Origin of the sequence: Curtobacterium sp. MMLR14_010 (assembly GCF_001865015.1) — a bacterium.
In the GTDB taxonomy this organism is placed as follows: domain Bacteria; phylum Actinomycetota; class Actinomycetes; order Actinomycetales; family Microbacteriaceae; genus Curtobacterium.
The window spans coordinates 951-52,078 of record NZ_MJGV01000017.1; the positions used below are offsets into that span (position 1 = coordinate 951).

Consider the following 51,128-nt stretch of genomic DNA (forward strand, 5'->3'; position numbering starts at 1 on the left):
CATCCACACGCTCGAGCGTGTCGGCGACCGGCTGGTGTTCGGCCGGCTCGAGGTCGCGGACCCGCCCGCCGACGAGTCCGCCTTCCGGTACATCGGCCGCGTGGGACTCCGCGACGCCGAGCACCGTCCGCTGCTGCTCGACTGGCGCGTCCCGGGCGCCAGCGCGTTCTACCAGGCCACCGCCGCGTACCCGATGGGCATGCGGGCACGCCGCCACCTGTCGCTCGAGGGCCGCAGCGTCGTCGGCGTCGAGGACGAGGTCTTCGACGCGACCCTGTACGACGACGAGCGCACCCACCTGCAGGGCGAGGGTGCCCTGCTCGCCGCGGTCACCGCTGAGCGCACCGGCCGGATGACCGACATCGTCGCCACGATCCAGGGCGAGCAGGACCGCATCATCCGCTCCCCGCTCGAGGGCGTCCTCATCGTGCAGGGCGGCCCCGGCACCGGCAAGACCGCCGTGGCGCTGCACCGCGCCGCGTACCTGCTGTACTCCTACCGCGAGCGCCTCCGCGGGTCCGGCGTGCTCGTCGTCGGGCCGTCCCCGGCGTTCCTGACCTACATCGAGCAGGTGCTGCCGTCCCTCGGCGAGACCGGCGTCGTGATGGCGTCCCTCGGCTCGCTGTACCCGGGGCTGCACGCCACCCGCCACGACCGCCGCGAGGTCGCCGCGGTCAAGGGCTCCGGCGAGATGGCCGACCTGCTCCGCCGTGCCGTGCGGTCGCGCCAGGTCGTGCCGACGGAGTCCGTCGAGCTCGACGTCGAGGGCGAGCGGCTCGTCGTCCCGCCGCAGCTCGTCGCCGACGCGATGCACCGCGCACAGGACCGCGGCAAGCCGCACAACGTCGCCCGGGTGTCGTTCAACAAGGGCGCGCTCGACGCGATGACGAAGCTCCTCGCCGAACAGCTCCGACAGCGCGGCACCACGGTGGACGACGCCGACATCAAGGTCCTCCGCGAGGACATCCGGTCCTCGTACGACGCCCGCGTCCTGCTCAACACCGCGTGGCTGCCGCTGCCGGCGGAGAAGCTGCTCGAGGACCTCTACGCACGGCCGAACTGGCTGGCGTCCCTCACGCCGAGCTGGTCGCCGGAGCGCCGTGCCCTGCTCGCCCGGGAGCGCGGCGCGGGCTTCACGGTGGAGGACGTCCCCCTGCTCGACGAGGCCGCCGAGCTCCTCGGCACGTTCGACCCGACCGGCGGGGCGGCGAAGCGCCAGGCGAAGGCCAGCCGGAACCGCGACATCGAGAACGCCCGCCAGGCCATCGAGAACATGGGCGTCGAGGGCATCGTCACCGCAGAAGAGGTCGCGGGTGCCTTCGCCGAGGGCGGCGACCCCCGCTCCACGGCCGAGCGCGCTGCCGAGGACCGCGAGTGGACCTACGGGCACATCGTCGTCGACGAGGCCCAGGAACTCTCGCCGATGCAGTGGCGGGTGCTCGCCCGCCGCAACCCGCTCCGGTCGTTCACGATCGTCGGCGACATGGCGCAGGGGTCGTCACCCGGTGCCGCCCGCACGTGGGAGGACGTCATCGGCGCCCTCGCCCGTCGTCGCCGGGGCCGTGCGCCGCAGGTCCCGCTCGACCACCGCGTCGCCGAGCTCACCGTGAACTACCGCACCCCGCGCTCGATCGTCGAGGCCGCCGGGGAGTTCGCCGCAGCGGCCGGGCTGACCGTCACCGCCAACCAGGCCGTCCGTGACGGTGACCCGGTGGAGCGCGTGTCGGTGTCGCGGGCCGAGGTCCTCGACGCCGTCGCCGCCCGGGTGACGGGGGAGCGGTCGCACATCGGCTCGGGGACGATCGGCGTGATCGTGCCAGAGGCGCAGGTGGACGTCGTCCGGCAGCGGCTCGCGCAGGGCGACCTCGACGTGCGGAGCCTCGGGTCCCCACGACCGGGCTCGGTCACGGTGCTCACCGGCGCGGACGCCAAGGGCCTCGAGTTCGACGGCGTGGTGCTCGTGGACCCGGACGGGGTCGGGGCGGACGCCGCCCGTGCCGCCGCCGCGGTCTACGTCGCGATGACCCGTCCCACGCGGCGGCTCACCGTCATCGACGTGGTCTGACCCAGCCGGGAGGCCCGGGCCGGCCCCGTCAGTCCGGCTCGCGTCCGGCCGTGGACGTGGACGTCGCGCCCCGCCGCAGGCATCGCGCCCCGTCATACCGGGGCGCGATGTCCACGTGCGGGCGCGTTCGTGGCGGACGCTGCACGGTCCGCCCCGGTCGGGCGGCGCGGGGCGCGCGGCACGCCGGACGTGGACGTCGCGCCCCGCCGCGGGCATCGCGCCCCGTCACACCGGGGCGCGATGTGGGCAGCGGGGCGCGATCTCGGGCGGCCGCCGACACTTCCCGTCTTCGGCGGTGGCTGGCACGTCCCGACTCGGGCGGTGGTCGGCACGATGACCCAGCCGGGAGGCCCGGGCCGGCCCCGTCAGTCCGGCTCGCCCTCGGTCCGCACCCGCTCCACGAGCGCGGCCAGCGGGCCGTCGAGGGCTCGGCCGGGCACCCGGACCGTGGTGCTCGCGACGGTGATCGTCCAGACGTAGTCGTCGGGCACCGGTGCCTGCGGCTGGCGCGCTGCGCGGGGCACCGCGTCGACCAGGTCGGACCAGCCGTCGGGGTCGGCGTCCGTGTCGATCCGCCAGCCCCGGGTGAGGCCGGCGAACCCACCGCTCCGACGCACGAGGATCTGCATGGGGCCGACCCTACGCCGGGCCGTGGCCGGCTCGGTGGTCAGTCGAGCACACCGACGGTGCGCCAGGCGTCGGCGACCGCCACGGACTGCTGCGAGCCCGCGCCGAACCGCGTGTCCGCCGCCGAGACCGTGACCCGGGCGAAGCCGGCGAAGTCGATCGAGGCGGTGACCTCGGGCGAGGTGAGGGCGTCCCACCACACCGCGCCGGCGCCCTGCCAGGCGTTCCCGCCGATCGCCGTGGCGGCGAGGAAGAACGCGTGGTTCGGGATCCCGGAGTTCGTGTGCACGCCGCCGGCGTCCTCGTCGGTCTCGACGTAGTCGGCCATCGTCGCCGGCTGCGGGTCCTTGCCGAGCACAGGGTCGTCGTACGCGGTGCCCGGCGCCCGCATCGAGCGGAGCGCGACCCCGTGCACCGCGGGCGTGAAGAGCCCCTCGCCGATGAGCCAGCTGGCCTCGGCCGCGGTCTGCCCGGCCGTGTACTGCGCCACGAGGGAGCCGAAGACGTCGCTGACCGACTCGTTCAGCGCGCCGGACTGCCCCTGGTATGTCAGGTCGGCCGTGTACTGGGTCACCCCGTGGGTGAGCTCGTGGCCGATGACGTCGAGCGCGACGGTGAAGCGGGTGAAGACCTCGCCGTCCCCGTCGCCGAAGACCATCCGGGAGCCGTCCCAGTAGGCGTTGTCGTAGTCCTGGCCGTAGTGCACGGTGGCGTCGAGGGGGAGCCCGGCGCCGTCGATCGACACCCGCCCGAAGACGTCGAGCCAGAACGCGTGCGTGGCACCGAGTCCGGCGTAGGCCTCGTCCACGGCGGCGTCTCCGGTGTCGGGTGCGCCCTCGGTCCGGACGACGGTGCCCGGCAGCGTGGTGGTGCCGTGCGCGTCGGCGATGCTCCGCCGGGGTGACGGGTCCGGCGCGGTGGCCGTGCGTGGCGCGTGCAGGGACCTGGTCTTCGGTGCCTGCACGGCGTCGAGCGACGCCAGGGCCGTCCGTGCCGCCGGGGTGGCACGGGGGAACGCGTCGGTCGGCGCGTCGGCGATGGCCCGCAGCAGGTACGGCGGGACGACGGAGCGGAACGGGGCAGCGGTCATGGAGCCATGCAACCCCTCGGCACCGACACTCGCGTCAGTCGTCGCCGCCCTTCCGGTTCTCCACCAGGTCGAGCGCGTACGACTCCCACCACTGCCCGGCTGCCGGTCCGCCGTTGCAGGTGCCGTCGCTCAGCCCGGGCGTCTTCACCCAGAGCAGTGCGTCCAGGCGCGAGGTGCCGGCGGTCACGCGGGGGGACTGCCCGAGTCCCGCGCCCTCCGGGTTGCACCAGGTGCCGAGCCATCCCCGGCCGTTGCGGGAGACGTCGATGACGAAGTGCGGGTCGCCGCCGACCGCGTCGGCGAGCCGGTCGGCGTAGGCGCGCTCCTGGTCGACGCGGTAGAAGTTCGACACGTTCGTGAAGAACCCCTGCGTCCGGTCGACCCCGGCCTGCCGCAGCCACCCCGCCATCGTGGCCGTCGGCACGCGGTTCTCGTTCCCGCCGTCGAGGTACACGGTGAGCCCGTGCCCGCTGAGCTCGTCCACGGCCTTCCGGAGCAGCGGCAACCGGGAGTCCGCCAGGCGCTCGCAGACGTTGATCTGGGCGATCGCGTCGGGCTCGACGAGCACGACCGCGTGCGAGCCCGCCGCCGCCCGGACGACCGACCGGACCCACGGCAGGTACTCCGCCGCGGTCGTGCCGCCCTTCGAGTAGTGGCCGCAGTCCCGGTCCGGGACGTTGTACAGGACGAACACCGGGGTCTTGTCCTGCCGACGGGCGTTCGCCACGACCTCCCGGACGGTCTCGCGGGTCTCCGTGACGGACGGGTCCGTGAGCCAGGTCGCGACTGGTTCGTCGGCGATGACGGCGATCCGCTCGGCGGTGGTGGTGTCGCCGTCCGCCCGCGCCTGGGTCTCGCGTCGGCCCGCCTGGTTCTCGCTGGCCGGCTGTCGGGCGAGTCCGCCGGGGAAGGCCTGCGCGGCGTTCTGCCGCTCGACGATCCGGCGTCCGTCCGGCCCGTTCGGCACCGTCGGCAGCCAGAGGGCCACTCCGACCACCACGGCGACGACGACCGCCGCGGCACCGCCGATCCACGCCCACTGGCGACCAGCACTCGGCGGCCGACGCGGCCTGGGCACGCGGTCGTCCGGTGGCAGCTGCTGGTCCGGCATCGAGCGGTCCTCCCTGGTCACCACCGCGCGTCGCGACGGTGCCCATGCTTCCACCCCGTCGGCCTCCACGGCCACCCCGCACCGGCGTTCGCCCAGCATCGCCGCTGCTGCTGCCCAGGAGCGCTCCAGGTCCCGCGCAGGACGGTGCCCCACACTGTCCGGATGCTCCGGAAACTCCTCCTCCTCGCCCTCACGGCGGCCTACGCCTGGGTGATCTGGCGGATGACGCTGACGCCGCACGTGTTCACGTCGGCGGAGAACTCCCTGGTGCTGCACGCCATCGCATGGGCGCAGCACCTGCCGCACGGGTCGTGGCTGACGTACGACCGCACCGAGTTCCTCGCGAACATCGCGATGTTCGTCCCCGTCGGGATGATCGCCGCGATGTGGCTGCCGCGGCGCTGGTGGTTCCTCGCCGCCGTCGTGGCCGTCGGGCTGTCCGCGGGCATCGAGCTCGCGCAGTCGGCCCTGCTGCCGTACCGCGTCGCCGATCCGCGCGACGTGCTCTCGAACGGCCTCGGCGGCCTCCTCGGCGCCACGTTCGTCGGCTTCGTCCGCAGCCTGCTGCCGGCCCGGCGACCCCGACGCCTCCGCGCTCGGACGGTGTGACCCCGCCGAGCCCCTCGGCGGTCCGCTGCTCTGGTAGAGTCTCCAGGTTGCCGTCGAACGGCCGCGGACAAAGAGCGCTCACGCATCAGGCATGGGCACCGCGCAACGGACAGAAGGGGATCACCATGGCACTTGATGCACAGGTCAAGCAGGAGATCATCGAAGAGTACGCGACCCACCCGGGCGACACCGGATCCCCTGAGGTCCAGGTCGCCGTTCTGACGCGTCGTATCAACGACCTGAACGAGCACCTCAAGGAGCACAAGCACGACCACCACTCGCGTCGTGGTCTGCTCCTCATGGTCGGCCAGCGCCGCCGCCTCCTCGGGTACCTCTCGGACGTCGACATCGCCCGCTACCGTGCGCTCATCGAGCGTCTCGGCCTGCGCCGCTAGTCGTCGCCGCACACGCTCGACCGGACGCCCCGTTCCTCCTCGTGAGGACCGGGGCGTCCTTCGTTCCCGGTCCGCCCGCGCATCCCTCCCCTCCCACCCCTTCTACCTGCCATCGAGGGAGCAGAAATCGTCGAGTCCCCTCGCATGACTCGACGATTTCTGCTCCCTCGATGCACGGGGGCGGGAATGTGCGCACCGACACTCCGGTTCGGTAGGGTGTTCATGCAAACGCATTGAAAGATCGGGAGATCCCATGACCACCATCGCCGTCGTCTCCGCCGGGCTCTCCGAGCCGTCCTCGACACGCCTCCTCGCCGACCGCCTCGCCGAGTCCGCCGTCGCCGCCATCGAAGCGCAGCCGGGAGGCTCGCCCCGCGTCGTGCACGTCGACCTGCGTCCGCTCGCGCACGAGGTCGTCGACGCGATGCTCACCGGGTTCCAGGCCCCGGCGCTCGCTGCCGCCACGGCCGCCGTGGTCGAGGCCGTCGCCGTCGTGTTCGTCTCGCCGGTCTTCACCGCGGGGATGAGCGGCCTGGCGAAGTCGTTCCTCGACGTCATGGACAAGGACGCCCTCACCGACATGCCCGTCCTCCTCGGGGCGACGGGTGGCACGTCGCGGCACTCGCTCGCGATCGAGCACGCCATGCGCCCCGTGTTCGCCTACCTCCGCGCGGCCGTCGTGCCCACCGGCGTGTTCGCCGCGACCGACGACTGGGGCACGGACGGCGACCAGGCGGCCCTGGACGGACGCATCCGCCGGGCCGGCGCGGACCTCGCCTGGATGGTGGGAGCCTCCCGTCGGGTCCAGCAGGACGCGACGGCCCTGCCGGAGGTCACCGACTTCGCGAGCCTGCTCGGCGGCCTGGGGCACTGATCCCGGGCGCCGGCCTGCGGCGCCGACCGGTCAGTACCAGTGCGGGTTGACGCTCATCTCGTGGTTCCAGGCCCCGCACGGGGTGCCGTAGCTGCTCTTGATGTAGGCCAGGCCCCAGTTGACCTGCGTGTCCTGGTTCGTCCGCCAGTCGGCGCCGGCGGCCGCGAGCTTCGACGCGGGCAGCGCCTGGGGGATGCCGTAGGCGCCGCTCGAGGCGTTGAGGGCGTTCGCGCGCCAGCCCGACTCCTGCGTCCACAGGGAGACCAGGCAGCCGAACTGGTCGTCACCCCAGCCGTAGCTCGGGAGCGCACTGCGGGCGTAGGCCTGCGCGGCGGCCGGGTCGACCGTCACACCACCGGTGCTCGGGTACGCGTTGCCCGGAGCCGCGGCGTCCGGTGTGCCGGCGGACGTCTGCGCTGCCGCGGCGGCCTGTGCCGCGGCCTCGGCGGCGGCTGCCTGCGCTGCCGCCTGCGCGGCGACGGCGCGCCCGACCGCGTACCGACGTTCCGTCTCGGCGGTCGAGTCCTGCAGGGACGCGAGCTGGGCGTAGAGCTGCGTGCTGTGCGACTGGGTCGACGCCACGGCCTGGTCGGCGCGGTCCTCGGCGGCCTTCGCCGCAGCCGCCTTCGTCTCGGCCGCCGCCGCGAGGGACGCCCGCTCGGCCTCGGCCCGTCGTGCCTGGTCGCCGAGCGAGGACGCCGTCCCCGCCGCGACGGAGGCGTCGTCCATCACGCCGGACCACGTCGTCGTGAGCTGGTCGATCGCGCCGAGCTGGTAGAGCAGCTGGTTCGGGTCCTTCGTCGTCGCGATCCGCGTGGTCATCTGGTCACCGGTGCCGTCGCGGTACAGGCTCGCGGCGAGCTGTCCTGCGCGCGTCCGCGCGCGGTCCGCGGTCGCCCTGGCAGCGTCGGCCTGGGCCTGGAGGCTCGTGGCGGTCCGGGCGGCCGCCTGCAGGTCCGCCTCGGCCTGCGTCGCGACCGCGGAGGCGTCCAGCGCGACCTGCGACTTGGCGGCGGCGTCGGCCTGCGCTGACCGGAGTGCGGCCTTGACGCGCTGGACCTCGGTCCGCTTGGCGGTCTCGTTGCCCTTGGCGTGCTGGACGTCCTGCCAGCTCGGGTACTCGGTGGCGCCGGCCGGCACCGCGGTCACGAGGGGGCCGACGAGCGCACCCACGACCACGACGGCCGCGACGAGTACGCGTCTTCCAGGACTACGACGCATGGGGGAAGGGTACCGAGGACACGCCCGTTCGCCACCAGCCTCGCCGCCGATCCACCGCCCGATGCTAAAGTCAGGGCGTCCGGGGACCGTTTCCCGAGACGACACACAACATCGCACGCAGACCGGCACGAAGCTGGTCATCGGTGGTGGCATGCGGGCCGAGGGTTCCCGACTGCTTCTACTGCTGGCCAGGCATGCGTTCCGCGTCGTGGAGCGCACGTGCACACACGTGTGCCCGAGGCCGGGTCTGCTGCACCACAGACGCAAGGAGGCATCCTCTTGGAGGGTCCCGAAATCAAGTTCGCTGAAGCGATCATCGACAACGGTCGCTACGGCACCAGGACGGTCCGGTTCGAGACCGGCCGTCTCGCGCAGCAGGCACAGGGTGCCGTCGCTGCGTACCTGGACGAAGAGACCATGCTGCTGTCGGCCACCAGCGCCGGCAAGCACCCGCGTGAGGGCTTCGACTTCTTCCCGCTGACGGTCGACGTCGAGGAGCGGTCGTACGCGGCCGGCAAGATCCCCGGCTCGTTCTTCCGCCGCGAAGGCCGTCCCTCGACCGAGGCGATCCTGGTCTGCCGTCTGATCGACCGGCCGCTGCGCCCGTCGTTCGTCGACGGTCTCCGCAACGAGGTCCAGATCGTCATCACCGTCCTGAGCATCGCTCCTGACGAGTTCTACGACGCCCTGGCCATCAACGCCGCGTCCGCGTCGACGCAGATCTCCGGTCTGCCGTTCTCCGGCCCGATCGCCGGTGTGCGCCTCGCGCTGATCGGCGACCAGTGGGTCGCGTTCCCGAAGGCGTCGCAGCTCGCCGAGGCCGTCTTCGACCTCACCGTCGCCGGTCGTGTCGTCACGGACGACGCGGGCAACGAGGACGTCGCGATCATGATGGTCGAGGCCGAGGCCACCGAGCACAGCTGGGACCTCATCCAGGGCGGCGCCACCAAGCCCGACGAGGCCGTCGTCGCGCAGGGTCTCGAGGCGGCGAAGCCGTTCCTCAAGTCCCTCGTCGAGGCCCAGGCCAAGCTCGCCGCGCAGTCGGCCAAGGAGATCCAGGACTACCCGGTCTTCCCGCCGTACGCCGACGAGGTCTACGCCGCCGTCGAGTCGATCGCGCTCTCCGAGCTCGGTGACGTCTACAAGATCGCCGCGAAGGCCGAGCGCCAGGACGCCGACGACGCACTCAAGTCGCGCGTCAAGGCCGCCATCGCCGAGCAGGTCACCGCGGGCACGCTGCCCGAGGTCGCCAACAGCCAGGTCAGCGCCGCGTACAAGTCGGTCACGAAGAAGGTCGTCCGCGGCCGCATCCTGACCGAGCAGGTCCGCATGGACGGTCGCGGCCTCGCCGACATCCGTCCGCTCGACGCCGAGGTCGCCGTGATCCCGCGCGTCCACGGTTCCGCGGTGTTCCAGCGCGGCGAGACGCAGATCCTCGGCGTCACCACGCTGAACATGCTCAAGATGGAGCAGCAGATCGACTCGCTGTCGCCCGTCAAGAAGAAGCGCTACCTGCACCACTACAACTTCCCGCCCTACTCGACCGGTGAGACCGGCCGCGTGGGTTCGCCGAAGCGTCGCGAGATCGGGCACGGCTTCCTCGCCGAGCGCGCCCTCGTGCCGGTGCTGCCCTCGCGCGACGAGTTCCCGTACGCCATCCGTCAGGTCTCCGAGGCGCTCAGCTCGAACGGGTCGACCTCGATGGGTTCCGTCTGCGCCTCGACCCTGTCGCTGCTGAACGCCGGTGTGCCCCTCAAGGCCCCGGTCGCCGGCATCGCCATGGGCCTGGTGTCCGACACCGTCGACGGCCAGACCCGCTACGCGGCGCTGACCGACATCCTCGGAGCCGAGGACGCCCTCGGTGACATGGACTTCAAGGTCGCCGGCACGTCGGAGTTCGTCACCGCCATCCAGCTCGACACCAAGCTCGACGGCATCCCGTCGTCGGTGCTCGACGCCGCGCTGAAGCAGGCCAAGGAGGCCCGCTCGGCCATCCTCGGTGTGCTGAACGAGGCGATCGACGGACCGGACGAGATGGCCGACACCGCTCCGCGCGTCATCTCGGTGCAGATCCCCGTCGACAAGATCGGCGAGCTGATCGGCCCGAAGGGCAAGACGATCAACGGGATCCAGGACACCACCGGTGCCGACATCTCGATCGAGGACGACGGCACGGTCTACATCGGTGCCGTCGACGGTCCGTCCGCCGAGGCCGCGCGTGCGCAGGTCAACGCGATCGCGAACCCGACCAACCCGGAGATCGGGGACCAGTTCCTCGGCACCGTCGTGAAGATCGCCACGTTCGGCGCCTTCGTGTCGCTGCTCCCGGGCCGTGACGGTCTGCTGCACGTCTCCGAGGTCCGCAAGCTCGCCGGTGGCAAGCGCGTGGAGAACGTCGAGGACGTCCTGGGCGTTGGCCAGAAGATCCTGGTCGAGGTCACCAAGGTGGACGACCGCGGCAAGCTCTCGCTCGCGCCGGTCGTGGCCGACGACGTCGACACCGAGGGTCGCGACGACCACGGGTCGCACGCCGAGGCGCCCGCCGAGGGCTGAGCCCCAGCACGACAGAACGGCCGCCACTCCTGCTGGAGTGGCGGCCGTTCCGCTGTACCGGGAGAGGGTGCTCAGGCCGCGGGGGTCTCCTGCGTGCCGGTGAGCTGTGCGCGGCCCAGGATGTGCTCGCGCAGGACGAAGCCGACGACCGCGGGGGTGGCGTCCGCCGGGGCCTCGAGAACGGGGACGTCGAGGGCGCTCAGCGTGAAGACGTACCGGTGCGCGCCGTGTCCGGCGGGCGGGGCGGCACCGAGGAAGGTGTCCGTGCCGAACTCGTTGCGGCGGCGGAGCGCCTCGGCAGGCAGCAGCGCGTCGTCCGTGCCGGCACCCGCGGGGAGCTCGGTCGCGGACGCCGGGATGTCGGTGAGGCTCCAGTGCCAGAAGCCCGAGCCGGTCGGCGCGTCGGGGTCGTACACGGTGAGCACGTAGCTCTGCGTGCCCTCGGGAGCGCCGGTCCAGGCGAGGGCGGGGGAGCGGTCCTCGCCGCCGACGTCGGAGCCGCGCGCTGAGGTGGGCAGTTCACCGCCGTCGGTGAAGTCGGTGCTGGTGAGGGAGAAGGACGGCACCTCGGGGAGGCGCCAGAGCGGGTCGTTGGCCATGGGCCCAGGCAACCACCTGTGCCCTGGGGGTGACCGGGAGGCTCGGTGCCAGCTGGCACCGAGCCTCCCGTCAGGTGGTCGCGCTCACCGCGACCGTGCGGATCAGGCCGGTCCGGTGGCGCTCCCGGGGTTGCCGCTCGCCACGATGGCGCCGTTGACGCCCTCGGGGAAGAAGCCGCCCTTGTCGATCTGGTTCGGGTTCAGGAACACGATGTTGAGCACGCGCTCCGCGGTGCGGCCGTACGCCAACGAGTTGGCGTCGGTCGGGACGAAGTTCACCGCACCGGTCGACGTCGTGATGCCCTGGTCGTCGTCGGTCGGCCCGTCGAGCGAGTCGCGGGCGCCGGAGATCTTGTTCGCCGGCACCTGCAGCCCCTTGTCGAAGAGCTTCGAGCGGATGATGCCCGCGTGGTACGCCTCGACGGCCAGGATGCCCGCCGCTGCGCTGAGGTACGTCTTGTTGGTGATGAGCGGAGCAGCGCCCTTGTAGGCGGTGACCCCGACGTCCTCGAACACGTAGGCGCCGAGCAGGAAGGCCTCCTCACTGGCGAAGGGGTTGAAGGTCCCCGTCGGTCCGACCACTCCCGCGGCCCGGGCGGCCGCGGTGAAGGCGTTCGTGAAGTCGATCTTCGGACGCGAGACGGCCGCACCACCGAGCGCCGAACGCAGGAACGCCACGTGTGCACGCTCGTCGTTGGCGATCTCGGTCGCGATGCCGCGGATGGCCGGGGTCCTGAACGGCACCTTGCTGCCGCCGACGACCGGCCCCTGGGGGTCGATGCCGGTGGTCATGCTGGCGGTGAGTCCGGTGCCGAACACGGCGCGGAGGTAGAACTCGGCCTCGAGGTACTCGAGGTTGAGCGCGAAGTTGAGGATGGCGGCGTCGGAGACGGCACCGTCCTCGGCGGGGGAGGCGGAGGCTCGGTCGGCGGTGAGCACCGAGGAGCCCAGCGCGGCGATGCCGGCTGAGGCGCCGGCGACGCCGGCGGCTGCGAAGAAGCGACGTCGATCGAGAGCGTTCTCGGCGCTCCGGTCGATGGCGTGACGGATGAATCGGTTGTCGAACATCGGTGTCCTCGTGACGTGCTGGCAGCACGGACCCGGCCGACGCTGCAGGGAAACGGGTCGGCTGGGCACGATCGGCGGGTTGGTCGATCGTGGGGTGAAGCTACCCCCGGACGGGGGCCTCCACCAGGGGTGACGCGGAAACCGGTCGGTGGTCAGCCGGCGAGGACGCGTTCGGCGACGCGGCCGAGCGCCGCGGTCGCAGCGATGGCGTCACCCGCGTACGCGCCGGACATCGCGCCGTCGCGGGCGAGCATGAGTTCGTCGGCGCCGTCGCCGGGCAGCGGGTGGCCCGCGTCCTGCAGGAGGTCGGCGAGCCGCTCGGTGTACCAGTCGCGGTGGGAGGCCACGAGGACCCGGATCTGGTCGCGGGGATCGTGGTACTCGGCTGCGGCGTTGAGGAACGCGCAACCGCGGAAGGACGGCGCGTTCACCTCGTCCGTCACGGCGGTGACCCACGTCCGGACCGCGTCGGAGGCGCTGCCCGCGTCGGCCACCAGGGCGTCGAAGGCCTGCTGCACGCGCTCGTGCTGCGTGTTCACGTAGGCCAGGATCAGGTTGTCCTTGGACCCGTAGTGCTTGTAGAACGTCGCCTTCGTGACGCTGGCCTCGGAGATGAGGCGGTCGACGCCGACGCTGTGGATGCCCTCCTCGTAGAAGAGCCGGTTCGCGGTCTCCAGGATGCGGACCTTCGCGCCGCCGGAGCGGGGAGCCGGGGGGACGCTCGACCCGTCCGGCGACGCGAGGCCACTGGTGCTCTTCCCGAGGAGACGCTGGACGGTCGGTTGGGGGGAATCGACCGTCACAGCGTGGCTCCTCGGTGGTCATCGGCTCCGCGGCTGAGTGGGGGAACTCGGTGCCGCCGAGGACTGATGTCCCGAGCCACCGGATCGGCTTCAAGCGGGGGCTTCCGATCCGGCAAGCACGACTGTAGCACGAAGGAGGACAGACAGACAAGTCGGTCTGTCCGTGTTTTCTGTACCCCATTCCGGGGCGCTGTGAACCCTCGCCCCAAGCTGGCAGGACGGCGTCCGATCATCAGTAGGCTCGACCGCGATGAACCGCCCAGTCCCGCTGCCCCTCGAGGCCCCGGACACGTCCTTCCTGACGTCCGGAGGATCCTTCGTCCGCCGAACCGTGCTCCCGTCGGGCGTGCGCGTGCTGACCGAGGCGGTTCCGGCATCCCACTCCACGAGCATCGGGTACTGGGTCGGTGTCGGCTCCCGGGACGAGCGCGCGGGCCAGTTTGGCTCGACGCACTTCCTCGAGCACCTGCTCTTCAAGGGCACGACCACCAGGAGCGCGCTCGACATCGCCGTCGCGTTCGACTCGGTCGGGGGCGAGCACAACGCCGCCACGGCCAAGGAGTACACCTGCTACTACGCCCGCGTGCGGGACGCCGACGTCCCGATGGCCGTGCGGGTCATCGGCGACATGGTGACGAACTCGGTGCTCGAACCCGCCGCCTTCGACATCGAGCGCGGGGTCATCCTCGAGGAGCTCGCGATGGCCGCCGACGACCCGGCGGACCTGGCCGGCGAGGCGTTCTTCGCGTCGGCGTTCGAGGGGCATGCGCTCGGTCGCCCGATCGGTGGCACCCCGGAGAGCATCCGCGCCGTCCAGCGCGACGAGGTGATGGCGCACTACGCCGAGCACTACGCCCCGAACGGGCTCGTCATCACCGCGGCCGGCGCCGTGGACCACGAGCGGTTCTGCGCCCTGGTCGACGAGGTCTTCCAGACGGCCGGCCGTGCCCGACCCGTCGACCGTCGGACCGCGCAGCCCGTGGCCGACCCGGTCGCCGAGAAGCTCTCGGTCGTGCACCGGCCCACCGAGCAGGTCAGCATGCTTCGCGGGTCGCAGGGCCTCGACCTCCGCGACGAGCGGCGCCCCGTGCTCAGCGTGCTCAACGCCGTCCTCGGCGGCGGCATGAGCTCACGGCTGTTCCAGGAGGTCCGCGAACGCCGCGGACTCGCCTACGCGGTGTCGTCCTTCGCCCCGGCGTACCTGGACAACGGCGCTTTCGGGGTCTACGCCGGGTGCGCCCCAGACAACGTCGCCGGCGTGATCGACATCGTCGACGCCGAGTTCCGCCGCATGGTCGACGACGGCATCACCGAGGACGAGCTCCGACGTGCGACGGGCCAGATCGAGGGCGCGCTGACGCTCTCGCTCGAGGACTCCGACGCCCGGATGACCCGCCTGGGCCGGGCCGAGCTCGGCACCGGGGAGTTCACCGACCTCGACACCGCCCTGGAGCGCGTCGACCGCGTGACGACCGGGGACGTCCTCGACCTCGCTCGTGACCTCCTCACCCGTCCGACCGTCACGGCGGTCGTCGGTGACGTCGAGCGGTCAGCGCTCGAGGCCGCCATGGGCTCCGGCGGTCGATGACGGAGATGTCGCACTACCTCTACCTCGTCCGACACGGCGAGCACCAGGACGCCGAGCACGGGCTGCGCGACGGCAAGCTGTCCGAGCGCGGCAAGCGGCAGTCGATGCTCATCGCCGATCGCCTCGGTGGCGTGCCCTTCGACGGTGTGTACCACTCGCCGCTCGAGGCCCCGAGCGAGACCGCGTCGTTCCTGGCGCAGCGCCTGCCCGCGATCCAGCCGGAGCCGTCGACGCTGCTGTTCGACTGCATCCCGTCCGGACCGACCCCGGACATGCCGACGGCCTACAAGAAGTTCTACGGCGGGATCACCGAGGAGGAGATCATCGCCGGTCAGGCCCAGATGGGCGACGCCGTCGCCGAGTGGTTCACGCCGGCGATGCAGGACCGCCACGACCTCATCATCACGCACAACGCCGTGATCGGGTGGTTCGTCCGCGAGGTCTTCCAGGCGCCCGAGTGGCGCTGGATGGGCACCAACGTCGCCCACACCGCGCTGACCGTCATCCGGATCCGTTCGGCCAAGCCGGCGGAGCTCGTCACGCTGAACGACACGGCGCACCTGCCGGTCGAGCTGCGCACCGGCCTGCCGGTCGAGCAGCCGCTGTAGCGCTCAGACGCCCCGGCGGTACCAGGCGGTCGCGTTCGGGTTGTCGTTGAAGGGCTCGACCCGGTCGTAGCCCCGGCTCCGGTACATCGCGCCCGCGGCGACGAGCGAGTCGTTCGTGTCGAGCACGATCGCCGTCGCGCCGAGCTCGGCGCCCGCCCGCTCGAGCGCGTCCATGACGGCCGTCGCGACCCCGCGGCCCCGTCCCGCCGGTGCCACGAACACGTGCTTGACCTCGAAGCGGACGTCGGCGCCGTCGTCGGCGATCCGCCGCAGCCCGCCACACCCGACGGGGGCGTCGCCGTCGTACGCCACCACGAACACCCCGCGGGGCGGGGTGAACTCCGCAGCCGGGGTGCGCTTGCGGGAGTACGTCCCCTGTGCGCTCGGGAAGGTGGCCTCACGCTCGTCGAGGTAGGCGTCGAGCAGGGCGTCGACCTCGGGCAGGTCCGCCGGGACGGTGCGCACGGTGACCGGGATGCGATCGAGGGGCATGCGTCGATCCTAGGATGGGCGCATGGTCACTCCCGTCGCCGTCGTCGGCGCCACCGGTCGTCTCGGGGGCCTCGTGGCCGCCGTGGTGGACGACCTGCCCGAGTTCGAGCTCGTCGCCCGGCTGTCGTCGAAGGACGGCGCCCACGAAGCCGGACCCGCGGTGTTCAACGGGGCGGCGGTCGTCGTGGACGTCACCGTCCCGGCGCTCAGCCCCGCGATCGTCGAGCACGCCCTGGCGAGCGGGGCGAACGTCCTCGTCGGCACCTCGGGCTGGTCCGCCGCGCGGCTGGCCTCGCTGCGGACGTCCCTGGCCGACCGACCGGAGCAGGGCGCCTTCGTGGTGCCGAACTTCTCGATCGGCTCGGTCCTCGGCACCCACCTCGCCACGATCGCCGCGCCGTGGTTCCCGTCGATCGAGATCGTCGAGACCCACCACGCCGGCAAGGTCGACTCCCCGTCGGGCACGGCCGTGCGCACCGCCGAGCTCATCGCCGAGGCCCGCCGGGAGGTCGGCCCCGTCGACGCCCCGCACGTCGACCAGCGTGCCCGCGGGCAGCAGGTCGCCAGCGTGCCGATCCACTCGCTGCGCCTGCCGGGCGTCAAGGCGCTGCAGGACGTCGTGCTGAGCGGGCCGGGGGAGACCCTGACGGTCCGGCACGACACCACCGACGACGTCGCCTACGCCCCGGGCATCCGTGCCGCGCTGGCGTCGGTCGGCGCGATGCGCGGGCTCACCGTGGGCCTCGGCTCCGTGCTCGGCATCGGCTAGGACGGCTCCGCCGATGCGACTCCGTTCGCCGTTCTGGGGCGCCGCGCTGATGGCCCTGCTGCTCGCGCTCTACATCGTGCTCGTCGGACAGCGGGCCGTGGCGTTCGTCGCGACCGGCCTGCCGATCGGCATCGCGATCGGGGTCGCCCTCGCCGTCTTCGCGGTGATCGGGGCGCTCCTGCTGGTCCTGGAGTTCCGGTTCGGCCTGCGGATCACGCGGCTCGGGGCCCGGCTCGAACGCGAGCACGGCACACCCGCCGACGTCGTGCCCCTGCGGCCGTCCGGGCGCCCCGACCGCGCCGCTGCCGACGAGCTGTTCCCGCAGTACAAGGCCGAGGTCGAGGCGACACCGGACGACTGGCGCGCGTGGTTCCGCCTGGGGGTCGTCTACGACGCGGCGGGCGACCGGAAGCGTGCGCGGGCGGCCATGCGGACCGCGCTCGCCCACGCCAGGGGCTAGAACGCGGCGTCGACCGCGATCTCGGCCTTCGTGAACCGGAACACGTAGCCCGACTCGAGCAGCTTCGTCGGCACCATCTGCTGGCTGGACAGGAGCATCTCGTCGGCGGCGTCCCGCAGCAGGGTGCGCAGGGCGAACTCGGGCACCCGGAAGACGTAGGGCCGGTGCAGGTCCTCGGCGACGCGCTTCGTGATGCGGTCGGCGACGGCGGGCTCCGGGCCGGCCAGGTTCACGGGGCCACGGACCTCGGACGCGGACGCGGCGGTGGCGAGGTGCACGATCGCACCGACCTCGTCCTCGAGCGCGATCCACGGCCAGAACTGCCCGCCGGTGCCGAGACGGCTGCCCAGGCCCACCTTGGTCAGGGGGATGATCGGCGCCAGTGCGCCACCGCCCTGCCCGACGACGATGCCGGTGCGGAGCGTGACGACACGGACGCCCTCGGGTGCCTTCGCCGCGGCGGCCTCCCATGCGGTGCAGACCTCGGCGAGGAAGCCCGTGCCCGGGGCCGCGTCGTCCTGCAGCACGTCGGACGGCCGGTCGCCGTACACGCCCGACGCGGAGCCGGACAGGAACAGCCGCGGCGGCGTCGTCGCGTGGCGCATGGCCTCGACGAGCGTGTCGGTGGCGTCCACGCGGGAGCGCTCGATCTCCTGCTTCCAGGCGTCGGTCCACGGGAGCTTGCCGATGTTCGCCCCCGCGAGGTTGACGACGACGTCCGCGCCGTCGAGGACGGCGGGGTCCAGCGGGCGCTTCCCCGGGGCCCAGCGGAACTCGGTGGGGGTGTGCGGTTCGCGCCGGACCAGGGTCGACACGTGGTGCCCGGCCTCGCGCAGCGCGCGGACCAGGGGGGTCCCGATGAAGCCGGACGCGCCGGCCACCAGGATCGAGAGCGGCTGTTCCGCCATGTGGGCCTCCATGCCGGCAACGCTACTCAGCAGCCTGGAGGCTCGTCGCGCGTCCGGCCGTCGGCTCGCCAGTGTCCATGGTCGCGTCTAGCATCGAGTCGTGACCGACACCGCGACCGTCCTGCCCGACGCCACCGTTGCCACGCCGTACGAGGACCTGCTCCGGCGCGTGCTGGAAGAGGGGTCGCCCAAGGGCGACCGCACCGGCACGGGCACCCGCAGCCTGTTCGGCGCGCAGCTCCGCTACGACCTGTCCGAGGGCTTCCCGCTCGTCACGACCAAGCGGGTGCACTTCAAGTCGATCGCGTACGAGCTCCTCTGGTTCCTGCGCGGCGACGGCAACGCCACCTGGCTGCAGGAGCACGGCGTCCGGATCTGGAACGAGTGGGCCGGCGCCGACGGCGACCTCGGCCCGGTGTACGGCGTGCAGTGGCGTTCGTGGCCGACGCCGTCCGGTGAGCACATCGACCAGATCGCCCAGGTGATCGAGCAGATCAAGGCAAACCCCGACTCCCGCCGGCTCATCGTGTCGGCGTGGAACGTCGCCGACATCCCGGACATGGCCCTGGCGCCCTGCCACGCGTTCTTCCAGTTCCACGTCAACGACGGCAAGCTCTCGTGCCAGCTCTACCAGCGGAGCGCGGACATGTTCCTCGGCGTGCCGTTCAACATCGCCTCGTACGCCCTGCTCACGCACCTGATCGCCGCGCAGACCGGGCTCCAGGTCGGCGACTTCGTGTGGACCGGCGGCGACTGCCACGTCTACGACAACCACGTCGAGCAGGTCCGCGAGCAGCTGTCCCGCACGGCCTACCCGCTCCCGACGCTCGAGCTCGCCCCGCGCGACTCGATCGACGACTACCAGTACGAGGACTTCTCCGTCGTCGGCTACCACCACCACCCGGCGATCTCCGGCGCGGTCGCGGTCTGATGGCGGCCTGGTCCGAGCCGGTGGGCGGTGTCGGCATGGTCTGGGCCCGCTCGGTGGACGGGGTCATCGGCGCCGAGGGGGGCATGCCCTGGCACGTGCCGGAGGACCTCGCGCACTTCAAGCAGGTGACCGGTTCGTCGACCGTCGTCATGGGACGGCGGACGTGGGAGTCCCTGCCGGAGCGCTTCCGACCCCTGCCCGGCCGGCGGAACGTCGTGCTCACCCGTGACACCGCCTGGACCGCCGAGGGCGCCGTGGTCGTCCACGACCTCGCGACGGCGCTCGACACCGACGGACCCGTGTGGGTCATCGGCGGCGGGCAGGTCTACGCCGCGGCACTGCCGTTCGCCGACCGCGTCGCCGAGACCGTCATCGACACCGACGTCCAGGGGGACACCGTCGCACCGCAGCTCGACGCCGGCTGGGCGGTCGCGGACGACGGTCCGTGGCAGCAGTCCCGCACCGGCCTGCGCTACCGCTTCGTCGAGTGGCGGCGCGCCTGAACCGGGGCCGGTCCGGGTCCGGCGGCCGACCGGCGGGCGCGCGCCGAGCCTCCTGTCCGGTCACCGTCCATCTGGACGGCGGACCCTGCGTCCATCCCCGGTACGCTGGTGCTCGTGTCCACGCGTGAGAATCCCTTCGGCCAGGTCCTCGTCGCCCTCGTGACCCCGTTCACGGCCGACGGCGAAGTCGACTGGCCGGGCGTCGAGCGGCACATCGACGACTGCATCACCGCCGGGGCCGACGGCATCGTCGTGACCGGCACCACCGGCGAGACCTCGACGCTCACCGACCCCGAGAAGCTCCGCCTGGTCGAGGTCGGCAAGTCCGTCGCCGCCGGTCGCGCGAAGATCATCACGGGCGGTGGCTCGAACGAGACCGCGCACGCCATCCACCTGTACAAGCAGAGCGAGCGCGCCGGCGCCGACGGCGTGATGATCGTCACGCCGTACTACAACAAGCCGACCCAGGCGGGCGTGCTGACCCACTTCCGGATGATCGCGGACGCCACCGACCTGCCGGTCATCCTGTACGACATCCCGGGCCGCACGGGCATCCCGATCACCTACGACACCATCCTGCGGGCGTCGAAGCACCCGAACATCCTCGCCGTGAAGGACGCCAAGGGCGACTTCGCCGAGGTCTCCCGCGTGCTGAACAACACCGACCTGATGTACTTCTCCGGGGACGACACCAACGTGCTCCCGCACCTGTCCATCGGTGCCACCGGGCTCATCGGCGTGACCGCGAACATCACCAGTGCGCCGTACCGCGCGATCGTCGACGCCGTGAACGCCGGTGACCTGGCGACCGCCACCCGCGAGCACCAGCGCCTCGAGCCCCTCGTGCGCGCGATCATGACCCACGTGCCCGGCACCGTCGCCGCGAAGTACGTCCTGCACGGGCTCGGCCGCATCGGCAGCCCGCGCGTCCGTCTGCCGCTCGTCGGCCCCGAGGACTCCGAGGCGTACGCCATCGAGACCTCGCTCGAAGCCGTGCACGGGATCCCCGGCGCCGACTTCTCCAACTTCCGCCCGGACCGCAACGCGGCCGCCGGCGGTGCGCTTCCGAAGGTGCCAGGCACCACCCGTTGATCGACCGCGGCGCGCGGGTGCGCGCCGCCGAAGCAGTCAGGACCGAATGCCCACGCAAGTCTCCGAACCCCAGCCCCTCGAGCCGGGCACCCTCCGTGTCATCCCCGTCGGGGGACTCGGCGAGATCGGTCGCAACATGACCGTCTACGAGTACGAGGGCAAGCTCCTCGTCGTCGACGCCGGCGTGCTCTTCCCCGAGGAGCACCAGCCGGGCGTCGACCTGATCCTGCCGGACTTCTCGCCGATCCGGGACCGCCTCGACGACGTCCTCGGCGTCGTGCTCACGCACGGCCACGAGGACCACATCGGCGCCGTCCCGTACCTGCTGAAGCTCCGCGCGGACATCCCGCTCATCGGCTCCACGCTGACCCTCGCGCTCGTCGAGGCCAAGCTCAAGGAACACCGGATCAAGCCGTACACGCTCGTCGTGGCCGAGGACCAGACCGAGCAGATGGGCCCGTTCCACCTCGAGTTCGTCGCGGTGAACCACTCCATCCCGGATGCCCTCGCCGTCGCGATCACCACCCCGGCCGGCCGTGTGCTGCACACGGGCGACTTCAAGATGGACCAGCTCCCGCTCGACGACCGCATCACCGACCTCCGCGCCTTCGCGCGCCTCGGTGAAGCCGGCGTCGACCTGTTCCTGCCGGACTCGACGAACGCCGACGTCCCCGGGTTCACCGCTCCCGAGCGCGACATCGGCCCGGTGCTGGAGAACATCATCATGCGGGCGCGCAAGAAGGTCGTCGTCGCGAGCTTCTCCTCGCACGTGCACCGCGTCCAGCAGGTCCTCGACGCCGCCGCCGCCGCGAACCGCAAGGTCGCGTTCATGGGCCGCTCGATGATCCGCAACATGACGATCGCCGCCGACCTCGGGTACCTGCGGGTGCCGGAGAACGTGCTGATCGACACGAAGAAGGCCAAGAACGTCCCGGACGACCAGATCGTCTACATGTCGACGGGGTCCCAGGGTGAGCCGATGGCCGTGCTCGCGCGCATGGCGAACCTCGAGCACCAGATCGAGATCGGCGAGGGCGACACCGTCATCCTGGCGTCCTCGCTCATCCCGGGCAACGAGAACGCCGTGTACCGCGTGATCGACGGGCTGACGAAGCTCGGCGCGAAGGTCGTGCACAAGGGCAACGCGAAGGTGCACGTCTCGGGCCACGCGTCCGCCGGCGAGCTCCTCTACTGCTACAACATCCTGCGCCCGCGCAACGTGCTGCCCGTGCACGGCGAGCAGCGACACCTGTACGCGAACGCCGACCTCGCCATCCAGACGGGCGTGCCGCCGCGCAACGTCATCCTGGGTCAGGACGGCATCGTCGTCGACCTCAAGGACGGCCTCGCCTCGGTCGTCGGCCAGCTCGACATCGGGTACGTCTACGTCGACGGCTCCACCGTGGGTGAGATCACCGAGGCCGACCTCAAGGACCGCCGCGTCCTGTCGGAGGAGGGCTTCATCTCGATCGTCTGTGCCATGGACTTCACCACCGGGCAGTGCGTGATCGGGCCGGAGATCTCCTCGCGCGGGTTCGCCGAGGACGACTCCGTCTTCGACGACGTGCGACCGCAGATCGCCAAGGCCCTGGCCGACGCGGCCGGCAACGGCACGCACGACCAGCACGCGTTCAGCCAGGTCGTCCGCCGGACGGTGGGTCGCTGGGTGAACACGAAGCACCGCCGTCGTCCGATGATCGTCCCGGTGATCATCGAGGCGTAGCGCGCCCTGCGCGCTCAGCGCGTCACACCGGCTCGGAGGCCCGGTGCAGGTCCGTCACGGACCCGCACCGGGCCTCCTGGCCGTCCACCGGCGTGCGCGCCTCCGTCGGTTCGTCGTGGGGAGCGGTTAGGGTTCTGCCCATGGCCGGAGGCACCAAGTCGACCACGCGCTCACGCGCGTCCACGTCGTCCCGCACGAGTGGGGCGCGCGGTTCGTCGCGCACCCAGGCCACCACGAAGAAGCTGCCGCAGGCCACGCCGCCGGTCGAGTTCCACGGGCCCAACCCGCTCGTGACCGTCTGGATGGGCATGGCGCACGCAGTCGGAGCGATGTTCCGGCTGCTCGGCAAGGAGACCCTCGAGAAGGACCAGCGCCGCGACGGCTTCCCCTTCTTCCTCTTCGTGCTGGCGATCGTCGGTGCCGTCGTGGAGTGGCTCAACCCGACCAACGGGGTGTCGGTCGCACTCGACGCCTACACGTTCGGCGGGCTGTTCGGCCGGCTCGCGTTCGCCCTGCCCGTGATCATGGTCGTGTTCGCCGGCTGGCTGTTCCGACACCCGGCGTCCGTGCACGACAACACCCGCATCGGGATCGGCCTCGGGCTGCTGCTCGTGTCGATCTCGTCGCTCTGCCACGTCTTCGGCGGGCAGCCGAGCGCCTCCGACGGCATGCCGGTCCTCGCCGCAGCAGGCGGTGTCCTCGGCTGGGTCGTCATCGGCTGGCTCGTCGCCGTCGCCACTGCATGGGTGGCAGTCCCGGTGGCGATCGTGCTGCTGCTCCTGTCGCTGTTCATCATCACGAAGACCCCGCCGAACAAGGTCGGTCGTCGCCTGCACGAGCTCTACGCCTACCTGTTCGGTGCGCCGGCCCCCGCGGCCGAGGACGTCGACGACAGCCCCGCCGAGCCGACCAGGCCGACCCGCAAGCGCGCCACGAAGACCGACTCCCAGGGCCTCCAGCTGTTCGAGGACCTCGGCTTCGAGGACGACGAGCAGTCCCCGGACGGTGCCGAGAACCAGACGCCGTGGTGGCGGCGGAACAAGACCGGCCGCGAAGAAGACCCGGCGTACGACACCCCCGTGATCCCGCCGGCCGCCGCTGCTCCAGCCGCTGCTCCCGTGCCGACGCCCGCGCCGGTCTCGAAGCCGGCGCCGGTCCCGACCGTGGGCGCCGCTGCCGGTCTCGTCGACCACACGCCGGCCGAGCCCGCGTCGGTGAACCTCAACGACTCCGCCGAGCAGGACGTCGCCGCCGAGCTCGAGCGCGCCGAGCAGGCCCTGCGCGACTTCGGTGCCCCGGTGCCCGACGACGCCACCGCCGTGATCCGCCCGGCGCAGGACGTGCCGCTCGTGTCGCCCGCGCTGCCCGACGACGACCCGGCCGGAGCCGTCCTGCCCGCGACGGCGTCGGACGACGACCCGTCCCGCCCCTACCGCCTGCCGGCAGCCACGACGCTGAGCTCCGGCACGCCGTCGGTCGCCCGCAGCCAGGCGAACGACGACATCGTCGCCTCGATCATGGGCGTCCTCACCGAGTTCAAGGTCGACGCCAGGGTCACGGGCTTCTCCCGCGGCCCGACGGTCACGCGGTACGAGATCGAGCTCGGCCCGGGCGTCAAGGTCGAGCGCGTCACAGCGCTGTCCAAGAACCTGTCGTACGCGGTCGCGTCGAACGAGGTCCGCATCCTCTCGCCGATCCCGGGCAAGAGCGCGATCGGCGTCGAGATCCCGAACTCCGACCGCGAGATCGTCTCCCTCGGCGACGTGCTCCGGTCGAGCGCCGCGACGAAGTCGAAGCACCCGATGACGATCGGCGTCGGCAAGGACGTCGAGGGCGGCTTCGTCGTCGCGAACCTCGCGAAGATGCCCCACCTGCTGGTCGCCGGTTCCACGGGCTCCGGCAAGTCCGTCTTCATCAACTCGATGATCACGTCGCTGCTCATGCGCGCGAAGCCGTCCGAGGTCCGCATGGTCCTCGTCGACCCGAAGCGCGTCGAGCTCTCGATCTACGCCGGCGTGCCGCACCTCATCACGCCCATCATCACGAACCCGAAGAAGGCGGCGGAAGCGCTGCAGTGGGTCGTGAAGGAGATGGACATGCGGTACGACGACCTCGCGTCGTTCGGCTTCCGCCACGTCGACGACTTCAACAAGGCGATCGAGAACGGCGAGATCATCCTCCCCGCCGGCAGCGAGCGGAAGCTCAAGCCGTACCCGTACCTGCTCGTCGTGGTGGACGAGCTCGCCGACCTCATGCTCGTCGCCCCGCGCGACGTCGAGGAGTCGATCGTCCGCATCACCCAGCTCGCGCGTGCCGCCGGCATCCACCTGGTGCTCGCCACGCAGCGTCCGTCGGTCGACGTCATCACCGGGCTGATCAAGGCCAACGTGCCGTCCCGCATCGCATTCGCCGTGACGAGCGTCACCGACTCCCGCGTCATCCTCGACCAGCCCGGGGCCGACAAGCTCATCGGTCAGGGCGACGGGCTCTTCCTGCCGATGGGGTCCTCGAAGGCCGTCCGCGTGCAGGGCGCCTGGGTGCAGGAGAGCGAGGTCGCCGAGGTCGTCCAGCACGTCACCCGGCAGGCCCAGCCCGAGTACCGCCAGGACGTCGCCGCGGTGGTCGAGCGCAAGGAGGTCGACGCCGACATCGGCGACGACCTCGAGCTGCTGCTCGCCGCGGTCGAGCAGGTCGTCTCGACGCAGTTCGGCTCGACGTCGATGCTGCAGCGCAAGCTCCGCGTCGGCTTCGCCAAGGCCGGACGCCTGATGGACCTGATGGAGTCGCGCGACATCGTCGGTCCGTCGGAGGGCTCGAAGGCCCGCGACGTGCTCGTCACCGCCGACCAGCTGGCCTCCGTGCTCGCGAAGCTCCGCGGCGAGGAACCACCAGCGGCGGCTGCGGCGGCTCCGGTGGCACCGGCGCCCGCTGACGACGGCGGCGCCCGGTACAGCGCCGACCCCGTGGGCGACATGACCCGCGGGTACGATGCAGTGGACGACGAACCCGATGAGGACGCCTGGGGCCTCACGGGCAGGGAGTGAGCACGATGACCGCCTCCGACGGCACCACGACCAAGCGGTTCCCGTGGCGCGGACGACTGATCCGCAAGGGCCCGGGGCCCGCGTCCACCGCGAACGTGGCGAACATCATCACCGTCATCCGGATCATGATGGCGCCGCTGTTCTTCGTCCTGCTGCTGTCGGACGGCGGCCACGACACCGGCGTGCGCATCTGGGCGGCCGTGGTCTTCGTCGTGGCGATCGTCACCGACAGCGCCGACGGCATCATCGCCCGGCGTCAGGGGCTCGTCACGGACTTCGGCAAGCTCGTCGACCCGATCGCCGACAAGGTGCTCATCGGTGGCGCGCTCGTGGCCCTGTCGATCCTCGGTGAGCTGCCCTGGTACGTCACGGTGCTGATCATGGTCCGCGAGATCGGCATCACCGTGTTCCGCTTCGCCGTGCTCTCCGACCGGGTCATCCCGGCCAGCCGTGGCGGGAAGATCAAGACCGTGCTGCAGGCCGTGGCGATCAGCCTGGCGCTGTTCCCCTGGTGGGACTTCGCGGGGGACGTCGCGCACTGGACGAACGGCATCCTGATGACCGCAGCGGTCGTCGCCACGGTGCTGAGCGGGCTCGACTACCTGTACCAGGCCTGGAAGCACAACCGGACCACAGCATGACGGACGCTGTCCGGATCGCGCCGTCGCTCGTCGCGGAACTGACAGTCCGCGGTGAGACGGTCGCGGTGGCGGAGTCGCTCACCGGCGGCCTCGTCGTCGCGGAACTCGTCGCCGTGCCGGGCGCGAGCGCGGTCGTCCGCGGTGGTGTCGTCGCCTACGCGACCCCGGTCAAGACATCGGTGCTCGGGGTCTCCGCAGAGCTGCTGGCCGCCAACGGTGCCGTGGACCCCGAGGTGGCACGCCAGATGGCCAGCGGGGTGCGCCGTGCCCTGGCCGTGGACGGCGTCCCCGCCACGTGGGGGATCAGCACCACGGGCGTGGCCGGACCGGACCCGCAGGACGGCCAGCCGGTCGGCACGGTCTTCGTCGGGATCGCGTCCGAAGCGGGCGCCGAGGCCTTCGCGCTGCACCTCGACGGTGACCGCGAGGCAATCCGGACGGCCTCGGTCTCCGAACTCCTGTCACGACTGTCCATCCGGCTCGAGACCGGGGAATGACCCGCGTTACCACCGGGTTACATCTCACGCAATCTCCAGCAGGACGGCAGCCCAGGTGGCTAGCATGCTGCAACCGGCAACGCGCAGTTGCTGAACCCGAACCGGTCATCCCGATCGGCCGGGCGCGGAGACGACAGAGAGGAGGAGTTCTCATGGTTCTCGTTCGTCAGGAAATCGGCGATGTCCTGCGGGACTTCCGCTTGCAGAAGGGCCGGACCCTCCGTCAGGTCGCGTCCAAGGCCAGCGTCGCACTCGGGTACCTCAGTGAGGTCGAGCGCGGACAGAAGGAAGCCAGTTCGGAGATCCTCGCATCCGTCGCGGACGCGCTGGACACCCCGATCTCGACCATCATGCGCGAGGTGGGCGACCGCCTCGCCGTCGTGGAGGGCCTGACCGCCGTCCCGGACACGCTCCCGGACGAGCTCGTCGCTGAGTTCGACAACGACCTCGCGGTGCGCTGAGTCGCACTGCCCTCCGAACGCCCCCACCGGTCCGCCGGCGGGGGCGTTCGTCGTCCGGGCTCGGTCTACCCTTGACGGATGCGCGTGAGTGAGTTCTGGCGAGCCGTCGACCAGGTGTTCGGGGAGGCCTACGGGGCCGTCGTCGCTCGGGACGTCGTGCTCGAGGAACTCGGTGGCCGGTCCGCGGCGGACGCCATCGCCGCGGGGATCGACACCCGCAAGGTCTGGGACGCGCTCTGCGACTCGCAGGACGTCCCGCTCGACCGCCGGCACGGCAAGGGCCTGATCGACCCGCCGAGCTGACATCGAGCACCCGAACACGTGTTCGGCGTGTCGCTCGAACGGGTGTTCGACCGGTGGTAGCTTCCTCCACAGCGGCGTACCCAGCGGATTCCCTCCACAGGCAGCGTGGTGACCGGCAGTGATGTCGGTGGCCCGTCCTAGGTTCGGAGTCATCGGGAACACCCGAAGCCTTGTCCGAGAACCCCTGGCCCTGCACCATCGGCCGCGGGGGATCGGACAGCCTACAGGCGGCAGACACCGAGCAGAAGGACCACCACCATGCCATCACCCGCAGACCGCGAGAAGTCCCTCGAGACCGCACTCGCGCAGATCGACCGGCAGTTCGGCAAGGGTGCTGTGATGCGCCTCGGCTCGGACGAGCGCGCACCGGTCGCCACCATCCCGACCGGCTCCGTCGCCCTCGACGTCGCGCTGGGGATCGGTGGGCTGCCCCGTGGCCGCATCATCGAGATCTACGGCCCGGAGTCCTCCGGCAAGACCACGCTCACGATCCACGCGATCGCGAACGCCCAGCGCAACGGTGGCATCGCGGCCTTCATCGACGCCGAGCACGCGCTCGACCCCGAGTACGCCAAGGCGCTCGGTGTCGACATCGACGCCCTCCTGGTGTCGCAGCCGGACACCGCCGAGCAGGCCCTCGAGATCGCCGACATGCTCGTCCGCTCGGGCTCCATCGACCTGATCGTCATCGACTCCGTCGCCGCGCTCGTGCCCCGCGCCGAGATCGAGGGCGAGATGGGTGACTCCCACGTGGGTCTCCAGGCCCGCCTCATGTCACAGGCGCTCCGCAAGCTCGCCGGTGGGCTCAACCAGACGCAGACCACGATGATCTTCATCAACCAGCTGCGCGAGAAGATCGGTGTGTTCTTCGGTTCCCCCGAGACCACCTCCGGCGGCAAGGCGCTCAAGTTCTACGCGTCGGTCCGCCTCGACATCCGTCGCATCGAGACCCTGAAGAGCGGTACGGACGCCGTCGGCAACCGCACGCGCGTCAAGGTCGTCAAGAACAAGATGGCGCCGCCCTTCAAGCAGGCCGAGTTCGACATCCTGTACGGCACGGGCATCTCGCGTGAGGGCTCGCTGCTCGACTTCGGTGTGGACCACAACATCGTCAAGAAGTCGGGTGCCTGGTACACCTACGACGGCGACCAGCTCGGGCAGGGCAAGGAGAACTCCCGGTCCTTCCTGATCCAGAACCCCGAGATCGCCGCCGACATCGAGGGCAAGATCCTCGCCAAGCTCGGCATCGGTGGGGCCAAGCCCGCCGCTGACGCCGCCCCGGTCGAGTCCATCGAGCCCAAGCTCGCTCGCAAGGGCGCGTGACCAGCCGCAACGACGACGACGCGGACCTCGCACCGGTCACTGACCTGTTCGGTGCGAGGTCCCGTCGTCGTGCGGGGGCGACCGGTTCCCAGGACGACACGGCACCTGATGCGGTGTCGTCGGAGTCGTCTTCTTCGTCGACGCGTCCGTCGTCGGCGCCAGCACGTCCGTCGTCCCGGATCGCTCCGGTCGCCGACATCTCCGGCATCGACCCCGCGGGTGCTCCCGTGGTCGATGACGGCGATCACGGCGACGACAGCTCGATGGACGCCGATGCGGACAGCCCGGTGCCGATCGGGGGACCCCGTGGGCAGGCCGCCTGGGTGTCCCCGGTCGTCGGTGACGGCTCCGGTCGCAGCGCTCGGGCGGAACAGTCCGGGTACGACGACGACGGCGCGGACGCGACCACCGCCTCGGTCTTCTCGATCAGCGGTGGCGAGGAGATCGACCCCGCCGACGCACCCCGTCCACTCGACGAGCAGCGTGCCGACGCCGAGCGGCTCAGCATGCGAGCGCTCGGACGCAAGGGCGTGAGCGAGTCCGAGCTCCGGACGATGCTCAGGGGCAGCGACCTCGACCCCGACGTGGTCGAGCACGAGGTCGAACGGCTCACCCGGGTGGGGCTGCTCGACGACGTCGCGCTGGCCACCGACCTGGTGGACCGGTTGCACGACCGGAAGGGCCTCGGGCGCCAGGGCGTCGTCGCGGAACTGCGTCGTCGTGGCATCGGTGCCGAGGCGATCGACGCGGCCCTCGACGCCGCCGCGGACGACGAGGACGACGAGTTCGTGCGGGCGATCGAGCTCGCGCAGAAGCGTGTCGGCCAGCTCCGCGGACTCGACCGCGCCACGGCCGAGCGACGACTCTCCGGATACCTCATGCGCAAGGGCTACAACGGCGGCGTGGTCCGGATCGCGGTCGAGCGCGCGCTCGACGGCGGCGGGCCGAAGCCCGGCGGACCCCGCGGGACCGTCCGGTTCGAGTAGCGACGAGCGGCGGCCATGGTCGGTTGTCCTGCGAATTACACTTAGACGACCATGGCCACCCTCGCAGCGCGCCCGCGTACCTACGAAGTCCGCACCTACGGGTGCCAGATGAACGTGCACGACTCAGAGCGCCTGAGCGGCTCGCTGCAGGCCTCCGGGTACGTAGCGGCCGACGGCGAGCAGGCCGACGTCGTCGTGATCAACACCTGCGCGGTGCGCGAGAACGCCGACAAGCGCCTGTACGGCAACCTCGGGCTGCTCGCCGGCATCAAGCGCGAGCACCCCGGGATGCAGATCGCGGTCGGCGGGTGCCTGGCGCAGAAGGACAAGGCCGTCATCCTCGAGAAGGCGCCGTGGGTGGACGTCGTCTTCGGGACCCACAACATGGGGTCCCTGCCGACGCTGCTCGAGCGCGCGCGGCACAACGGCGAGGCACAGCTCGAGATCCTCGAGTCGCTCGACGTCTTCCCGTCGACGCTGCCGACGAAGCGCGAGTCGACCCACAGCGGCTGGGTGTCGATCTCCGTCGGCTGCAACAACACCTGCACGTTCTGCATCGTGCCGTCGCTGCGCGGCACGGAGAAGGACCGTCGCCCCGGTGACGTCCTCGCCGAGATCCAGGCCCTGGTCGACGACGGTGCGATCGAGGTCACCCTGCTCGGGCAGAACGTGAACTCCTACGGCGTCGAGTTCGGCGACCGCCAGGCGTTCGGCAACCTCCTCCGCGCGACCGGGCAGATCGAGGGCCTCGAACGCGTGCGCTTCACCAGCCCGCACCCGGCGGCCTTCACCGACGACGTCATCGACGCCATGGCCGAGACCCCGAACGTGATGCCGCAGCTCCACATGCCGCTGCAGTCGGGGTCGGACCGGGTCCTCAAGGCCATGCGCCGCAGCTACCGCAGCGAGCGGTTCCTCGGGATCCTCGACCGGGTCCGTGCAGCGATGCCACACGCCGCGATCTCGACCGACATCATCGTCGGGTTCCCCGGCGAGACCGAGGCGGACTTCGAGGACACGCTCCGGGTCGTCGAGGCGGCCCGCTTCGCGACGGCGTTCACGTTCCAGTACTCCATCCGTCCCGGCACCCCGGCGGCCACGATGGACGACCAGCTGCCGAAAGAGATCGTCCAGGCGCGCTACGAGCGGCTCGTGGCGCTGCAGGAACGGATCACCGCCGAGGAGAACGCGAAGCAGGTCGGCCGCACGGTCGAGGTCCTGGTCGCAACGGGGGAGGGCAAGAAGGACGAGGCCACCCACCGGCTCTCCGGCCGCGCCGAGGACTCCCGCCTGGTTCACTTCGCGGTCCCGGCGGGTTCCGACATCCCCCGACCGGGCGACGTCGTCACCGTGGAGGTCACCCGGTCGGCGCCGCACTTCCTCATCGCCGACGGTGACGCCCCCTTGCGCATCCGTCGCACCCGTGCCGGCGAGGCCTGGGACCGTGCCGCCGCCGAGTCCTGCGGCGTCCCGACGCCCGCGGCACCCGGCAGCGGGCCGGGGCCCGTGTCGCTGGGCCTGCCGTCGCTCCGTGTCGGGCGCTGAGACCCCCGGGCGGCTGATCGCGGTCGTCGGGGCCACCGGGACGGGCAAGTCCGACCTCGCGATCGCGATCGCCGACCGGCACCGCGACCAGGGCCGCAGCGCTGAGATCGTCAACGCCGACGCGATGCAGTTCTACCGGGGGATGGACATCGGCACCGCGAAGGTGCCCGAGGCCGAGCGGCACGGCATCCCGCACCACCAGCTCGACGTGCTCGACGTCACGGACGAGGCCAGCGTCGCCGCCTACCAGCGCGACGCCCGCGCGACCATCGACCGCGTGCTCGAGGACGGCGGCGTCGCGGTGCTCGTCGGCGGCAGCGGCCTGTACGTGTCCTCGGTGCTCCACGACCTCGACTTCCCGGGCACCGACCCGGAGCTCCGCCGCGCGCTCGAGCAGGAGCACGAGGACCACGGGCCGGCCCCGCTGCTGGCCCGGCTGCGCGAGCTCGACCCGGCGGCGGCCGCCACCATCGACGCCCGCAACCCCCGGCGGCTGATCCGCGCCGTCGAGATCGCGAGCCGGTCGGACCGCGTCACCACGAGCCTCCCGTCCGCGCCCCGCGCCTGGCGACCGGCCCGGGTGCTGCACCTGCGTCGTGACCGCGAGCAGCTCGTCGCCGCGCTCCACGAGCGCGCCGCCCGCATGTTCCGGGATGGCCTGGTCGACGAGGTCGCCGGGCTCCGCGACCGCGGACTGGAGCAGGGCCGGACCGCGCGGGCGGCGATCGGGTACGCACAGGCGCTGGACGTGCTGCGCGGGGACGCGAGCGTCGAGGACGCGGTGGAGGCCACCGGCATCGCGACCAGGAAGTACGCGCGACGACAGGTGTCCTGGTTCCGTCGGTACGCCGAGGCCGAGGAGCTCGACGTCACCGGGGCCGACCGGGACGGCCTGACGGCGGTGGCCCGTAGGATCGTGGCGTGACCGAGCTGCACTTCACCAAGGGCCAGGGGACCGGCAACGACTTCGTCCTGTTCGCCGACCCCGACGCGACGGTCGACCTGAACCCCGACCGCATCCGTGCCATCGCCGACCGACGCTTCGGCGTGGGCGCGGACGGCGTCATCCGGGCCGTGCGGTCCGACGCCCTCCCCGAGGGCCGCGCGATCGTCGCCGAGGACCCCTCGGCCACCTGGTTCATGGACTACCACAACGCCGACGGCACGGTCGCGGAGATGTGTGGCAACGGCATCCGCGTGTTCGCGCGGTACCTCACCGAGTCGGGGCTCGTCGACCTCGCGCCCGGGGAGACCCTGTCCGTCGGCAGCCGCAAGGGCATCGTCGACATCCAGCGACAGGCGAACGGGTTCGCGGCGGACCTCGGGCGATGGGGTCTGGGGATCGAGGGCGGCGGCGCGGACGACGTGCTGGTGCGCGCGAAGAACCTCGACCGCGCTCGACCCGGCCTCGGCATCGACGTCGGCAACCCGCACGTGGTCGTGGCCGTGGCGACCGAGGACGAACTCGCCGACCTCGACCTGACCTTCATCCCCGTGCTCGACCCCGCGCCCGCCGCCGGGGCGAACGTGGAGTTCGTGCTGCCGGGCGAGCCCCTGGTGCAGGACGGCATCGGGCAGATCACGATGCGCGTGCACGAGCGGGGCAGCGGCGAGACGCTGTCGTGCGGCACGGGTGCCGTGGCGGCTGCCCTGGCGACGCGGCACTGGGCGGGCTCGTCGGCGCCGGACACCTGGCGCGTGCGGGTCCCGGGCGGGGCCCTCACGGTGCGGATGTTCGCGGCGGAGGACGGCGAGCACGTGTCGCTGGCCGGGCCCGCGGAGCTCGTGTTCTCGGGGGACCTGACGGTCTGAGGGGCTGCGCAGGGCGCTGCGCTGTCCGTCGCGCACGGTGCGGTCCGGTCCTGCTGGTGCGAGGTTCCGCACTCGGTGCGGGGACGTGGCGGCGCACGGGGTGGCCAACCTCGCACCAGCCGGGGTGATCGCGCACGGTGCGCACCCCAGCCGGGAGGCTCGCCCCGGCTGGCCGACGTCGGTGACGCACGCCGCGCCTCCCGTCCGGGCCGACGCGCGGCCAGCGTGGTACGAGGTTCCGCACTCGGTGCGAGGACGTGGCGGCGCACGGGGTGGCCAACCTCGCACCGGCCGGGTGATCGCGCACGGTGCGCCCAGCGCGGCGCGCAGCGCCCCGCGCGCCCTACTCCGCCGTGCGCCGCACCCGCAGCACGCGGAAGCCCTTGTCCGTCGTCGCGCGGGTGACCTCGTACGACGCCCCGAGCTCCTCGCCCAGCCACCGCTGCAGGGAGTCCCCGCCGAGGTCCTTCGAGACGACGAGCCAGGCGTCACCCGAGACCTCGAGCCGGGGGAGCCAGGTCAGCAGGATCGCGTGGAGCTCATCCTTGCCCACCCGGATCGGCGGGTTCGACCAGATCGTGCGGAAGCGCAGGTCGGCGGGCACGTCGGAGGGCAGCGCGATCGACACGTTCGATGCCCCGGCTGTCGCAGCGTTCTGCCGCGCCAGGTCCAGCACCCGCTCGTTGACGTCGACGCCCCACACCTGCGTGTCCGGGGAGCGCAGGGCCATCGTGATCGCGATCGGTCCCCACCCGCACCCGACGTCGAGCAGGGCCCTGTCGGTGGCAGGAGCCGGCACCGCGTTCAGCAGCACCCGGGTGCCGCGGTCGAGCCCGTCGGGGCTGAAGACCCCGGCGGCGGTGGTCAGCGACAGCGAACGCCCCGCCAGGGTGACCTCGATCTGCCGCGGTCGCGCCTGGCTCTCCGGGGTGGCCGAGAAGTAGTGGTCGTTCGCCATGGAAGAACCGTACCGGGAACCCCGTGTGTCCCGAGGGCGCCGGAGGTACCCTGTGGACAGCATGACGGAACCCAACAACCAAGCTGAAGGCGACGGCGTCGTCGAGCGCGTGCTGCGCAACGCCGACTCGCGAGCCAGCTCGTCCATCTTCGCCCCGGCGCAGGCCATCCAGACCCGATCGGTCGACGAACACGGCTGGTCCGGTGACGGCGACCAGTACGACCGTGAGGACCGCGCGGCGCTGCGTCGCGTCGCGGGCCTCTCCACCGAACTCGAGGACGTCACCGAGGTCGAGTACCGGCAACTCCGGCTCGAACAGGTCGTCCTCATCGGCGTGTACGCCCAGGGCGACGCCGCCGACGCCGAGAACTCCATGCGCGAGCTGTCCGCTCTCGCCGAGACCGCGGGTGCCGTGGTCCTCGACGGGCTCCTGCAGCGCCGACCCAACCCCGACCCGGCCACCTACCTCGGCAAGGGCAAGGCCGAGGAGCTCGCGATGGTCGTCAAGGCCACCGGCGCCGACACCGTGATCGCCGACACCGAGCTCGCGCCCTCGCAGCGCCGTGCCCTCGAGGACGTCGTCAAGGTCAAGGTCATCGACCGCACGGCCGTGATCCTCGACATCTTCAGCCAGCACGCCAAGACCCGCGAGGGCAAGGCGCAGGTCGAACTCGCGCAGCTCGAGTACCTGCTGCCCCGCCTCCGCGGCTGGGGTGAGTCGATGTCCCGCCAGGCCGGTGGCCAGGTCTCCGGCGGTGCGGGCATGGGCTCGCGCGGTCCTGGTGAGACGAAGATCGAGCTCGACCGTCGTCGCATCCACACCCGCATGTCGAAGCTCCGGCGCCAGATCGCCGGCTTCCGTCCCGCTCGTGAGGCCAAGCGTGCCGACCGGCACCGCAACGACGTCCCGAGCGTCGCCATCGCCGGGTACACCAACGCGGGCAAGTCCTCGCTGCTGAACCGGCTGACGAGCGCCGGCGTGCTCGTGCAGAACCAGCTCTTCGCGACGCTCGACGCCACGGTCCGCCGGACCGAGAGCACCAAGGGGCGCGAGTTCACCTTCGTCGACACCGTCGGCTTCGTGCGCAACCTGCCGCACCAGCTCGTCGAGGCCTTCCGCTCCACGCTCGAAGAGGTGGGCGAGGCCGACGTCATCGTGCACGTGGTCGACGGCTCGCACCCGGACCCCGCCGCCCAGCTGGCGACGGTCCGCGAGGTCATCGGCGACGTCGGGGCGCGGGACATCCCGGAGATCGTCGCGTTCAACAAGGCCGACCTCATCGACGACACGCAGCGCATGGTGCTCGTCGGGCTCGCCCCCGACGCGGTGTTCGTCTCCGCGCGCACCGGCGAGGGCATCCCCGAGCTGCTCCGTGCGATCGAGGACCGGCTCCCCGAGCCCGACGTCGAGCTCACCGTCGTCGTGCCGTACGACCGCGGTGACCTGGTCTCGCACCTGCACGACGCGGGATCGGTCGAGTCCGTCGACTACGTCGAGGCCGGCACACGCCTTCGGGTGCGCGTCTTCCAGCGACAGGTCGCCGAGCTGGACCCCTACGTGGTCGCGCCGGTCGCGTCCGTCTGACCCAGACCGGCCGAACGGCCAGGAGGCTCGACCTGCGTCCGCAGGGCGAGCCTCCTGGCCGTTCCGTGGTCCTGTCCGGTGACCAGCGCGCTCAGAGCGAGCGGAGGACCGCGACGACCTTGCCGAGCACCGTGGCGGCGTCACCGAGGATCGGCTCGAACGCGGTGTTCCGGGGGAGCAGCCACGTGTGGCCGTCCCGCTGTCGGAAGACCTTGACGGTCGCTTCCTCGTCGAGCATCGCGGCGACGATGTCGCCGTTCTCCGCGGTCTGCTGCGCGCGGACGACGACCCAGTCCCCGTCGCAGATGGCGGCGTCGATCATCGACTCGCCGACGACCTTGAGCATGAAGAGGTCACCGGTGCCGACGAGCTGACGGGGCAGCGGGATGATCTCGTCCACGTGCTGCTCGGCCGTGATCGGGACACCGGCGGCGATGCGGCCGACCAGGGGCACGAGCGTGGTGGCGTCGACGTCGGGGCCGTCCACGTCGGGTGAGGGCTCGTCGACCAGGACCTCGAGGGCCCGCGGGCGGTTCGGGTCGCGGCGGATCCAGCCGCCGAGCTCGAGCTGCCCGAGCTGGTGGGAGACGCTCGACAGCGAGGAGAGCCCCGCGGCGTCGCCGATCTCGCGCATGCTCGGCGGGTAGCCCCGGCTGGCGATCGACGCTCGGATCGCGTCGAGGATCGCCTGCTGCTTCGCCGTCAGCGGTTTCTGGACCCGCAGTTCGTCCGCCACGTCGTCTCGCCTTCTCGTCGGACCGTGGACGGCCGTCCGAGGAATGTCGGTGGTCCCCGTGAGACTTGTCCAAGTCAGTCGAAACAGTATCCGACCGCACTCTGCCGGACAAACACCTGTTCGAGCGTGTCGCATGATTTTCCTCCTGGATCTTGCTCAGGGGACTTGTGCGTCCCACGGTTCGAACGTATGTTCGGTACAGGGCTTCGGTTCTCCCGAGCAGGAAGGCACAACGACATGAGCACCATCGGCGTCATCAACGGCAGCACGATCAGCGGCAGCGGCCTCGCTGGCATGCACGGTACGGTCGTTCGTTCACGGCTGCGCCTCACCCGTCGTGGGCGCATGGTCTTCACGACGCTGGCAGCACTGCCGGTGCTGATCGGTGTCGCGGTCTTCGCGTTGAACGGTGGGCAGGCCTCGGCCGGCAACACCTCCGCGGACGTGCACTTCCAGACCGTCACCATCCAGCCGGGCGAGACCCTGTGGCAGCTGGCCGAGGAGACCGCCCCCAACGCCGACCCGCGCGACTTCGTGCAGGACGTCGTGAGCCTCAACGCGCTCGACGGCTCCGCTGTGCAGGCCGGCGAGCAGCTGGCGATCCCGACGAAGTACGCCGACACGAAGTAGTCCGTCCGGACGGCCGGGCGCTGGACAGCCCGACCGCTCTACGATGGATCGGTGGCATTCACGCTCGAAGACCTCCCGATCCGAGACGACCTCCGCGGTCAGAGCCCCTACGGCGCTCCGCAGAAGCACGTGCGCGTGCAGCTCAACGTCAACGAGAACACGCATCCCGTCCCGCAGGACGTCGCCGACGACATCGTCGAGTCGGTCCGCCGGGCGCTCGGCACGGTGAACCGCTACCCGGACCGCGAGTTCACCGAGCTGCGAGAGTCCCTCGCCGGGTACCTCGGGCACGGGCTGGCGGCGGAACAGATCTGGGCCGCGAACGGCTCGAACGAGGTCATCCAGCAGCTCATGCAGGCCTTCGGTGGTCCGGGGCGCTCGGTCCTCGGGTTCCCGCCCACGTACTCGATGCACTCGATCATCGCCTCGGGCACCGGCACGCGGTGGATCCCGGCCGAGCGGGACGCCGAGTTCCGCATCTCTCCGGCGACGGCGACGGCTGCCGTGCGGGAGCACCAGCCGGACATCGTCTTCCTGTGCGGGCCGAACAACCCGACCGGCACGCCCCTCGACCTCGCGACGATCGAAGCCGTCTACGATGCCACCGACGGCATCGTGATGGTGGACGAGGCCTACGCCGAGTTCATGCCCGTGGGGCAGCCGACGGCGCTCACGCTGCTGCCCGGACGCGAGCGTCTCGTGGTGTCCCGCACCATGAGCAAGGCCTTCGCGTTCGCCGGGGCCCGCGTCGGCTACCTGGCAGCGCACCCGGCCGTGGTCGACGCCCTGCGCCTGGTGCGGCTGCCCTACCACCTGTCGGCGCTGACCCAGGCGGCCGCAGTCGCCGCGCTCCGGCACGCTCCGGAGATGCTCGCCATGGTCGACGACATCCGCGGCCAGCGGGACCGCATGGTGACCGAGCTGCGCGCGATGGGCTACACGCCGCACGAGACCTGGTCGAACTTCGTCCTGTTCGGCGGCGTCGCCGACCCGCAGGCCGCGTTCGAGTCGCTGCTCGACCAGGACGTCATCGTCCGCGACCTCAGCATCCCGAACCACCTCCGTGTGAGCGCGGGGACGGCGGAGGAGACCACCGCGTTCCTCGAGGCCATGCGCCGGGTCGCCGCCGAACAGCCGCCGGTTAGGGTTGGAGCATGACCGCCCGCACCGCCGAGATCACCCGTTCGACGAGCGAGTCGAGCGTGTCCCTGTCGCTCGACCTCGACGGCACCGGCACCTCCGACATCAGCACGAGCGTGCCGTTCTTCGACCACATGCTCACCGCGTTCAGCAAGCACTCGCTGATCGACCTGCGCGTGCGGTCGACCGGCGACACCGACATCGACGTGCACCACACCGTCGAGGACACCGGGATCGTGCTCGGCCAGGCGCTGAAGCAGGCGCTCGGCGACCGTGCCGGCATCGGCCGCTACGGCGACGCCCTCGTCCCGCTCGACGAAGCGCTTGCCCAGGCGGTCGTCGACGTCTCCGGCCGCCCGTACCTCGTGCATTCCGGGGAGCCCGAGGGCTTCGAGTACCACCGCATCGGCGGACACTTCACCGGGTCGATGGTGCGCCACGTGTTCGAGGCCATCACGGTCAACGCCGGCATCACCGTGCACGTCCGCGTGCTCGGCGGTCGCGACCCGCACCACATCGCCGAAGCGGAGTTCAAGGCGTTCGCGAGGGCCATGCGCCGTGCGGTCGAGCTCGACCCCCGCGTCGACGGCATCCCCTCCACGAAGGGCGCCCTGTGAGCGGCAAGAACGTCGTCGTCCTCGACTACGGCTCCGGCAACGTGCACTCCGCGGCGAAGGCCCTGGAGCGCGCGGGTGCCGACGTCACGCTGACCTCCGACAAGCGTGCGGCGCTCGAGGCCGACGGGCTCCTGGTCCCCGGCGTCGGTGCGTTCGGCGCGGTCATCGACCAGCTCGAGGGCGTGCAGGGCGGCGAGATCGTCGACCACCGGCTCGCCGGCGGCCGTCCGGTCCTCGGGATCTGCGTCGGCATGCAGGTGCTGTTCTCGCGTGGTGTCGAACGGGGCTCCGACGTCGAGGGCCTCGCGCAGTGGCCAGGCACCGTCGACCAGCTCCAGGCCGAGGTCCTGCCGCACATGGGCTGGAACACCGTCGACGCCCCGACCGACTCCGTGCTGTTCGACGGCCTGCACGACGAGCGCTTCTACTTCGTGCACTCGTTCGGCGTCACGGACTTCCCGCTCGAGGCCTACGGGCCGTTCCGTGCGCCGAAGCTCACCTGGGCCGAGCACGGGCAGCGCTTCATCGCCGCCGTGGAGAACGGCCCGCTCACTGCCACGCAGTTCCACCCCGAGAAGTCGGGGGAGCCGGGCATCCGCCTGCTGCGCAACTGGGTCGACTCGCTCTGACCCGCACCGCACCGGAGGCGACGCGCGGGGCGGACCCGCGCCGAGCCTCCCGACCGGTGCCGCGCGACCACGCGCTGGAGCCGCCGCATCCGCCGACCGGCCCGAGATCCACCCACGACGAAACCGACAGGACCATGACCGAGCTGACCTCGACCCCGCCCCTCGTCCTGCTGCCCGCCGTCGACGTCGTCGACGGCCAGGCCGTCCGCCTGACCCAGGGCGAGGCCGGCAGCGAGACCGGCTACGGCGACCCGGTGGCCGCCGCCCGCACCTGGCGCGACCAGGGCGCGGAGTGGATCCACCTCGTCGACCTCGACGCCGCGTTCGGCCGTGGCGACAACCGACGGGTCATCGCGAAGGCCATCCACGAGGTCGAGGGCGTGCAGGTCGAGCTGTCGGGTGGCATCCGCGACGACGCCTCGTTGCGGGCAGCGCTCGCGACCGGAGCGGCACGCGTGAACCTCGGTACGGCTGCCCTGGAGAACCCTGAGTGGGCCGCGCGCGTGATCGGCGAGTACGGCGACCAGGTCGCCGTCGGGCTCGACGTCCGCGGGACGACGCTGTCCGGCCGGGGCTGGACCAAGGAGGGCGGCGACCTGTGGGAGGTCCTCGACCGGTTGGAGGAGGCGGGTTGCGCGCGCTACGTCGTGACCGACGTGACGAAGGACGGCACCTTGCAGGGGCCGAACCTCGAGCTGCTGCGCCAGGTGTGTGACCGGACCGACCAGCCCGTCGTGGCGTCCGGCGGCATCTCCACCCTCGACGACCTCGTCGCGCTGCGGGAGCTCGTGCCGCACGGCCTCGAGGGCGCGATCATCGGCAAGGCGCTCTACTCCGGCGCGTTCACGCTGCCGGCCGCGCTCGACATCGCCTCGGAGTAGTCGTGGCCGGCATCTCGAACGGCCGCGGGGGCGCACCCGAGGACGCGCACGACCACGGGCACTCGCCGGCGGACTCCGCGGGCTTCCCGTGGGCTGGGCGCACCTTCGACAGCCACGACGACGCCTTCGCCGATGACGACGGCCTGGCCGACCCGGCGGTCGTGGCCGCGATCGCCGGCCTGGAGGATGGTGGATCCCAAGCCGAGGTGGTAGCGGCACTCGGCTCCGCCCGCCTGCTCATCCCACTCGTCGCCGAGGCCGGCGAGGTCGGTGAGACCCCGGACGGCCGACTGGTCGACAAGACGCAGGAGCTGTCCATCGTGACGGTCGCCGGACCGGACGGGCGCACGGTGATGCCGGCGTTCACCTCCGTCGCGGCGATGCAGGCCTGGGACGCGACCGCGCGGCCGATCCCCGTCGAAGCCCGCCGCGTGGCGATGGCCGCCGCGAGCGAGGACACCCAGCTCGTCGTGCTCGACCCGACGTCGGCGAGCGAGTTCGTGCTCCGCCGCCCCGCAGTCTGGGCGATCGGGCAGGACCTCCCCTGGACGCCGTGCTTCGAGGACTCTGCAGTGGGCCAGGCCTTCGCGGACTCGGTCGTGGGGGAGCCGGCGGTGGCACGGGTCGAGCTCGCGCCGGGGGACCCGCTCGGGCGCTTCGCCGGGCCGGAGCTGACGGTCGGGCTCGCGCTGCACCCGGGGCTCGACCGCGAGCAGGTCGGCGAGCTCGTGGGGCGGCTGCAGCAGCGGTGGACCGCCGACGTCGTCATCGCGGAGCGGGTGGACAGCATGCGGGTGGCGTTGCGGCCAGCATGAGGCGCGGCAGGCCCGTGGTGCGGCATGGCGGTGCGGGCCGGGTGTCGGCGTACGTCGGCACGGCGGTGCGGGCCGGGTGTCGGCGTGGTGCGCCGGTACGATGACCAGGTGAGCACCAACCCGACGACCCAGTCCGGCACCGGCGAGACCACCTACGGTCCGACCGGCCGGCCCGTTCGGGCGTTCCCCATCCCCGAGGAGCTCGACGGTCACGGCCCGGCCCGCATCATCGCCCTGTGCAACCAGAAGGGCGGCGTGGGCAAGACCACCACGACGATCAACCTCGGCGCCGCACTCGCGGAGTACGGCCGCAAGGTCCTCGCCGTCGACTTCGACCCGCAGGGCGCCCTGTCCGCGGGCCTCGGCGTGCGCACCCACGACATCCCCACGGTCTACGACCTGCTCATGGGCTCCATCAAGGACCCGAACCAGGTCATCCAGCCGACGAACACCCCGTACCTCGACGTGATCCCGGCGAACATCGACCTGTCGGCCGCCGAGGTCCACCTGGTGAACGAGGTCGCCCGCGAGCAGATCCTGGCCAGTGTCCTGCGCAAGGTCGCCGGCGACTACGACGTGATCCTCGTGGACTGCCAGCCGTCGCTCGGGCTCCTCACCGTGAACGCGCTCACCGCCGCGCACGGCGTGCTCATCCCACTCGAGTGCGAGTTCTTCGCGCTGCGCGGTGTCGCCCTGCTCATCGAGACGATCGACAAGGTGCGGGACCGCCTGAACCCCGCCCTGCAGCTCGACGGCATCCTCGCCACGATGTACGACTCGCGGACGCTGCACTCCCGCGAGGTGATGGAGCGCGTCGTCGACACCTTCGACGACCGCGTGCTCGACACCGTCATCTCGCGCACCGTGAAGTTCCCCGACGCCACCGTGTCGGCGCGCCCCATCACGCAGACCGCCCCGGACCACGCCGCGGCGCACTCGTACCGGCAGCTCGCACGGGAGCTCGTCCAGCGTGGCGCCGTCGCCTGAGCCCGCTGCTCCCGGCTCCACCGGCGTCGGCACCGGCCCTGCTGCTGGCACCCCCGCTCCGGTGGGCTTCCGGGTCCGCCTGCGGAACTTCGACGGGCCGTTCGACCTCCTGCTCTCGCTGATCACCAAGCACGAGCTGGACATCACCGAGGTCGCCCTCGGCGTCGTCACCGGCGAGTTCATCGCCTACGTGCGCCAGGCCGAGTCGGTCGACGAACTCGACGAGGCGAGCGAGTTCCTCGTCGTCGCGGCGACCCTGCTCGACCTGAAGATCGCCGGGCTCCTGCCCCAGGGCGAGCTCGTCGACGCCGAGGACGTCGCCCTCCTCGAGGCGCGGGACCTGCTCTTCGCCCGGCTCCTGCAGTACCGCGCGTTCAAGCAGGCCGCCGACTGGTTCGGCGCACGCTGGGGCACCGAGTCGCGCCGGCACGCCAGGAGCGTCCGGCTCGAGGAACGCTTCCGCGCCCGCACGCCCGAACTCGTCTGGACATTGACGGTGCAGGACTTCGCCGCACTCGCCACGCTGGCCTTCGCCCCGCGGGAGATCCCGACGGTCGGCCTGGACCACCTGCACGCCCCGCTCGTGAGCATCCGCGAGCAGGCAGCGGTGGTCGTGTCGATCCTCCGGACCCGTGCCGAGTCGGGCGATCCCGACGTCGCGTTCCGGGAACTGGTCGCCGGGGTCGACACGGCGGGTATCGTTGTGGCTCGTTTCCTCGCGATCCTCGAGCTGTACCGCACGGCGTCGATCACCTTCGAGCAGGACGAACCGCTGGGGGAGCTCACCCTGCGGTGGACCGCCGAGCACTGGACCGACGAGAGCCTCGCCAATCTTGGAGCCGACTATGACGGATGACGTCCACGACGTCTCGAGCGCCGAACCCGGCGGGGCGGACGAGCTCGCCGACGCCCGCGCGATCGAGCAGTCGATGCGCGCGGAGGCAGCCGCGACCGGCGCCACCGTCGACGCGGACGCAGCCGCCGACGTGGGCGTCGCCGTCGACATCGCCGTCGACCGTCAGCTCGAGGCCATCCTGATGATCGCCGACGAACCCCAGTCGCTCGTCGCGCTCGGCACCGCCGTCGGCGCACCCGTCCCCGTCGTCCGCCAGGCCGTCGAACGGCTCGTCGCGGACTTCGACGGCGTCGCCGGCACCGTCCGCCGCGGGTTCGAGCTCCGCGAGGTCGGCGGCGGCTGGCGCTTCTACGTCCGAGCGGACCTCGACGACGTCGTCGAGCAGTTCGTCGAGGCCGAGCGACCGTCCCGCCTGTCCCAGGCCGCGCTCGAGACGCTTGCCGTCGTCGCGTACAAGCAACCCATCACGCGCTCCCAGATCGCGTCGATCCGCGCCGTCAACGTCGACGGCGTCGTCCGCACCCTCGTGGCCCGCGGTCTCATCGAGGAGTCGTTCACCGACTCCGAGACCGGAGCCATCAACTACGTCACATCCGACCTGCTCCTGCAGCAGCTCGGCATCAACTCGCTCGAGGAACTGCCGCTCATCTCGCCCCTCCTGGAGGACGGCGTCGACGGCTTCGAGCAGAACGAAGGGATCCCCGATGGCCGCGTATGAGGACAGACGAGACGACGGCCGGTCCGGCGGACGCCCAGACCGGTCAGGAGGCTCGGACCGCGCAGGTGGACCGGGTCGCGCTGGTGGTGCTGGTCGCTCCGGCGGTGCCGGTCGCGACGGTGGTGCCGGCCGCTCCGGGGGGTACGGCTCGGACCGTGGTGGTTCGGGTGGCTCCGACCGCGGTGGGTACGGCGGCCGTTCCGGTGGGCCCGACCGTGGGCCCGGCCAGCGTGACGACCGCGGTGGCCAGCGCGACGACCGCGGGTACGGCCGTCGCGACGACCGTCCGCAGGGACGCCGCGACGACGACCGTGGGTACCGCCCGCGTCAGGACGACCGCGGCGGGCCCCGTCGGGACGACCGTGGCGCCCCTCGTGGCGACGACCGCGGCGCTCCCCGTCGTGACGGTGGCTTCGTCCGCCGTGAGGACGACCGCGGCGGCCGGCGTGACGGTGGCTTCGTCCGTCGTGAGGACGACCGTGGCGGCCCCCGCCGTGACGACCGTGGCGCTCCGCGTCGCGACGACCGTGGCGCTCCGCGTCGGGACGACCGTGGTGCCGGTGACCGTGGGTTCCCGCGTCGCGATGACGACCGTGGGTACCGCCCGCGCCAGGACGACCGTGGTGCTCCGCGTCGTGACGACCGTGGTGCGCCCGACCGTGGCGCGCCGCGTCGTGACGACGACCGTGGGTACCGCCCTCGTCAGGACGACCGCGGAGCTCCGCGCCGCGATGACCGTGGTGCTCCCCGTCGTGACGACCGTGGTGCCGGTGACCGTGGGTTCCCGCGTCGCGATGACGACCGTGGGTACCGCCCGCGCCAGGACGACCGTGGTGCTCCTCGTCGCGACGACCGTGGTGCCCCAGACCGTGGCGTTCCCCGTCGTGACGACGACCGTGGGTACCGCCCGCGCCAGGACGACCGTGGCGCACCCCGTCGCGACGACCGCGGTGCGCCGTCGAGCGACCGTCGTTCTGCCCCGACCGGCGACCGTCGGACCGAGCGCCCCCGGTGGAGCTCGTCGGACAAGGACCAGCGCGACCGCCGCGAGGACCGCGACCGCCGCGACGACCGTCGCGGTGGTGCCCGGGAGGGCGGCGACGCCAGCCGCGTCTGGCACAACGGGCGCCGCTACGTCGGTGGCACGGCCACGGTCCGCAACAAGGCGACGACCCCGCGACCCGCTGGGCAGCGCGACGACCACGGTGCGCCGCTCGAGGGCACGCCAGAGCGTCCGATCATCCCCGAGTGGGACGCCGACGGCACCGCCGCGGCTCCCGAGGACCTGCAGCCCGAGGGTGAGCGCCTGCAGAAGGTCATCGCCGCCGCGGGTGTCGCGTCCCGTCGTGTCGCCGAGAACCTGATCGCCGAGGGCCGGGTCTCGGTCAACGGCGAGGTCGTCGAGGCACTCGGCCGTCGTGTCGACGCCGAGAAGGACGAGATCACCGTGGACGGCGTGCCCGTGCAGGTCGACACCTCGCGCCGGTACATCCTGCTGAACAAGCCGACGGGCGTCGTGTCGAGCATGCTCGACGAGCGCGGCCGCCCGGACCTGTCGCAGTACGTCGACAAGTACGAGGAGCGGCTGTTCAACGTCGGACGGCTCGACGCCGAGACCGCCGGCCTGCTGCTGCTGACGAACGACGGCGCGCTGGCGCACGTGCTCGCGCACCCGTCGTTCGGCGTCGCGAAGACCTACGTCGCGAAGGTCGCGGGCAACGTGAACCCGGCGACGGTGCAGCAGCTGCTCGACGGCGTGGACCTGGAGGACGGCCGGATCGCCGCCGACAAGGTCCGCCTGCTCGAGTCGTCGCGCGGGGAGTCCCTCCTCGAGCTGACCCTGCACTCCGGGCGCAACCGGATCGTCCGACGCATGCTCGACGCCGTCGACCACCCGGTGCTCGAGCTGGTGCGTCGCTCGTTCGGTCCGCTCCACCTCGGCACCCTGCCGAGCGGCCGGACCCGCGAACTGAGCGGCGTCGAGCTCGGCGGCCTGCTCGGCATCGCCCGCAGCGCCGGCGCGAACGCGCGCTCGGGTCCGGACTCCTCGCAGGAGGACACGACCGACTGACCGACGGTCATCACCACGACCGAGGCCGGGCGCTGTGCGTCCGGCCTCGGTCGGTAGGCTTGCCACGTGACCCCGACCACCCCGCACGACCCGACCCCCGAGGTCGACCGCCGTCTGCGGGGACCCGTCCGGATCGTCGGCACCGGTCTGCTCGGCGCCTCCATCGGCCTCGGCCTCCGGCAGCAGGGCGTCGAGGTCGTCCTCGACGACGTCTCCCCGGCCGCCCTGGCGCTCGCCGTCGACTACGGCGCCGGTCGTCGCCCGGCGGACGACGACGCCCCGGAGCTCGTCGTCGTCGCGGTCCCGCCGGACGTCACGGCGCAGGTCGTCGCCCGGGAACTCCTCGCCCACCCCGACGCCGTGGTGACCGACGTCGCCAGCGTCAAGTCGGTCCCGCTCGCGCGCCTGCGGGCTGCCGGCGCCGACGTCTCGCGGTACATCGGCTCGCACCCCATGGCCGGGCGTGAGCGCAGCGGTCCCACGGCGGCGCGCGCCGACCTGTTCATCGGCCGTCCCTGGGTCATCGCCGGCCACGACGACATCACCTACCGTCGAGCCGCCGTGGTCGAGGACCTCGCGCTCGACCTCGGCGCCACGGTGGTCATGATGGAGCCGGGCCCGCACGACCAGGCCGTCGCGATCATGTCGCACGTGCCGCAGCTCGTGTCCACGCTGATGGCCTCCCGCCTCCGTGACGCCCCAGAAGCCGCGCTCGGCCTGGCCGGCGGCGGCATCCGCGACGTCACCCGCGTCGCCTCGAGCGACCCCGGCCTCTGGGTCCAGATCATCGGCGCGAACGCCGCCCACATCCGGCCCGTACTGGTCGACCTGCAGAGCGAGCTCGCCCGGCTGGTCGACGCCCTCGACGACCCGGACGCCCCGGGGGCACCGCGGACGATCGCCGAGACGATGGCCTCGGGCAACCGCGGCGTCGAACGCCTGCCGGGCAAGCACGGCACCGTCAGACGGTTCGCCCAGGTCGTCGTCCTCGTCGACGACCGACCCGGGCAGATCGCCGACCTCCTGACCACCATCGGCGAGATCGGCATCAACCTCGAGGACCTGCGCCTCGAGCACTCACCGGGCGCACCGATCGGCATCGTCGAGGTGTCGGTCGTACCCGAGCAGGAACAGCGGCTCATCGAGGAACTCGAGGGCCGCGGATGGAGGATCGCAGCAGCATGGGCCTGAACGACGACGGACACGCCAACGACGGACGCACGAACGACTCCGGGATCACCGGCGGGCCGAGCGGCCCCGACACCGGACTCCCCACCCCCGGCGACCAGCCGGGGCCGGCGACCGGACCCACCGGCGGTGCCGACGGCCAGGGCGGCGGCGAGCCGGGCCTGACCCGCGACCCGATGCCCGCCGGGCTGGCGGACGGCGCCTACGTGGCGAAGTTCGTCATCGCGGTGGACGGTCCCGCCGGCAGCGGCAAGTCGAGCGTCTCCCGCGCCGCTGCCCGGGTGCTCGGCTTCGGGTACCAGGACACCGGCGCCGCCTACCGCGCGCTGGCGTGGCACGCACTGCAGCAGCAGGTCGACCTCGACGACCCGGCAGCCGTCCTCGCGAGCTGGGACACCTTCGAGTACACGATCGGCACCGACCCCGACGCCTACTTCGTCCGCGTCGGCGACACCGACGTGACCGAGGCCATCCGCACCCCGGACGTGACCGCCGCGGTGGCGCACATCGCCAAGCTCCCCGAGGTCCGCCAGCGCCTGGTGCAGCTCTTCCGGACCGTGATGCGCAAGACCGACGCCCAGGGCATCATCACCGAGGGCCGCGACATCACGACGGTGGTCGCGCCCGACGCCGAGGTCCGCATCCTGCTGACCGCCGACGAACAGGTTAGGATGGCACGGCGCTCGGCAGAGGTCACGACCCAGTCGGCCGCCGACACCTCGGCAGCACTCGCCCGACGAGACGCCGCCGACGCGAAGGTCGTCGACTTCATGAACGCCGCGGACGGCGTCATGACGCTCGACTCCACCGACCTCGACTTCGACCAGACCGTCCAGGCGGTCGTCGACCTGGCCCGCACGGCCGGGCACTGACACACACACGCGACCACAGGGTCGCCGGCAAGGAACCCACCATGGCGCAACCGGACAACGGACCAGAGCACGACGACTTCCCGGAGTACGACGAGTCGCTGGGCGACCGACTCGCGAGCCTCGACGAGTCCGAGGCCGAGCAGCGGGCGACCGCGCTCCGCGCCGGGCTCGAGGACTACGACCTCGACGAGGAGGACGTCGCTCTCCTCGAGACGGCGCAGCTCGGCCCGGACGGCATCGCCTACCTGCCCGCACTGCCCGTGCTGGCGATCGTCGGCCGCCCGAACGTCGGCAAGTCGGCGCTCGTGAACCGCATCCTCGGCCGCCGTGAGGCTGTCGTGCAGGACGTCCCCGGCGTCACGCGCGACCGCGTCAGCTACAAGGCCGAGTGGAACGACCGGCGCTTCACCCTCGTCGACACCGGCGGATGGGAGCCCGACGCCAAGGGCATCAACGCCTCGGTGGCGCTCCAGGCCGAGGTCGCCATCGACCTCGCCGACGCCGTCCTCTTCGTCGTCGACGTCACCGTCGGCATCACCGCGACCGACGAGCACGTCGTCAAGATGCTCCGCGGCACCGACAAGCCCGTCATCGTCGTGGCGAACAAGTCCGACGACGAGCGCCGCGACCTCGAGGCCTTCGAGCTCTGGAACCTCGGGCTCGGCGAGCCGCACCCGGTGTCCGCGCTCCACGGCCGTGGTGTCGCCGACCTCCTCGACCTCATCATCACGACGCTGCCGGAGATCTCCGCCGTCGCCAAGCAGGAACTCGGCGGCCCCCGCCGTGTCGCGATCCTCGGGCGTCCGAACGTCGGCAAGAGCTCGCTGCTGAACAAGGCCGCCGGTGAAGAGCGGGTCGTCGTGAACGAGCTCGCCGGCACCACCCGCGACCCCGTGGACGAGCAGGTGGAACTCGGCGGCCGCGTCTGGCGCTTCGTCGACACCGCCGGCATCCGCAAGCGCGTGCACCTGCAGCAGGGTGCCGACTTCTACGCCTCCCTCCGCACCACCGCAGCGCTCGAGAAGGCCGAGGTCGCCGTCGTCGTCCTCGACGTCACCGAGCCGGTCTCCGTGCAGGACCTCCGCATCATCGACCTCGTCCTCGAGTCCGGTCGTGCCCTCGTCCTGGCCTACAACAAGTGGGACCTCCTCGACGACGAGCGCCGCCGGTACCTCGAGCGCGAGATCGAGCAGGACCTCGCGCACGTCTCGTGGGCCCCGCGCGTCAACATCTCGGCCCGCACCGGTCGTCACCTCGAGCGGCTCGTCCCGGCGCTCGAGACCGCGCTCGAGTCGTGGGACACCCGCATCCCGACCGGCAAGGTCAACGCCTTCATCGCCGAGCTCGTGCAGGAACACCCGCACCCGGTCCGCGGCGGACGCCAGCCCCGGATCCTGTTCGGCACGCAGGCCGCCAGCCAGCCGCCGACGTTCGTGCTCTTCACGACCCAGTTCCTCGACCCGCAGTACCGCCGCTTCATCACGCGGCGGCTGCGCGAGGTCTGGGGCTTCGCCGGCACGCCGATCACGGTGAACATGCGCGTCCGCGAGCGCCGGAAGCGCACCTGATCTGATCCAGCACGACACGACGGCCGCCGGGGCAACGCTCCCGGCGGCCGTCGTTGTCGTCGTCCACACGGTCCTCGCCGTCGTGCCCGGTCCGGCGTACGATCCGTGCATGCCACCGCCGTCGGGCTCCACGCGTGCCGGACGGATCGCGGTCGGGGTGATCGTCGTCGTCGGTGTCGTCGCCGCGTCCGTGCTGCTGTCGATCCCGGTCCCGACCGGCCGCTCCGTCCCCGAGCCCCTCGTGCAGGAAACCCCGACCACGGCGGCCACGCTGCCCCCGGTGGACGAGCCCTGGTACCGCACCGGCCTGCCCGTCGAAGGTGAGATCGTGCCGATCGGCGCCCAGACGACCGGACGGGTCGAGGTCGTCCGGTCGGGGGAGCGCAGCGTCCGGGTGACGATCAGCGACTTCGCCACCGACCTGACCACGGCCGACATCCGCGTGCAGCTGACCGCCGGTGACGTCATCGCCGGTCGGCGCGGTGCGCGGTGGGTGCCGGACGGGGACCCGGTCGAGGTCGGTGTCGTCCCGCACGGCGCGACCTCCGCGGTGATCGAGGTCCGCCTCCCGCAGATCCTGCCGGACCCGGTGCACTCGCTCGTCGTCCTCGACTGGAACACCACCACGATCATGGGTGGTGCCGAACTCCTCCCCGGATACGGCACGATGGTCGGGTGACGCTGCCTTCCCTCGCCGACCGGGTGTGGTGCCGGCTCCGGCTCGACCGTCTCGCCGGCGGACGCCAGGCGGGCTACGTCATCCGGCAGGACATGCTCGCGCACCCGGACACCGTGCGCTCGTTCCGCTGGATCCGCTGGCTGCTCGTCGCCGAGACCGCCGTGGGCCTGGCGGCGATCGTCATCGCGTTCGTGCTGACCCACCTGGGGCAGACGGTGCCGTGGGCGGTGTGGTTCCGCGCGACCGTGGTGCTGCTCATCACGCTGACGCTCTACGTCTTCGCGTGGCGCGCGCAGCTCGGGTACTACTGGGCGTACCAGCGCATCCGGTTGTTCAGCCGGGTCTTCCCGATCGTGACGCTCGTGATCGCGGCGATCCCCGGTCTCTACCCGTTCTGGATGGTCGTCGAGCAGATCCTGTTCTCGGTCCTGATGGTCGGGATCGGGGACGTCCTCACCTCCGACCACATGCGCGCCACGTTCCCGAAGCCCGTCCGCCGCGCGGCTCCGTAGGATCGCTCCATGGTGATCCTCGGCGGTGTGCGGTTCGACCCGGACGACCTCCCGTGGTTCGCAGGCGAGCTGACCGCGCGGGTGTTCGGGGGCGCGACCGTGCCGACCGTCGACGACGGGGACTTCCCGCAGGCGGTCGAGCTGCTGGCCGCGTCCGGCGGGGGCGCGGTCGACCCGGACGAGTTCGACCCGGCGGAGCTCCTGGCGGACGTCCTGGCCCTCGTCGCCGCCGAGACCTCCCTGCCCGCCGCCGCGCTGCGCGAGCCCGTCGGCCTCGAGGTCCGCCGCCGACGGGTGGAGGACGCCGTCCGCCGCGTCGTCGGTCACCGCGCCTGACACCAGCCCCAGGACCACGGGTCCCAGGACCGACAGGGCCTGCCACGATCAGCGTGGGCGGAGCATCGTTGACGTCATGACGAACTCGACCCTCCCCGGTGGCACGTTCCGCCTCGCCGACGACCTCGAACTCACGCGCGTCGGGTACGGCGCGATGCAGCTGGCCGGCAAGGGGGTGTTCGGGCCCCCGGCCGACCGTGACGAGGCGGTCCGCGTCCTCCGCACGGTCGTCGAGCTCGGCATCACGCACATCGACACGTCGGACTACTACGGTCCGCACGTCACGAACGAGATCATCCGCGAGGCCCTGCACCCGTACCCGGAGGACCTCCGCATCGTGACGAAGGTCGGCGCGCGACGGGACGCGAAGGGCGGCTGGCCGAACGCCCGCGAGCCGCACGAGCTCGTCGAGCAGGTGCACGGCAACCTCGAGCGCCTCGGGGTGGAGCGGCTCGACGTCGTGAACCTCCGCATGGGCGGCTTCGACGCGCCTCAGGCGGGCTCGATCGCCCCCCAGTTCGAGGCACTCGCCGAGCTCCAGCAGCAGGGCCTGATCAACCACCTCGGCGTCTCGACCGTGACCGCCGAACAGCTCGCCGAGGCACGGGGCATCGCCCCCGTGGTGTGCGTGCAGAACCTCTACAACCTC

53 protein-coding genes are annotated in these 51,128 nt (G+C 71.8%); 41 read left to right on the forward strand and 12 right to left on the reverse strand.

Features of this window, described 5'->3' with window-relative positions; all coding sequences use genetic code 11:
* On the forward strand, positions 1-2,065 hold a 2,065-nt coding region (locus BIU98_RS02145; RefSeq protein ID WP_071270764.1), incomplete at its 5' end, for an ATP-binding domain-containing protein.
* Positions 2,066-2,430: 365 nt separating this feature from the next.
* On the opposite strand, the gene BIU98_RS02150 is transcribed toward BIU98_RS02145, so the two are convergent.
* Genes BIU98_RS02150 through BIU98_RS02160 form a run of 3 tightly spaced genes read right to left on the reverse strand, consistent with a single transcriptional unit; the run spans position 2,431 to position 4,893 of the window.
* Positions 2,431-2,694 carry a protealysin inhibitor emfourin gene (locus BIU98_RS02150; RefSeq protein WP_071270767.1) on the reverse strand — a complete coding sequence of 88 codons (264 nt, stop codon included), beginning with the start codon at positions 2,692-2,694 and terminating at the stop codon, positions 2,431-2,433.
* A gap of 38 nt (positions 2,695-2,732) precedes the next feature.
* Positions 2,733-3,782, reverse strand: coding sequence for a M4 family metallopeptidase (locus BIU98_RS02155; RefSeq protein WP_071270770.1), 1,050 nt, complete (start codon positions 3,780-3,782; stop codon positions 2,733-2,735).
* A 34-nt stretch (positions 3,783-3,816) separates the two neighbouring features.
* Positions 3,817-4,893, reverse strand: coding sequence for a glycoside hydrolase family 6 protein (locus BIU98_RS02160; RefSeq protein WP_083392893.1), 1,077 nt, complete (start codon positions 4,891-4,893; stop codon positions 3,817-3,819).
* 162 nt (positions 4,894-5,055) lie between these two features.
* Between BIU98_RS02160 and BIU98_RS02165 the strand changes: the two genes are divergently transcribed.
* From BIU98_RS02165 to BIU98_RS02175, 3 genes are all read left to right on the forward strand, one after another.
* Complete coding sequence (locus BIU98_RS02165; RefSeq protein ID WP_071270773.1) at positions 5,056-5,502, forward strand: VanZ family protein; 447 nt, start codon at positions 5,056-5,058, stop codon at positions 5,500-5,502.
* A gap of 125 nt (positions 5,503-5,627) precedes the next feature.
* On the forward strand, positions 5,628-5,897 hold the full coding sequence (gene rpsO / locus BIU98_RS02170) for a 30S ribosomal protein S15 (protein ID WP_071270776.1): 270 nt from the start codon (positions 5,628-5,630) through the stop codon (positions 5,895-5,897).
* 253 nt (positions 5,898-6,150) lie between these two features.
* Positions 6,151-6,771 carry a CE1759 family FMN reductase gene (locus BIU98_RS02175; RefSeq protein WP_071270779.1) on the forward strand — a complete coding sequence of 207 codons (621 nt, stop codon included), beginning with the start codon at positions 6,151-6,153 and terminating at the stop codon, positions 6,769-6,771.
* 30 nt (positions 6,772-6,801) lie between these two features.
* On the opposite strand, the gene BIU98_RS02180 is transcribed toward BIU98_RS02175, so the two are convergent.
* Positions 6,802-7,992 (reverse strand): lytic transglycosylase domain-containing protein, encoded by a 1,191-nt coding sequence (locus BIU98_RS02180; protein WP_071270782.1) that lies wholly within the window; start codon positions 7,990-7,992, stop codon positions 6,802-6,804.
* 279 nt (positions 7,993-8,271) lie between these two features.
* Between BIU98_RS02180 and BIU98_RS02185 the strand changes: the two genes are divergently transcribed.
* A complete protein-coding gene (locus tag BIU98_RS02185) occupies positions 8,272-10,545 on the forward strand; it encodes a polyribonucleotide nucleotidyltransferase (protein ID WP_071270785.1) in 2,274 nt (757 codons plus the stop codon).
* A gap of 71 nt (positions 10,546-10,616) precedes the next feature.
* Here the strand turns inward: BIU98_RS02185 and BIU98_RS02190 are convergent, their stop codons facing one another.
* From BIU98_RS02190 to BIU98_RS02200, 3 genes are all read right to left on the reverse strand, one after another.
* Positions 10,617-11,144, reverse strand: coding sequence for a YbhB/YbcL family Raf kinase inhibitor-like protein (locus tag BIU98_RS02190; protein ID WP_071270788.1), 528 nt, complete (start codon positions 11,142-11,144; stop codon positions 10,617-10,619).
* Between the two features lie 102 nt (positions 11,145-11,246).
* Positions 11,247-12,212 carry a ferritin-like domain-containing protein gene (locus BIU98_RS02195; RefSeq protein ID WP_071270791.1) on the reverse strand — a complete coding sequence of 322 codons (966 nt, stop codon included), beginning with the start codon at positions 12,210-12,212 and terminating at the stop codon, positions 11,247-11,249.
* 152 nt (positions 12,213-12,364) lie between these two features.
* Positions 12,365-13,015: a TetR/AcrR family transcriptional regulator gene (locus BIU98_RS02200; RefSeq protein ID WP_071270794.1), complete on the reverse strand. Its 651-nt coding sequence runs from the start codon at positions 13,013-13,015 to the stop codon at positions 12,365-12,367.
* A 250-nt stretch (positions 13,016-13,265) separates the two neighbouring features.
* On the opposite strand from BIU98_RS02200, the gene BIU98_RS02205 reads away from it, so the two are divergent.
* Positions 13,266-14,603, forward strand: a complete 1,338-nt coding sequence (locus BIU98_RS02205) for a pitrilysin family protein (protein WP_071270797.1) — start codon at positions 13,266-13,268, stop codon at positions 14,601-14,603.
* Positions 14,604-14,608: 5 nt separating this feature from the next.
* The gene (locus BIU98_RS02210) at positions 14,609-15,211 is read left to right on the forward strand and encodes a histidine phosphatase family protein (RefSeq protein WP_071270981.1); all 603 of its coding nucleotides are present in this window, start codon (positions 14,609-14,611) and stop codon (positions 15,209-15,211) included.
* A 3-nt stretch (positions 15,212-15,214) separates the two neighbouring features.
* On the opposite strand, the gene BIU98_RS02215 is transcribed toward BIU98_RS02210, so the two are convergent.
* The gene (locus tag BIU98_RS02215) at positions 15,215-15,703 is read right to left on the reverse strand and encodes a GNAT family N-acetyltransferase (protein WP_071270800.1); all 489 of its coding nucleotides are present in this window, start codon (positions 15,701-15,703) and stop codon (positions 15,215-15,217) included.
* Between the two features lie 22 nt (positions 15,704-15,725).
* Between BIU98_RS02215 and dapB the strand changes: the two genes are divergently transcribed.
* On the forward strand, positions 15,726-16,472 hold the full coding sequence (dapB, locus tag BIU98_RS02220) for a 4-hydroxy-tetrahydrodipicolinate reductase (protein ID WP_071270803.1): 747 nt from the start codon (positions 15,726-15,728) through the stop codon (positions 16,470-16,472).
* Between the two features lie 13 nt (positions 16,473-16,485).
* Entirely contained in the window at positions 16,486-16,932 is a 447-nt protein-coding gene (locus tag BIU98_RS02225) for a tetratricopeptide repeat protein (RefSeq protein WP_071270806.1), read from the forward strand.
* On the opposite strand, the gene BIU98_RS02230 is transcribed toward BIU98_RS02225, so the two are convergent.
* Positions 16,929-17,852, reverse strand: a complete 924-nt coding sequence (locus BIU98_RS02230; RefSeq protein WP_071270809.1) for a TIGR01777 family oxidoreductase — start codon at positions 17,850-17,852, stop codon at positions 16,929-16,931. The two genes, BIU98_RS02225 and BIU98_RS02230, sit on opposite strands and share 4 nt — an antisense overlap.
* A gap of 88 nt (positions 17,853-17,940) precedes the next feature.
* Here BIU98_RS02230 and BIU98_RS02235 point away from each other — a divergent pair, with 88 nt between their 5' ends.
* The 14 genes from BIU98_RS02235 to dapF all read left to right on the forward strand — a co-directional run bounded on the left by BIU98_RS02235 (position 17,941) and on the right by dapF (position 32,701).
* Positions 17,941-18,771, forward strand: coding sequence for a thymidylate synthase (locus BIU98_RS02235; RefSeq protein ID WP_217635655.1), 831 nt, complete (start codon positions 17,941-17,943; stop codon positions 18,769-18,771).
* Positions 18,771-19,274 carry a dihydrofolate reductase gene (locus BIU98_RS02240; RefSeq protein ID WP_071270812.1) on the forward strand — a complete coding sequence of 168 codons (504 nt, stop codon included), beginning with the start codon at positions 18,771-18,773 and terminating at the stop codon, positions 19,272-19,274. The genes BIU98_RS02235 and BIU98_RS02240 overlap by 1 nt, the downstream gene beginning before the upstream one ends.
* 114 nt (positions 19,275-19,388) lie before the next feature.
* Positions 19,389-20,366, forward strand: a complete 978-nt coding sequence (gene dapA, locus BIU98_RS02245) for a 4-hydroxy-tetrahydrodipicolinate synthase (RefSeq protein ID WP_071270987.1) — start codon at positions 19,389-19,391, stop codon at positions 20,364-20,366.
* Between the two features lie 46 nt (positions 20,367-20,412).
* A complete protein-coding gene (locus BIU98_RS02250; protein ID WP_071270815.1) occupies positions 20,413-22,089 on the forward strand; it encodes a ribonuclease J in 1,677 nt (558 codons plus the stop codon).
* A gap of 140 nt (positions 22,090-22,229) precedes the next feature.
* Positions 22,230-25,133: a DNA translocase FtsK gene (locus BIU98_RS02255; RefSeq protein WP_071270818.1), complete on the forward strand. Its 2,904-nt coding sequence runs from the start codon at positions 22,230-22,232 to the stop codon at positions 25,131-25,133.
* A 5-nt stretch (positions 25,134-25,138) separates the two neighbouring features.
* Complete coding sequence (gene pgsA, locus BIU98_RS02260; protein WP_071270990.1) at positions 25,139-25,774, forward strand: CDP-diacylglycerol--glycerol-3-phosphate 3-phosphatidyltransferase; 636 nt, start codon at positions 25,139-25,141, stop codon at positions 25,772-25,774.
* The gene (locus BIU98_RS02265) at positions 25,771-26,271 is read left to right on the forward strand and encodes a CinA family protein (RefSeq protein WP_071270821.1); all 501 of its coding nucleotides are present in this window, start codon (positions 25,771-25,773) and stop codon (positions 26,269-26,271) included. Before pgsA ends, BIU98_RS02265 begins: the two co-directional genes overlap by 4 nt.
* 152 nt (positions 26,272-26,423) lie before the next feature.
* Entirely contained in the window at positions 26,424-26,732 is a 309-nt protein-coding gene (locus BIU98_RS02270; RefSeq protein ID WP_071270824.1) for a helix-turn-helix domain-containing protein, read from the forward strand.
* 78 nt (positions 26,733-26,810) lie between these two features.
* Positions 26,811-27,035 carry a DUF3046 domain-containing protein gene (locus BIU98_RS02275; RefSeq protein ID WP_071270827.1) on the forward strand — a complete coding sequence of 75 codons (225 nt, stop codon included), beginning with the start codon at positions 26,811-26,813 and terminating at the stop codon, positions 27,033-27,035.
* A 258-nt stretch (positions 27,036-27,293) separates the two neighbouring features.
* Positions 27,294-28,358, forward strand: a complete 1,065-nt coding sequence (gene recA / locus BIU98_RS02280) for a recombinase RecA (protein WP_071270830.1) — start codon at positions 27,294-27,296, stop codon at positions 28,356-28,358.
* Complete coding sequence (locus BIU98_RS02285) at positions 28,355-29,344, forward strand: regulatory protein RecX (protein WP_071270833.1); 990 nt, start codon at positions 28,355-28,357, stop codon at positions 29,342-29,344. The genes recA and BIU98_RS02285 overlap by 4 nt, the downstream gene beginning before the upstream one ends.
* Positions 29,345-29,395: 51 nt before the next feature.
* The gene (gene miaB / locus BIU98_RS02290; RefSeq protein ID WP_071270835.1) at positions 29,396-30,889 is read left to right on the forward strand and encodes a tRNA (N6-isopentenyl adenosine(37)-C2)-methylthiotransferase MiaB; all 1,494 of its coding nucleotides are present in this window, start codon (positions 29,396-29,398) and stop codon (positions 30,887-30,889) included.
* Complete coding sequence (gene miaA, locus BIU98_RS02295) at positions 30,876-31,814, forward strand: tRNA (adenosine(37)-N6)-dimethylallyltransferase MiaA (RefSeq protein ID WP_071270838.1); 939 nt, start codon at positions 30,876-30,878, stop codon at positions 31,812-31,814. The genes miaB and miaA overlap by 14 nt, the downstream gene beginning before the upstream one ends.
* Complete coding sequence (dapF, locus tag BIU98_RS02300; RefSeq protein WP_071270841.1) at positions 31,811-32,701, forward strand: diaminopimelate epimerase; 891 nt, start codon at positions 31,811-31,813, stop codon at positions 32,699-32,701. The genes miaA and dapF overlap by 4 nt, the downstream gene beginning before the upstream one ends.
* Positions 32,702-33,044: 343 nt before the next feature.
* Here the strand turns inward: dapF and BIU98_RS02305 are convergent, their stop codons facing one another.
* Positions 33,045-33,659 carry a class I SAM-dependent methyltransferase gene (locus BIU98_RS02305; protein WP_071270843.1) on the reverse strand — a complete coding sequence of 205 codons (615 nt, stop codon included), beginning with the start codon at positions 33,657-33,659 and terminating at the stop codon, positions 33,045-33,047.
* 61 nt (positions 33,660-33,720) lie between these two features.
* Here BIU98_RS02305 and hflX point away from each other — a divergent pair, with 61 nt between their 5' ends.
* Complete coding sequence (gene hflX, locus BIU98_RS02310; RefSeq protein WP_071270993.1) at positions 33,721-35,244, forward strand: GTPase HflX; 1,524 nt, start codon at positions 33,721-33,723, stop codon at positions 35,242-35,244.
* A 91-nt stretch (positions 35,245-35,335) separates the two neighbouring features.
* Here the strand turns inward: hflX and lexA are convergent, their stop codons facing one another.
* The gene (gene lexA / locus BIU98_RS02315) at positions 35,336-35,980 is read right to left on the reverse strand and encodes a transcriptional repressor LexA (protein ID WP_071270846.1); all 645 of its coding nucleotides are present in this window, start codon (positions 35,978-35,980) and stop codon (positions 35,336-35,338) included.
* 237 nt (positions 35,981-36,217) lie between these two features.
* Here lexA and BIU98_RS02320 point away from each other — a divergent pair, with 237 nt between their 5' ends.
* From BIU98_RS02320 to scpB, 9 genes are all read left to right on the forward strand, one after another.
* Positions 36,218-36,610, forward strand: a complete 393-nt coding sequence (locus tag BIU98_RS02320) for a LysM peptidoglycan-binding domain-containing protein (protein ID WP_254787767.1) — start codon at positions 36,218-36,220, stop codon at positions 36,608-36,610.
* Positions 36,611-36,661: 51 nt separating this feature from the next.
* Positions 36,662-37,768 carry a histidinol-phosphate transaminase gene (locus BIU98_RS02325; protein ID WP_071270850.1) on the forward strand — a complete coding sequence of 369 codons (1,107 nt, stop codon included), beginning with the start codon at positions 36,662-36,664 and terminating at the stop codon, positions 37,766-37,768.
* On the forward strand, positions 37,765-38,367 hold the full coding sequence (hisB, locus tag BIU98_RS02330; RefSeq protein WP_071270853.1) for an imidazoleglycerol-phosphate dehydratase HisB: 603 nt from the start codon (positions 37,765-37,767) through the stop codon (positions 38,365-38,367). The genes BIU98_RS02325 and hisB overlap by 4 nt, the downstream gene beginning before the upstream one ends.
* A complete protein-coding gene (gene hisH / locus BIU98_RS02335) occupies positions 38,364-38,996 on the forward strand; it encodes an imidazole glycerol phosphate synthase subunit HisH (RefSeq protein ID WP_071270855.1) in 633 nt (210 codons plus the stop codon). The genes hisB and hisH overlap by 4 nt, the downstream gene beginning before the upstream one ends.
* Positions 38,997-39,130: 134 nt before the next feature.
* On the forward strand, positions 39,131-39,877 hold the full coding sequence (gene priA, locus BIU98_RS02340; RefSeq protein WP_071270858.1) for a bifunctional 1-(5-phosphoribosyl)-5-((5-phosphoribosylamino)methylideneamino)imidazole-4-carboxamide isomerase/phosphoribosylanthranilate isomerase PriA: 747 nt from the start codon (positions 39,131-39,133) through the stop codon (positions 39,875-39,877).
* 2 nt (positions 39,878-39,879) lie between these two features.
* On the forward strand, positions 39,880-40,692 hold the full coding sequence (locus BIU98_RS02345) for an SseB family protein (protein WP_083392896.1): 813 nt from the start codon (positions 39,880-39,882) through the stop codon (positions 40,690-40,692).
* Positions 40,693-40,800: 108 nt separating this feature from the next.
* On the forward strand, positions 40,801-41,679 hold the full coding sequence (locus tag BIU98_RS02350; protein WP_071271005.1) for a ParA family protein: 879 nt from the start codon (positions 40,801-40,803) through the stop codon (positions 41,677-41,679).
* A 61-nt stretch (positions 41,680-41,740) separates the two neighbouring features.
* Complete coding sequence (locus BIU98_RS02355; protein WP_139200526.1) at positions 41,741-42,535, forward strand: ScpA family protein; 795 nt, start codon at positions 41,741-41,743, stop codon at positions 42,533-42,535.
* Complete coding sequence (scpB, locus tag BIU98_RS02360) at positions 42,525-43,253, forward strand: SMC-Scp complex subunit ScpB (RefSeq protein WP_175481269.1); 729 nt, start codon at positions 42,525-42,527, stop codon at positions 43,251-43,253. Before BIU98_RS02355 ends, scpB begins: the two co-directional genes overlap by 11 nt.
* A gap of 43 nt (positions 43,254-43,296) precedes the next feature.
* On the opposite strand, the gene BIU98_RS19750 is transcribed toward scpB, so the two are convergent.
* Entirely contained in the window at positions 43,297-44,373 is a 1,077-nt protein-coding gene (locus BIU98_RS19750) for a hypothetical protein (protein WP_254787773.1), read from the reverse strand.
* 165 nt (positions 44,374-44,538) lie between these two features.
* Between BIU98_RS19750 and BIU98_RS19755 the strand changes: the two genes are divergently transcribed.
* From BIU98_RS19755 to BIU98_RS02400, 8 genes are all read left to right on the forward strand, one after another.
* Positions 44,539-45,324, forward strand: a complete 786-nt coding sequence (locus tag BIU98_RS19755) for a pseudouridine synthase (protein ID WP_071271008.1) — start codon at positions 44,539-44,541, stop codon at positions 45,322-45,324.
* Between the two features lie 66 nt (positions 45,325-45,390).
* Entirely contained in the window at positions 45,391-46,515 is a 1,125-nt protein-coding gene (locus BIU98_RS02370; RefSeq protein ID WP_071270864.1) for a prephenate dehydrogenase, read from the forward strand.
* Positions 46,516-46,688: 173 nt separating this feature from the next.
* Positions 46,689-47,384, forward strand: coding sequence for a (d)CMP kinase (gene cmk, locus BIU98_RS02375; RefSeq protein WP_071271011.1), 696 nt, complete (start codon positions 46,689-46,691; stop codon positions 47,382-47,384).
* A gap of 41 nt (positions 47,385-47,425) precedes the next feature.
* The gene (der, locus tag BIU98_RS02380) at positions 47,426-48,952 is read left to right on the forward strand and encodes a ribosome biogenesis GTPase Der (protein WP_071270867.1); all 1,527 of its coding nucleotides are present in this window, start codon (positions 47,426-47,428) and stop codon (positions 48,950-48,952) included.
* Between the two features lie 109 nt (positions 48,953-49,061).
* Positions 49,062-49,631, forward strand: a complete 570-nt coding sequence (locus BIU98_RS18795; protein ID WP_071270870.1) for a hypothetical protein — start codon at positions 49,062-49,064, stop codon at positions 49,629-49,631.
* Positions 49,628-50,143 (forward strand): hypothetical protein, encoded by a 516-nt coding sequence (locus BIU98_RS02390; RefSeq protein ID WP_254787768.1) that lies wholly within the window; start codon positions 49,628-49,630, stop codon positions 50,141-50,143. The genes BIU98_RS18795 and BIU98_RS02390 overlap by 4 nt, the downstream gene beginning before the upstream one ends.
* A gap of 9 nt (positions 50,144-50,152) precedes the next feature.
* Positions 50,153-50,479 (forward strand): hypothetical protein, encoded by a 327-nt coding sequence (locus BIU98_RS02395; protein ID WP_071270873.1) that lies wholly within the window; start codon positions 50,153-50,155, stop codon positions 50,477-50,479.
* Positions 50,480-50,555: 76 nt separating this feature from the next.
* Positions 50,556-51,128: oxidoreductase (locus BIU98_RS02400; protein WP_175481270.1), on the forward strand; the 573-nt coding region annotated here is incomplete at its 3' end.

Excerpts from the sequence above, each read along its gene's own strand:
- BIU98_RS02150 (WP_071270767.1), bottom strand. The coding sequence starts at position 2,694 with ATGCAGATCCTCGTGCGTCGGAGCGGTGGGTTCGCCGGCCTCACCCGG.
- BIU98_RS02155 (WP_071270770.1), bottom strand. The coding sequence starts at position 3,782 with ATGACCGCTGCCCCGTTCCGCTCCGTCGTCCCGCCGTACCTGCTGCGG.
- BIU98_RS02160 (WP_083392893.1), bottom strand. The coding sequence starts at position 4,893 with ATGCCGGACCAGCAGCTGCCACCGGACGACCGCGTGCCCAGGCCGCGT.
- BIU98_RS02165 (WP_071270773.1), top strand. The coding sequence starts at position 5,056 with ATGCTCCGGAAACTCCTCCTCCTCGCCCTCACGGCGGCCTACGCCTGG.
- rpsO (WP_071270776.1), top strand. The coding sequence starts at position 5,628 with ATGGCACTTGATGCACAGGTCAAGCAGGAGATCATCGAAGAGTACGCG.
- BIU98_RS02175 (WP_071270779.1), top strand. The coding sequence starts at position 6,151 with ATGACCACCATCGCCGTCGTCTCCGCCGGGCTCTCCGAGCCGTCCTCG.
- BIU98_RS02180 (WP_071270782.1), bottom strand. The coding sequence starts at position 7,992 with ATGCGTCGTAGTCCTGGAAGACGCGTACTCGTCGCGGCCGTCGTGGTC.
- BIU98_RS02190 (WP_071270788.1), bottom strand. The coding sequence starts at position 11,144 with ATGGCCAACGACCCGCTCTGGCGCCTCCCCGAGGTGCCGTCCTTCTCC.
- BIU98_RS02195 (WP_071270791.1), bottom strand. The coding sequence starts at position 12,212 with ATGTTCGACAACCGATTCATCCGTCACGCCATCGACCGGAGCGCCGAG.
- BIU98_RS02205 (WP_071270797.1), top strand. The coding sequence starts at position 13,266 with ATGAACCGCCCAGTCCCGCTGCCCCTCGAGGCCCCGGACACGTCCTTC.
- BIU98_RS02210 (WP_071270981.1), top strand. The coding sequence starts at position 14,609 with ATGTCGCACTACCTCTACCTCGTCCGACACGGCGAGCACCAGGACGCC.
- BIU98_RS02215 (WP_071270800.1), bottom strand. The coding sequence starts at position 15,703 with ATGCCCCTCGATCGCATCCCGGTCACCGTGCGCACCGTCCCGGCGGAC.
- dapB (WP_071270803.1), top strand. The coding sequence starts at position 15,726 with ATGGTCACTCCCGTCGCCGTCGTCGGCGCCACCGGTCGTCTCGGGGGC.
- BIU98_RS02225 (WP_071270806.1), top strand. The coding sequence starts at position 16,486 with ATGCGACTCCGTTCGCCGTTCTGGGGCGCCGCGCTGATGGCCCTGCTG.
- BIU98_RS02230 (WP_071270809.1), bottom strand. The coding sequence starts at position 17,852 with ATGGAGGCCCACATGGCGGAACAGCCGCTCTCGATCCTGGTGGCCGGC.
- BIU98_RS02240 (WP_071270812.1), top strand. The coding sequence starts at position 18,771 with ATGGCGGCCTGGTCCGAGCCGGTGGGCGGTGTCGGCATGGTCTGGGCC.
- BIU98_RS02250 (WP_071270815.1), top strand. The coding sequence starts at position 20,413 with ATGCCCACGCAAGTCTCCGAACCCCAGCCCCTCGAGCCGGGCACCCTC.
- BIU98_RS02255 (WP_071270818.1), top strand. The coding sequence starts at position 22,230 with ATGGCCGGAGGCACCAAGTCGACCACGCGCTCACGCGCGTCCACGTCG.
- pgsA (WP_071270990.1), top strand. The coding sequence starts at position 25,139 with ATGACCGCCTCCGACGGCACCACGACCAAGCGGTTCCCGTGGCGCGGA.
- BIU98_RS02265 (WP_071270821.1), top strand. The coding sequence starts at position 25,771 with ATGACGGACGCTGTCCGGATCGCGCCGTCGCTCGTCGCGGAACTGACA.
- BIU98_RS02270 (WP_071270824.1), top strand. The coding sequence starts at position 26,424 with ATGGTTCTCGTTCGTCAGGAAATCGGCGATGTCCTGCGGGACTTCCGC.
- BIU98_RS02275 (WP_071270827.1), top strand. The coding sequence starts at position 26,811 with ATGCGCGTGAGTGAGTTCTGGCGAGCCGTCGACCAGGTGTTCGGGGAG.
- recA (WP_071270830.1), top strand. The coding sequence starts at position 27,294 with ATGCCATCACCCGCAGACCGCGAGAAGTCCCTCGAGACCGCACTCGCG.
- miaB (WP_071270835.1), top strand. The coding sequence starts at position 29,396 with ATGGCCACCCTCGCAGCGCGCCCGCGTACCTACGAAGTCCGCACCTAC.
- BIU98_RS02305 (WP_071270843.1), bottom strand. The coding sequence starts at position 33,659 with ATGGCGAACGACCACTACTTCTCGGCCACCCCGGAGAGCCAGGCGCGA.
- hflX (WP_071270993.1), top strand. The coding sequence starts at position 33,721 with ATGACGGAACCCAACAACCAAGCTGAAGGCGACGGCGTCGTCGAGCGC.
- BIU98_RS02320 (WP_254787767.1), top strand. The coding sequence starts at position 36,218 with ATGAGCACCATCGGCGTCATCAACGGCAGCACGATCAGCGGCAGCGGC.
- hisB (WP_071270853.1), top strand. The coding sequence starts at position 37,765 with ATGACCGCCCGCACCGCCGAGATCACCCGTTCGACGAGCGAGTCGAGC.
- priA (WP_071270858.1), top strand. The coding sequence starts at position 39,131 with ATGACCGAGCTGACCTCGACCCCGCCCCTCGTCCTGCTGCCCGCCGTC.
- scpB (WP_175481269.1), top strand. The coding sequence starts at position 42,525 with ATGACGGATGACGTCCACGACGTCTCGAGCGCCGAACCCGGCGGGGCG.
- cmk (WP_071271011.1), top strand. The coding sequence starts at position 46,689 with ATGCCCGCCGGGCTGGCGGACGGCGCCTACGTGGCGAAGTTCGTCATC.
- der (WP_071270867.1), top strand. The coding sequence starts at position 47,426 with ATGGCGCAACCGGACAACGGACCAGAGCACGACGACTTCCCGGAGTAC.
- BIU98_RS18795 (WP_071270870.1), top strand. The coding sequence starts at position 49,062 with ATGCCACCGCCGTCGGGCTCCACGCGTGCCGGACGGATCGCGGTCGGG.
- BIU98_RS02395 (WP_071270873.1), top strand. The coding sequence starts at position 50,153 with ATGGTGATCCTCGGCGGTGTGCGGTTCGACCCGGACGACCTCCCGTGG.